Raw genomic sequence first — 57,671 nt, 5'->3', positions numbered from 1 at the left:
CCGGAGACCGTCCCAGCCGGGAGTCATCCGACAGGGACTCACCCAAGCCACCCCGTCGGTAGTTCCGGGGCGGACCGTTCAACCCGAAATCCATTTGGATACACCCAGGATTGGAGAACACGACTATGCTGGAGCAGGTGCAAAAGGTTCTGGAAGAGATTCGTCCCATGCTGCAACGGGATGGCGGGGATGTGGAACTGGTGGAGGTCACACCGGACAATGTGGTGCATGTGCGTCTGCGGGGCGCCTGCGGCACCTGTCCCGGCGCCATCATGACCCTGAAAGGGGGCATCGAGCGCATCATGAAGCAGCGCATTCCGGAAGTGGTCTCTGTGGAGAACGTGCGCTGACCGTCCGGCGGACCGTGCGGTATCTTCCATCCCCTCATGCGGATGATCGGCCCGAGGGGGGGCCGGTGGATCTGTTGGTGGTGCATGCCATCAGCCTTCCCCCCGGAGCCTTCGGCGGTCCGTTTGTGGATGATCTGTTTTTGGGTCGGCTGGATCTGGATGCCCATCCGTATTTTCGTCAGTTGGCGGGATTGCGGGTATCGGCCCATTTTCTCATCGAGCGCACCGGGGCGTTGACCCAGTATGTGCCGGTGGCCAAACGGGCTTGGCACGCGGGCAAAAGCAACTGGCTGGGACGGGAGTCCTGCAACGATTATTCCGTGGGGGTGGAGCTGGAAGGGGTGGAACACGGAGAGTTCACCCCCGAGCAGTACAGCCGTCTGGCCGGATTGGCCCGCACCTTGATGGACGAACTGCCCGCCCTGACTCCGGAGCGGATCGTCGGTCATCGGGATATCGCTCCGGATCGCAAATGGGATCCGGGTTCCGGTTTCGACTGGGAACATTTTCGCGCCTTGTTGCGTTGGGCGCATCCCGATGAAAGAAACTCCTTGGTCTGGGAATGAGCATGGTCAAGCATCTTCACATCATTGGTGTCTGCGGCACGGCCATGGCTGGCATCGCCGCGTTGGCCCAGGAGAGCGGCTGGCGGGTCACCGGATCCGACGCCGGGGTCTATCCTCCCATGAGCGATTTTCTGGCCGAACGGGCCATCCCGGTGGCGGAGGGATTTCGTCCGGAAAATTTGCATCCGGTTCCGGATCTGGTGGTGGTGGGCAATGCCATCTCCCGGGGCAATCCGGAGCTGGAAGCGTTGATGGATTCGGACATCCCCTTTGTTTCCGGACCCGAATGGCTGTTTCAGCATGTGTTGCAGGGGCGTCATCCGGTGGTGGTAACCGGCACCCATGGCAAGACCACCACCACCAGCCTCATGGCCCGGGTGTGGGAAGAGGCGGGTTGGGGGGCGGGATTTTTGATCGGGGGCATTCCTCTGGATTTTGGTCTCGGTGCCCGGGCGCCGCAAGGCCCCTGGGTGGTGATCGAGGGGGACGAATACGATACCGCCTTTTTCGACAAGCGACCCAAGTTTCTGCACTATCGTCCCCGCACCCTGATTTTGCACAATCTGGAATACGATCACGCGGATATCTATCCGGATCTGGAATCCATCCGGGTGCAGTTCCGGCTGTTGCTGCGCACCGTGCCGGCTTCCGGACTGATCCTGGCCAACGGGGACGATCCGGAGATCGAAGCCTTGCTTTCCCATGCCCACTCCCGGGTGATCCGGTATGGCCTGGAGGCTCCCCATCCGTTTTCCGCCCATCTGGATCAAGAGGACGGGCGGGTCTGGACCCTGTTGCGGGAGGGACGACCGCTGTTCACTGTCACCTGGAATGCCACCGGGCGGCACAATGTGATGAACGGTCTGGCGGTGGCGGCTGCGGCCCTGTCCCACGGCATGGATCCCTTGCGGGTCCGGGATGGACTGGCCGCTTTTCGCGGTGTGGCCCGTCGGTTGCAACTGCGCTTTGAAATCCGGGGTGTGGCGGTTTATGATGATTTCGCCCACCACCCCACGGCCATCGATACCACCTTGCGGGGATTGCGCGCCAGTGTGGGCGAGGCCCGGATCTGGGTGATCCTGGAACCCCGTTCCAACACCATGCGGCGGCGGATCCATCAGGATCGTCTGGCCCCGGCCCTGGCGGCGGCGGATCGGGTGGTGCTGGCCCGTCCGGCGGCCCGTGGACTGGCTGCCGACGATCTTCTGGACGTGGAGGCGGTGGTGGAAACCATCAATCGGGCCCGTCCCTTGTCGGGTCACGAACCCAGGGCCATGGTGGTGGATGGGGCGGCGGAAACCGTGGCCCATCTGCAAGAACGGTTGCGCCCCGGCGACCGGGTGGTGGTGATGAGCAACGGGGGATTCGACGGCATTCACGAGCGGTTGCGGATCATGTTGTCCCAGGGTGGCTGATCGAAGGGGATGGGCGCAGATGAGACAGGAAGGGAGTCTGGCCGGTAAGTTTTTGATTGCCATGCCCGGTCTTCGCGACGCCAATTTTGAGCGGGCGGTATTGTTCGTCTGCTCCCACAACAGCGACGGGGCTTTGGGTTTGGTGATCAATCAACCCCATCCCGTCTCCATGCACGAAATCATGCAACAGTTGGGGTTGTCCTGGCGGCGCACGGATCAGCATCCCCTGGTGTATCAGGGCGGTCCCGTGGCCCTGGATCGGGGTTTCATTCTGTATGAGCGCAGTGTGCCTTGTCCGGGTTATATCGAGGTGGAAAAGGGACTGTATCTGGGAACCAATCCGGATATCCTGCGTCATCTGGTGGATGAAACCGGAGGGCGGTTTCTTCTGGCTCTGGGTTACTCCGGCTGGGCCAGCGGACAGTTGGAGGCCGAATTGCGGGCCAACACCTGGCTGGTGAGCGAGCCGAACCGTTCGGTGCTGTTCGACGCTCCGGCTGTGGACCGCTGGAGTACGGCCATGCGTGGCCTGGGAATCCATCCGGCTTTGCTGGCCGATCCCGGCGCGCATTTGATCAATTGAATCCTTTTCGATGGTCTTTGGGATGGATGAAGGGGCATGATTCAACCTTCCTTGCGGCAGTTTCACACACTGGCCACTCTGGGCAATCTGATTCCGGTCTATCGGGAGATCATGGCGGATCTGGATACTCCGGTTTCCGCCTTTCTCAAGGTGGCGGATGGCCAGCCTTACGCCTTTTTGCTGGAATCGGTCCAGGGCGGGGAGAAATGGGGCCGCTACAGCATGATTGGTCTGGATCCCATGGCCCTGTTCACGGTTCACGGCAACCGGGTGGAGATCCATCGACCGGTTGACGGCTCCCGCGTCGAGGAGGAGGGGGATCCCATGGCCATCCTCAAGCGGTTCATGAGTCGTTTCCGTCCAGTGGCCGTAGAGGGGTTGCCCCGGTTCCACGGGGGGGCGGTGGGCTATTTCTCCTATGACATGGTGCGCTGTTTCGAGCGCATTCCGGATGACAATCCCAACGTGCTGGGATGTCCCGATGCCCAGTTCATGTTGACCGATCTGACCTTGATCTTCGACAACCTGTTCGGCAAGCTCAAGGTGGTGGTCAACGTTCTGGTGGAGCCGGGAGATTCCCTGGATCGGTTGTACCAGCAGGCCACCGCCCGCATCGACGCGGTGGTGGAAAAACTCAAGGCGGGTCTGGCCCGCGCTCCCTCCCGTGTCCCCGGCCAACCGGTCACCGAAGCCGATTTCGTGCATGAAACCTCCCGGGAAGCCTACGAGGAGTCGGTGCGTCGCGCCAAGGAGTACATCCTGGCCGGCGACATTTTCCAGGTGGTGTTGTCCCATCGGTTGTCGATTCCCTTCGAACATCCCCCCATCGCCTTGTATCGGGCGTTGCGGGCCACCAATCCTTCCCCTTACCTCTATTTTTTGCGCATGGGGGATTTTTCCATCGTGGGTTCCAGCCCGGAGATCCTGGTCCGTCAGGAAGGCGAGACCGCCACGGTGCGTCCCATCGCCGGCACCCGGCGTCGGGGCGCGGATGCCGCCCAGGATCTGGCCTTGGAGCAGGAGTTGCTCGCCGATCCCAAGGAGGTGGCGGAGCATATCATGCTGGTGGATCTGGGGCGCAACGATCTGGGACGGGTGGCGGTGAACGGCACGGTCAAGGTGACGGAACGTTTTGTGGTGGAACGCTATTCCCATGTGATGCACATTGTTTCCAACGTGGAGGCGCGGCTCAAGCCGGGTCTGGACGCTTTTGATCTGGTGGCGGCCACTTTTCCCGCCGGGACCGTGAGTGGCGCTCCGAAAATCCGCGCCATGGAGATCATCGACGAGTTGGAGGTTTCCCGGCGTGGGCCTTACGCGGGGGCGGTGGGATACATCTCTTTTTCCGGTAACATGGATATGGCCATCACCTTGCGCACGGCGGTGATCAAGGGGGGACGGCTGTATGTGCAAGCCGGAGCGGGCATCGTCGCCGACTCCCGGCCTGAGCGCGAGTACGAAGAGACCCGGGAGAAGGCGCGCGCCGTGTTGCGTGCCGTGGATCTGGTTCAGCAAGGCTTGGAGTGAGGCTTTCATGCTCCTGTTGATCGATAATTATGACTCTTTCACCTATAATCTGGCCCAGTATTTTGGCGAGTTGGGGGCGGATGTGCGGGTGTGTCGCAACGACGCCTTGACCATCGAGGAAATCGAGGCCATGGCACCGGATCGACTGGTCATTTCCCCGGGGCCGGGCAATCCGGATCAGGCGGGGATCACCTTGGAGGTGATTCGGCGTTTGTCGGGTCGGGTGCCGATTCTGGGGGTGTGTCTGGGACATCAGGCCATCGGCCAGGCTTTTGGTGGTTTGGTGGTGCGGGCGCCCCATTTGATGCATGGCAAGACCTCGATTATCGAACATGACGGCAGTGGGGTGTTCACCGGTTTGCCGATGCCGTTTCAGGCCACCCGTTATCATTCGCTGGTGGTGGCCAGGGATTCGGTGCCCGAGTCGTTGCGGGTCACCGCCTGGACCGGAGATGGTCTGGTGATGGGATTGCGCCATCGGACCTTGCCGGTGGAGGGGGTGCAGTTTCATCCCGAGTCGATTTTGACCGAACATGGTCATGATCTGTTGGCCAATTTTCTGCGTGGTTGTTGACTATTGAAAAAAAAAGAAGGGGGCAGGGGAATTCATTCCCCAGGGTTTTGATTTTATCTTTTTGTCTTTTAAAAAATAAATTTTATATTTTTAGAAGATTTTAAAGTCAAAACCCTGGGGGAAGAATCCCCCAGACCCCCGCTTTTTTTTCAATTGTGATCGAATGGGGGCGGCTGGTGGAGATCAAGGAGATTCTGGGGCGATTGGTGACAGGGTGCGATCTGACGCGACTCGAAGCGCGCTGGATGATGGACCGCATCATGTCCGGGGAGATGACCCAGGCCCAGATCGGCGCCTATCTGACCGCCTTGCGTCTCAAGGGAGAGACTGTGGACGAGATCGCCGGGTCCGCCATGACCATGCGCGACAAGGCCACCCGCGTGGTCGCCACCGGCGATGTGATCGACACCTGCGGCACCGGCGGGGATGGCCTGGGCACCTTCAACATCTCCACCACCGTGGCTTTTGTGGTGGCGGCCTGCGGTGTCACCGTGGCCAAACATGGCAATCGCGCCATCTCCTCGAAAAGCGGTTCTGCGGATCTGCTGCTGGCTTTGGGGGTGAAAATCGATCTGGAACCGCCGGCGGTGGAGCGGTGTCTGAAAGAGGTGGGAATCGGTTTTTTGTTTGCGCCCCGTCATCATGGGGCCATGCGTCACGCCATGGGGCCCCGTCAGGAGTTGGGCTATCGCACGGTGTTCAACCTGCTGGGTCCGTTGACCAATCCCGCCGGTGCGCCGAATCAACTGCTGGGGGTGTTCGACGCCCGTTGGGTGGAACCCATGGCCCGCGCCCTGGGGGTGCTGGGATCCCGTCACGCCATGGTGGTGCATGGTTTCGACGGTCTGGACGAAATCACCACCACGGGTTTGACCCATGTGGCGGAGTGGACCCCGGAGGGTGTTGTGAACCGGTATGAGATTCATCCGGAACTGTTCGGCATTCCCCTGGCCCGGCCCGAGGATCTGGCGGGAGGGGATGCGGCTTTCAACGCGGGCATCACCCGTGGCATCCTGGCAGGAGAAACCGGTCCCCGCCGTCACATCGTGCTGCTCAACGCCGGGGCCGCCCTGAAGGTGGCGGGCAAGGCCGAGACCATCGGCGCAGGCATCGCGTTGGCCGCCAACGCCCTGGATCGGGGTGCGGCTTTGGACCGTCTGAACCAGTTGATTCACGTTTCCAACTCTTTGAGCAGTGCATGATCATGGCCGGAACCACCATTCTTGATCGCATCATGGCCCGGAAAAAAGCAGAGGTGGCCGAGGCGCGCCATCGAATTTCCGAGTCCGGGTTGCTGGCCGCCTGTCGGGGCATCGAGCCGCCCCGAGGTTTTGCGTCGGCTCTGGTGAAACAGGCGGGCGCGGCCAAACCGGCGGTGATCGCCGAAGTCAAGCTGGGATCCCCCTCCAAGGGTCGCATCCATCCCCCTGGCCTGACCTTCGATCCGGCGGCCATCGCCCAAGGGTATGCCCAGAACGGGGCCACCTGTCTGTCCTGTCTGACGGATCGGGATTTCTTTTTCGGGGAGGGGTCGTTTGTGGCGCGCATCCGGGATCGGGTCGGGTTGCCGGTGTTGCGCAAGGATTTTGTTGATGATCCCTATCAGGTGGTGGAGTCCCGCTCTTTGGGCGCCGACGCCATTTTGCTGATCATGGCGGTTCTGGAGGTTCCCCAGGCACGGGAGTTGGAATCGGCGGCCTTCGAGTTGGGCATGGATGTGCTGGTGGAAGTCCACGACGAGGCGGAACTGGAGGCGGCCCACGAGCTGCGTACCCCGCTGATGGGAATCAATAACCGTAATCTCAAGAGCTTCGTTACCGATCTGGAGACCACTTTCCGGCTGTCGCGGCGGGTGGAAGCCGGGCGGGTGGTGGTCTCGGAAAGCGGAATTCGCGATTCGGAAGATCTGCGTCGTTTGATGGATCAGGATATCTTCGCGGTGCTGATCGGCGAGTCGTTCATGAAGGAGTCCGATCCCGGGGCCGCCCTCGGTCGCATGCTGGCTGGAGCGTCTGTGTGACCGTTCATAATTCTGTGTGATTTTGACGTGTTGGCCCTTTCCCCTGTTTTGCTTTTTTGTCTTGCTCGCGTCATGATTATGGGTACAATCTCATAAGTTGCATGTTGAGCAAAATATGCAAATCTAAAATTTGTCTGAAGTCGCATCACTTAGGGCCGTGCCGGTTGGTCAAAAGGGGGTGCCAGGGAGCGGTGCGCCTTTTCTGAAGGCGGGCTTTGTGTGGGCAGGGGGAGCGTCATGGTTGGTTGACGCGGCCAGTCATGAGCGTGAGTTTGGTTTGGGAACGGATATTCGCATGAAGGTCTCTTTTTTCAGGTTGCTTCCCTGGCTGGTGCTGGCCGTTGGTCTGACGGTGACCTCCTTGTGGCAGCGTTCTGCCGCATTCGAGTGGCGTGCCGATCTCCAACGTGAATTCGACTATCAGACTCGGGAGATCGTGACCCGTATCACCCAGCGCATGGCCACTCAGGAGCAACTGCTTTTGGGAGTGGGTGGGGTATTCGCCGCCTCGGAGTGGGTGGACCGGGGTGAGTTTCGCGATTATGTCGCCGCTTTGCAACTGGACGCCCGTTATCCGGGAATCCAGGGAGTGGGTTTTTCTTTGGCTTTGCGTCCCGAGGACAAGGCCGCTCACATCGCTTCGATTCGTGGCGAGGGTTTTGCCGATTACACCATCCATCCGGATGGAGAACGTCCCTTCTATGCCCCGACCATTTACCTGGAACCGTTTGCGGGCCGCAATCTGCGGGCTTTTGGTTACGATATGTTCTCCGAGTCCGTGCGGCGCATCGCCATGGAACGGGCGCGGGATACGGGTGGGTCGGCTTTGTCCGGCAAGGTCACCTTGGTTCAGGAAGATGGTCAACAACCGCAAGCCGGTTTCTTGTTGTATGTTCCAGTTTACCGCAATGGACGTTCCCTGGCCTCTGCCGAGGAGCGGCGCACCCATCTGGTGGGCTGGGCCTATTCACCGTTTCGTGTCCACGATCTGATGGATGGCATTCTGGGCCGCTACGGGGAAGGGGTGGATCTGGAAATCTACGATGGTCAGGAGGTGAATGCCGACTCCTTGTTGTTTGATTCCGATGCCTCCGTTTCCACGGTTTCGGTCCATTCCGGGCTGGATCCGGAGGCCGGGGAGTTTTCCAGGGTGCGGTCCTTGTGGTTGGCGGGTCATCTGTGGACCTTGCGGATGCAGGTGCTGCCGGGATTCAAGGCGGCTTTGGTGGCGGGTCGCGGCTCCAAGGTGATTGTGTGGATCGGTCTTTTGACCAGCGTGTTGTTGGCCCTGATTGCCTGGCAGTTGATGACCGGTCGTGAGCGGGCCGTGCTGTTGGCCGAAGAGATGACACGGGCGTTGAGAGAGAGCGAAGAGGTGCGGCGGCGTGACGCGGCTTTGGTGCGTGCCGTGGTGGAAACGGCCTGCAATGCCATTGTGGTGATGGACGCCAACAAACTGGTGCATATTTTCAATCCGGCGGCGGAGCGGGCTTTTGGTTACGCCGCGGAGGAGATGATGGGACAAAATGTAAACCGGCTCATGCCTCATCCAATCCGGGATGCCCATGATGGGTATGTGGATCGGTATCTGGAGAGTGGCGAACGCAAGATCATTGATCAGGGGCGGGAGGTGGTGTGTCAGCGTCGGGATCAATCCACCTTCAAGGCGGAGTTGTTCGTCAGCGAGATGCGGGTCAGTGGTTTTCGGATGTTTGTGGGGGTGATCAACGACATCACCGAGCGCAAACGGGCCGAGGAGACCCTGATTCTCGCCCGCAAGGTGTTCGAGCACGCGGGCGAGGCCATCTTGATCACCAATGCGGGGGGAATGATCACGGATGTGAATCCGGCTTACGAATCGATCACCGGTTATCAGCGGGATGAGGTGGTGGGCAAATCGCCTTCCATCACCAAGTCGGGGCGGCATGACGACGCTTTTTACCGGGAGATGTGGCAACAGTTGTTGACCAACGGTCAGTGGGAAGGGGAGATCTGGGACCGGCGCAAGAATGGGGAGGTGTTTCCCAAGTGGGTTTCCATCAGTGCGATTCGCAATTCCGCTGGTGAGTTGACCCATTACATGGCGATTTTTCTGGACATCAGCGATCAAAAGGCGGTGGAGCACAAGTTGGAACGGTTGGCGTTTTACGATGCTTTGACCGGGCTTCCCAACCGGATGTTTTTTCAAGAGCGTCTTGCCCAGGATCTGGCCCGGGCCAGGCGTATGGAGGCGCAGTTGGCTTTGATGTTCATTGATCTGGATCGTTTCAAGTGGGTCAACGATACTTTGGGGCATGCGGCTGGGGATAATCTGCTCAAGCAGATCAGTCAGCGTTTGCGGGATTGTGTGCGTGAGAGCGATACCGTGGCCCGTTTGGGGGGGGATGAGTTTACCATTATTCTGGCGGATCTGGCCAATACCGATCATGTGGCCCAGGTGGCGCAGAAACTGATCGCTACGGTCTGTGAACCGGTTCATATCTTAGAGCAAAATGTCTATGTGGGAGCCAGTGTGGGGATCGCTCTTTTCCCCACCGATTCCGGCAATCAGGAGACCTTGATCAAGTTGGCGGACATGGCCATGTATCAGGCCAAGGAGGCGGGTCGGAACACGTTTCGTTTTGCTTCCAAGGAGGTTCACATCAAGGCGTTTGATCGGATCGCCATGGAAGATGAGTTGTACAAGGCTTTGGATCGGGAGCAGTTGGTACCGTTTTATCAGCCCAAGTGGGATTTGAAGAAGGATCGGTTGTGTGGTGCCGAGGCTTTGGTGCGGTGGATCAAGCCGGATGGTGTGTTGGTGAATCCGGGGCAGTTCATTCCTTTGGCTGAGGAGACCGGATTGATTTTATCGATTGGCAAGCAGGTATTGTTTTCGGCTGCGGCGAGTACGGCGCGATGGACCAAGGGGAGTTTGATTCCGTTCAAGATGGCGGTGAACATTTCGTCACGGGAGTTTCAGCAATCGGATTCGTTGGAGCAGATTCGGGATTCGTTGGAGAAGACCGGGTTGCCTGCGGAGCGTCTGGAAATTGAGATTACCGAAAGTATGGTCATGGGCAATGTGGAGCGGGCGGTTGGCATCATGAAGTGTTTGCGCAATTTGGGGATTTCCTTGGCCATGGATGATTTTGGCACGGGTTATTCTTCGTTGGGTTATTTGAAGCGTTTTCCTTTGAATACGTTGAAGATCGATCAATCGTTCGTGAGGGATTTACCGGATTGTCGGGGGGATGGCGCGATTGTGGAGGCGATTTTGTCCATGGCCCACGGGTTGAAGTTGCAGGTGGTTGCAGAGGGGGTGGAGACGGAGGAGCAGCGGGAGTATTTGTGTCAGAGGGGGTGTGAGGCGATTCAGGGCTATTTGATTGGCAAGCCGATGCCGGAGAAAGAGTTTATCAAGTTTTTTTCGTAGGAGGGACGGTTACTTTCAATGGGTTTGGGATGATCCGGGCGACAGGGCCGATTCGATTTCGGCTTTCACGGCGTCATCGCTCTCGATCGTTAAACGTTCCTGTAGCCAGGCCTTGATTTGATTCATGATCCGGTTTTGATTTGAATGTAAACCGGTTTCTTTTTCGATCTCCATCATACGTTTTCCCAACCCCCAGGCCGCGTGCATCCTCACCATGGGAGCCTCGTGCCTCAACAAACGCTGCAATGACCACAACCCGTCCGGATCCTGCCCGTTACCCAACGCCGTGGCCACATTGCGCAAGAAACGGGTCAAACCAACCCTCTTCACCGGCGTCCCACGAAAAATGCCCTGAAAAGCCACCCCGTCCAACGCCGCCCACGCCATCAAAGAACGCAGGGTTCCTGCCACCGGCGCCTGGCTGGTAACCGGAGCGAAACGGTTCCAGGGACAAACCCGAATGCACACATCGCATCCAAAAATCCGATTGCCCAGCGCCTCCCGGTATTCACGGGGAATCGGCTCCCGACTCTCTACCGTGAAATAGGCCAGACAACGGGAGGCGTCCACCCGATAGGCTTGACTCAACGCCCCAGTGGGGCAGGCCCGTTGACACCGGTCACATGTTCCACAATGATCGGTGACCACCACCGGGTCTGGAGAGAAAGGTAAACCCAAAAACAACTCCGCCAGCATCAACCAGCCACCAAAACCACGGGTCACCAGCAAGGCGTTTTTTCCCTGCCATCCCAACCCGGCAGCCGTGGCCAACGGTTTTTCCAATACGGCGCCTGTGTCTACGAAGAGACGATGCCAGACCGGATGACCCAACTCACCCTCCAGCCATATGGCCAGCTCTTGAACCTTTTGTTTCAGGACATCGTGATAATCCCGACGGCGGGCATAGGCGGCGATTACCCCTTGATCCCCGTCCTCTTCTCCGGGCTGTGCCGGACCGGGGGCCAGATTGAAACCCAATACCAGAATCACCCCATCCCCTTCCATCCAATGACCCGGGTCGGCGCGACGCTGCGGATCCCGCGCCAGCCACGCCATGCCCCCATGACACCCCTGATCCAGCCAGGGTTGCAACGCCTGGGCATGGGGGGGAGGACGGACCGGGGCGAATCCCGCCATGGCAAATCCCATGGCCAGAGCCTGTCGACGCAAGGCCTCTTTCCGTTGCTCCCAAGGATTGGTAGACTTGGACATGTTTTCCAAAGGTTGGCCGTCCCTCGTCCTTTATTGATGGAAGGATATTCGCGATGATCCCGCTGGAGCCTTATTATGAACTCTCCGATGCCGATCTGGATAGCCGCATTCATGCCGCCAAGGCAACCCTGGGCAGCCAATGCGTGATCCTCGGCCACCACTATCAACGGGAGGAGGTCTACAAGTTCGCCGATCTCACCGGTGACTCCCTCAAGCTCTCCCGGCTCGCCTCGCACCGGACCGATGCCCGGCATATCGTCTTTTGCGGCGTCCATTTCATGGCCGAGGTGGCGGATATCCTCTCCGCGCCCCACCAGACCGTGATCCTCCCGGATATGGCCGCTGGCTGCTCCATGGCCGACATGGCGGATCTGCCCCGGGTGCAAACCGCCTGGCAGGAACTCGGCGCTTTGATGGATGTGGAACAGGTGATGACTCCCATTACCTATGTCAACTCCATGGCCGATCTCAAAGCCTTCTGCGGCGCCCATAACGGCGTGGTTTGCACCTCCTCCAACGCCTCGAAAATTCTGCAATGGGCCTTTGCCCAACGGGAAAAGGTGCTGTTTTTCCCCGATCAACACCTGGGGCGCATCAGCGCCTTCAACCTCGGCGTTCCTTTGGAGCAGATGGTGGTCTGGGATCCCACCCGGAAAAATGGTGGAGTCTCCCCCGAAGCCCTGCGACAGGCCAAGGTGATCTTGTGGGATGGGTACTGTTCGGTGCATCAGATGTTCCAGCCTGCCCATGTGGAACAGTTCCGCGCCCGTCATCCCGGCATTCGGGTGATCGTCCATCCGGAATGCTGCTTCGAGGTGTGTCGCATGGCCGACCTGAGCGGCTCCACCGAATTGATCCAGAAAAGCGTGCGGGAATCCCCTCCCGGCTCGGTCTGGGCCGTGGGCACGGAGCTGAATCTGGTCAACCGCCTGAAACACGAAATGCCCGACAAGGAGATCCATTTCCTCTGTCCCACCATCTGCATGTGTTCCACCATGTTTCGCATCGACGCCCAGCATCTGTGCTGGACCCTGGAGAATCTGGTGGCGGGAACCGCGGTGAATGTCATCTCCGTGCCATCCGAGGTGGCGCAGTTGGCCAAGGTGGCTCTGGACCGCATGCTTTCCATCGCGTGAGCCACCCCATGACCGAACAGGATCAGGCCCGGTTGCAAAAATATCAGCGGACCTGGGGACGGCTGCGGGCGCTGTCCGTGGATCCGGACCTTGCGCGATGATCTTTCTGCCGTTGTTTTTGGGGTTGGCTTTGCTGCAATGGGGGGTTATGGGTGTGATTCCAATCGACATCAACGAACTGATGCATCTGTCGGATCAATCCCGTCTCACCGAGGCGCAACTCATCGAGCGTCTTGCCGCTCATCGCATCGTGTTGATCGGCGAGTCCCACGACAATCCGGCTCATCACGGGGTGCAGTTGCGCGTGATCCGGGCCTTGCGCGCCCGTCATCCGGAGATGGTTGTGGCGATGGAGATGTTTCCCCGCACGATGCAGCCGGAACTGGATCGTTGGGTGGCCGGAGAGTTGAGCGAGGAGGCGTTCCTGGATGCGGTGGAATGGTATTTCACCTGGGGATTCGACTTTGAACTGTATGGACCGATTTTGCGTTACGCCCGTGACGAGCGTTTGCCACTGCTGGCCATGAACCTGCCCCGGGAGATCGTCTCCCGGGTGCGCAAGACAGGCCTGGCGGCCCTGGAACCATCCATCCGTGACACCCTGCCATCCATCACCCCTGCCAGCACACCCTATCGCATCCGGTTGGAGGAGGTGTTCAACTCCCATCCGATGATGTCGAAGGGGGGGCCATTCGACTCTTTTGTCGAGGCCCAGACCCTGTGGGATGGGGTGATGGCGGATTCGATCCAACGTTGGAGAGCAGCCCATCCCCATGGGGTGGTGGTGGGATTGGCGGGTTCCGGGCATCTGCTGATGGGACATGGCATTCCCCATCAATTGCGGGCGCGGGGCGTGACGGATCTGGTCACGTTGCTCCCTTGGACCGGATCGGACTCCTGGATCGATCCCGAGGCCGCCGACTATGCCTGGGGTACCCCCGAAGCCCCGGAATCCCCCCCGCCGGTGCGTCTTGGGGTGATTCTGGACGAGCAGCGTCGGGATGGGGCCTGGGTGACCGGCATTCAGGAGGAGTCACCGGCTGCCCGCGCCGGTCTGAAAAGCGGGGATCGGCTGTTGCGTCTGAACGGTCGGGAGATTTCAACCCGTCATGCCCTGGTGCGACTGCTGCAAGGGGTCTCCCAGGGATCGCCGGTGCGGTTGCAACGGGAACGCGAAGGACGGACAGCGGAAATCGAGCTTCCCATGGCGACATCCCCCTCCCCATGAATGCCATGCCTGATCCGGAGAATTTTTGAGTGCGGATGCCCGCGGTTCGACGCCATACCCAGCCGTTTGAAACGCTCCATCCGTGGGCCGGGGAGCGGGAATGGATCGATCCGTGGATGTTTATCACCCTTTGCAACAGCAGGCAGGAGCGGACAACTCGGGACGAAAGCTTGCCTTTTCTCGAAGGTCAAAATCCGGTCGGCAGCCGGTGACCCGATTCATGTAACCAAAAGTAAAAACTGATTTTCTTTTTGACTTTTTGGAGCAATTCATTCATGTTTGTGTTAATGCTATAGAATGGTGTCAAGGGGGGGATCGGCCTGTTTGGGGCCGAACCGAAGCCTTTGTGTGTGGCCGAAATTATGATGTTTCAGGGGATGGATCATGCTCGAAAAACGAAACCTCGTGGGGATCTGGTTGTTGCTTTTCGCCGTGTTGGGTCTGCTGGTACCCGCCGAGGTGGCGCAAGCCGCCACGTATGATGCCACGGGACGGTGGATGGTCGCGTTTGCGCCCACTTCCCCCGCGACACCGCCATCAAACTTGTGTCTGCCCATTCCCCCCGAGCGCTTTGTGGCCACCCTGGCCCAAAGCGATGACACCTTCACCCTGACCGAACTGGGCGGCGCCCAGGGATCCGGGACGATCAACGGCGAAACCTATGCCTATCAGATTACCCGGGCCAACGGCAGCACCAGCACGGTCTCCCTCATCCTGGCCAGCGGCGATTCCGGAACCGGAACAGCCACTTCATCCTGGTCCGATGGGCAGGGGGGAACCTGTTCGGCCTCCGGCACCGTGACGGTCAACCGGGCCATCGACGCAATTTTCGATGTCAGCGGTTCCTGGAATGTCCAGGTGAGCGCGGATCAGCTGGATACCACCTTGTCCAACCCGGCGTGTCTTCCGGCTCCGGCCAAAACCCTCCAGGCCGCGATTGTGCAGGCGGGTAATACCTTCTTGATTTCTTTCAATGACTCTCCCCATCTCACCGGGGATATCGATGGAGCCATGCACACGGTGGCCTCCATCCAGACCGGTACGCAAACCGCATTTTCCTACACTCATTTTCTTTTGATCAACGCCGATTCCGGCAATGGCGCCATGCATTGGGTCAACAACACCGCAGGACAGGTGTGCACCGGTTCCAACACCGTCACCCTGACCCGCGCCGGGGTCACCCCCAATCCGGATGCCACCCTGTCGGTCCTCCCGATGAATCTCACCGTGGGGCAATCCCGACTGCTCCACATGGATCATGTCACCGGCACGCCTTCGGTCAGCACCTCCCCGGAAACCGGTGTGGTTTCCATGAGTAACGCTGGTGGTGTCACGCGGATTCTGTGCGAGGCCCCGGGTCAGGCCACAGTCACGGTCACCGATGCCAATGGCTCCGCCGCGGCTATCGTCTCCTGCGTGGCGGGGGTTCAACCCGGCGCCAGCACCGAATATCCCATCGCCGATTGGATCTTCACCCCCGGTGTGACCCGTGTGACCCAGGAGCATTGGCAATCCGACAACGCCGGAGGATGGGCCAACGATGGTTATCGTTGGTCGAGGAGCGGGGCAAGCGTCTCTTTCCTGGATCGTGGCACCCTTTCGACGCTGGCGGGTGACGAGGGGATGATCTATACCATCGATGATAAAGGTTTGACTTTTCATGGCGAAAAAGGGTTCGATGGGCAGAAGGAAGGGGTGCGTCACAAGGCCTTTTACGGCTTCGTGAATCCCCCGGTGCTGGATCCGGGGGCCGTGGAGATTCTGCCGGAGCATGTGGCTCTGTCGAACCTGACCCCGCCGGTGCCCATGCTGCCTCCCACGGTTGTGGATGGCCACACCGCCACCACCACCCGGATCGAATACGAGCTGGATGCCGCGGGTCAGCCCATTGACGGGCATTGGACCGTGGTGAAACAGGATGTGACGGTTGCCGGCGCGGTGGACCTGCTGGCGGAACACCCCCCGGAGGGATTGCAGGATGATCCCCGGTTTCTGGAGTGGCGGGACGCCATCACCGATGGCGGCGTGTTGAACCGGTTGACCGGCGTGATTCGCCTGCATGTGACGGAAACCCGTTTCCGTTCCGGGACCAATCCCCCCGAGAGCGGAGGGGGGGACATTTTTCTGGCCAACGGGCTGGGCATTGTGTTTGAACGTTGGAACGAAGGCGATGGCCGGTCGGTGGGTGCCTTGATGGCCCTGGACAAGGGCAATGGCCTGATCTCCGTGACCGGGCAGACGATTGTGGCCAGACAGTTTCGCATCGATGCCCCCGCGGGTACCATCTTGGAACATCCGTTTGTCCAGACGCGGGTGGAACACAGCCAGGGATCTTTCGCCGCCTCTCCCCACGTCCACGAAACCACCGGTTTTTACAACGAAACCCCCAATGGCAACAGCGCCTTGTTGACCGTGTATGACCGGGCCAACGACCTGGAGTCCGATTCCACCCGGGTGGTGCGTTTGACCCACGGGGCCAAGGGATATGAGCGTCAGGTGGCGGTGGATGTGGATGTGTCCACCCTGCCCAATCCGGCGGTGCTGGTTTTGACCAACGATCATCTGGGTCGGCCTGTCACGTTCACGGTCAAGGATGGCTCTGGCACCATCATCGCCAATACCGGGGTGCGTGTCGCTCCGGTGCAAAATGGCCTGTGCGCCTTCCCCCTGGCTCAGTATCAGGAACTCTCTGCGCAAGGTCAGGCCACCTTCACCCTGGCCCCCGGCCAGCGTTGCGTGGAGATCTGGCCCAAAAATCCCGGTGACTTCATCGGTGGTTGGTATGATGCCACCATTCCGGTGGGACTGGTCAATGTGATCGCCCCCAACTCGGGCATGCAGGGGCTGCCGTTCCCCTTGGCCGACGCCGTCACCGAGGTAAAACTGGTGGTGGGCCGGGATGTGGCTCCTGGTCACAACCGGGTGACCGGTAAACTGACCAATGGCCTCCAGGGGCTGGCCAATGCCGAAATCCTCGCCTATCCCGTCGGGGGAGGCGAACCCTATCTGTTCCATACCGACGAGACCGGTGCCTTCACCCTGGATCTTCCCGCCGGCGCCTATGTTTTTGTGTTTCGTCACACGGGCAGCGGTTTTGTCGCCCAGGGCTATCTGACCGCCATCGGCGCGACCAATCTGCTGTCTCCCACCCAGGGGGTCGGGCAACATGTCTTTTCCGACCTGCTCATCGGAGAGGTCAAACTCACGCCCGAGTTCCAGATCACCACCGCCACCCTTTCGGGGACGGTCACCGACGCGACCACGGCCCGCATCAGCGGTCCGGTCACGGTGCTGGTGCGCTCTCCCAATCCCACGGGCTTTTTCGCTCAGACCACCACCGGCACCGGGGGTGATTTCTCCGTGTCGTTGCCGTTGCACGAGGAGTTCCGGATCGAGTTCGTGGCCCGAGGCAACAGTATGCTGTATCGGGGTTTTGTCGATGCCTTCGGCAATGTGGTGGCGGACCGGAATGCCCAGTCCCCCCTGACGGTCCATGGCAACATGACCCTGAACGCCACCCTGATCGATGCCATGGGTGTTCAGACCTATCCCATCGTGGGCAAGGTGACCGAAAACAATGCCACCACCGTGATCCCGGTTCCCGGAGCCACGGTGCGGGCCGTGAGTCAGGCGGATGCCACCCGTGTCTTCGAGGCGGTCACCGACGCCATGGGGTATTACAACCTTTCGGTCGAGGCCGGTTCCTATCGGATCGAGTTTTTTGCCCGGGGTTATGTCGGCGGTCTGGCTAGCGGCCAAGGCACCACCGTGACCTTGGGTGGCGCCGGCGCGGCCCAGAACTATCTGCTGGGTGGAACCGGAGCGGCTTCCCTCAACCTGATGGTCGCTTTGACCAAGGAGTCGGGTTCCGGAGGCGGGGATCCCAATCTGCCCAGAATCACCATCACCGGCCATGTGAGCGGTGGCGCGGGTGCCTTGTCCAATATCTTGGTGGAATTCCAACCCGACTGGGAACAAAACACCGGATCCGTGGATATGGTTTCGGTCAAGACCGATGCCCAGGGCAACTATTCGGCCTCCATCCTTCCGGGCCTGTATCGTGTGATGTTCCGTGCGGTCTATTGGGACAACGGCGCGGGCCATATGGTCACCGTGCCCGGTGTGCTGGGTGACGGCGGGTTCTCGGATGGCAATGGTCAGGTCACCGAGACGCAAGAGGCGATTTATCTCTTCACGTTCGCCACGGATGATCAGGTCAATGCCCAACTGCCCAGTGGCACGCGTGTTTCCGGAACCGTGACCAATGCCGCCGGACAGCCTGTCCAGGGAGTCAAGGTGGAGTTCCAGCCGGATGCGGCACAGGAGGGCGCTCCGAATGGCCCGTGGATGGAATCCATCACGGATGCGGCGGGTCAATATGTGGTTTTCGTGCAGCCGGGTGCGGCCTATCGGGTCTATTTCAACACCAACTATTGGGACTGGCAGACCCAGAAACAGGTCAAATTGTCCGGTCTGGGGGGCTACAGCACCGATGCGGCGGAACATACCCTGTCGGGTGAGGCGTCCGAGGCCAAGATTTACACCTTTACCAACGAAGCCGAGGTGCATGGGCGCCTTTCGACCGGATTGACCATCCAAGGCATGGTTACCGCCTCCGATGGGGAGACGGCTTTGGCCGATGTGCTGGTACGTCTGCAACCGGAGTGGGATGCGGAGTCCGGCGGTTCCGGAACCTGGGCCGAGACTTACACCGATTCCATGGGGCATTACAGCTTCACGGCGGTGCCCGGCAAGTATCGGGTCGAATTTTTGACCTCTTATTGGAAGTGGGATACCCAGGAGCAGAAAACCCTGCCCGGCCATCTGGTGGGTGGTTTTGCCGATGGCCAGGGGGGCGTCGCTTCGGATTGGACCAGTGCCAAGCTGTTCAGGGTCGGGGCGGCCACCGAAATCAATACCCGTCTGCCCGCCGGCATGACCCTTTCCGGGAGCGTGGCTCTGGGGGATGGCACGCTGGCCAAGGGGGCGCTGGTTTATGTTCACACCCGGGATTGGACCACGGCCTTCCACGGCAAGGTGGACGAACAGGGTAATTTCGCCATCAACGTGAAGCCGGGTCTGGAATATCGGGTGCAGGTGTGGCCGGCCTATTGCGAACCGGGCAATACCGATGCGACGGCGGGTTGCGGCGAGGGTTTCGTGCCCTTCCTGGGTGGCAACTGGGTGACGCCGCCGGATGCCTCCTGGGTGACCGGTTGGCAGAGCGAGGATGTGTCCACCCGGCCTGTGGTGGTGGCCAGTGGTGTGGGCACCACGGATCCCATCCCCGGTTCGGTGATGGATCAATCCGATGACCATGTGGTGACCACCCTGCGCATGGATCAATCCTTGACCATCGCGGTGATGGTGGATGGCGGGGTTCAGGTGCAAGGACGGGTGGTGGATGGTGACAACAATGGCATCGCCCACGCCTGGGTCAGCAGTGATTTTGGCGATGGACCCACGGATCAGTATGGTTATTTCACCTTGAATCTGCCCTCGGCCAGTGTGGCCACCAAGGCTCGCGCCACCTTCTCGGTGAATGTGCAGCCGGGAGGATACGAGGATCCCGAAACCCATGCCTGGGTGCCAAGCGGGGATTTTATGGGTGGCGTGGTGTCCTGCGACACGGCGGGTGTGTGTCGCTTGAGCAGCGATGCCGCCCAGGCTGCGGCGTTCGGTTCGGATCTGGCTTCCGGGGTGGCTTGGCCTTTCACCAATCTGGGCAATGGCGTGACCGGCTTGCTGGTGCAGGCGAGCCGCGGGGTGACCATTTCCGGAACGGTTGACAATGGCTCCGGCGGGGTTGGTGATGTCTGGGTCAACGCTTGGTCCCACGAAAGTGGCGTCGGCGGTGGTGCGGCCACCGGGGGCAGTGGGGAATATGCCATCCGGGTGGCGACTCCGGCTGAGGGCGTCACGGTGTGGTATGAAGTCAGCCTCTGGAAAGAGGGGTATCTGGCTCCGGAAGCGAAGCTGGTGAAGGTTCAGGCTCAGGGTGTGGTCGGCGTCTATGCCATCGACACCTCCCATGCCGTGGATGACACCACCGGGATGTATCGTCCCAAGGCTGGTGAATTGATTCTGGGAGATGAGCGGGGCAGTGTGCCGGTCAATTTCACCCTGAGCACCGGCAACACCATTTCTGGCCGTGTGACGGACGGGAGCAACAACGGTCTGGCCTGGACTTGGGTGGACATTCACAGTCAGGACGGAAGCCGTTGGTACGGAGCCAACACGGACGAAAACGGCAATTACCGAGTGACGGTGGCGCCGGCCAACAACTATGTGGGTGTGGTCTGGGGTTGGAGCGGTTTGTATCGCACCACCTATTACAAGAACGCGGGCAAAGAGGATGAAGCGACGCTGATCGACGCTTCGGGGAGCAAGAGTCCGGAGAACGTGGACTTTTTGATGAACGCGGGAGCGAAGATCAGCGGCACGATCGCGGGTCTTGGCAAGGATACGAAGGTGCGTGTGAACGTGTGGTCGGAGAGCGAACGGGTCTGGGGCGGGACCGAAGTGGTGGGGACCGGAAGCGGAGCGGTGAGCTTTGAGGTATCGGGTCTGGCCCAGGCGGGAGACTATCGTTTGGATTGGCAATCGGACGTGGAGGATGTGCCGTCGGGATATTATGGCGGTGTGGCCGGGGGAGGGGCGTCGGGTCCGAAGAGTTGGGAGAAGGCGACGCTGTTGAGCACCTTGAACGGCAACGTGACGGGTGTGGCGGTGGATTTGGCGGCGGTGACCTCGAAGACCTTGAAGGTGAAGGTGACGGGTCTGGTCGCCGGTGCGAAGGTGGATGCCAACGTCTGGTCGGAAGAGTTGAGCGCGGGTCGCTGGAAGCAGGGGACGGCGGACAGCACTGGTCAGGCGCTGATTGAACTGAAGGGTCTGGATGCCAGCGGGAAGGATTACCGGTTGTTCGTGGGTGGTCCGGATGGGGGCTTCAAGACGGGCAACTTCAAAGGAGAGGTGGGTGCCAGCGACTATCCGGCCACGCTCGGGAGTCTGGTGGGCTGGGATCGGGCGACGCTGCTGGACATGTCGAGCGATCATTATGTGTCCATGCAGGTGGGCAGTGGCCGCAAGGTGACGGTGAAGGTGTCTGGCCTGAAGAGCGGTCAGAAAGCGTGGGTAGATGCCTTCTCGGAGACGACGTGGTCGTGGGGCGGTGGAGAGGTGTCGTATGGAAACGGTACCAGCGATCAGGTGGAGATCAAGGGTCTGGAAGCGGCGGAGGATTACCGGATTTCCATCTGGGGTGGCCAGATTCAGGGTGGCACGTATGCCGGCAACGGCAAGGCGCCGGGAGCCTGGGAGAGCGCGGAGCTGGTGAATGTGACCAGTGGTGACGCGACGATCGATCTGGTGGTGTCGTCCGGCAAGTCGATCGCCGGTACGGTGAACGGCATGAAGAAGGCGCAATGGGGCTGGGTGGATGCCTGGTCCAACAGCACCTATTCCTGGGGCGGAAACGCGGTGCAGGCTGCGGGATCGGGTGCGGATGCGTACACGATCGCCGGTGTGGGTTCGGCAACGGACTTCAAGGTGACCTTCAGCGCGGACGGGTATATGACGCAGAAGAAGTCGGATGTGAACACCAGCGGCGGGGACGTGACGGGAGTGGATTTCACGGCTTCGACGGGAGGCAGCATTGCCGGAACCATCACGGGTCTGAAGGCCCAGGAGTGGGTACGGGTGGATGTGTGGTCGCCGGCCACGGACGCGTTCGTGGTGGGGGGAGCGACCGCGGATGCCAACGGATCGGCGGCCTATACGTTGAGCGGCGTGCCGGATGGAACCGACTACGTGGTGGGTGTGTGGCGTGGTTATCAAGGGGTGTTTTACGCCACGGGTGGCGTGACGCCGGTGTGGGATAATCACAGCAAGGTGAGTGTGGTCAACGCGGGAGCGACGAAGGGAATCGACTTCAATCTGACGGCGGCGGGCAATCTATTCTACACGCTGTCGGGAACGGTGAGCGGCTTGGCGGCGGATCAGGTGGTGGAGATCAACGCTTGGTCGTCGACGGGGGGATCCCGGACGAGTGTGACCGGGAATGCGAACTACACGCTGGAGGGATTGCCGGCGGGTAATTATACGGTGGAGGTGAGTTCGAGCGGGTATGTGTCGCAGCGGACCAAGAGTGTGACGGTGAGCGACAACAAGGTGACGGCGTCGAGCTGGACAAGCGGCTGGAACGATGTGGGAACGGTGTCGATCAACGGCAATACCACCGGCTTGAACGTGGCCATGTTGACGGGTTACGCGATCAAGGGCACGGTGACGAGTGGCGGCAACGCGGTGAGCGGGGCATGGGTGAACGCTTGGTCGTCTGGCAATTCCATGGGTGGCGGCGCGGTGACCAACACCAAGGGAGAGTTCACGATCAAGGGTTTGTCGAACGCGACCTACAAGGTGGACGTGTGGACGCTGGAAGGGACGGCGGGCACGGACGTGACGGTGAACGGGGCGAACCAGACCGGCGTGACGTTGACGGTGGTCAAGGCGGCGGGGATCGTTCAGGGCACGGTGACCAGCGGCGGCAGCGCGGCAGGTGGTGCGATGGTGATCGCGTATGACGCCAGTGGCGTGGAGAAGGACCGTGCGGTCGCCAATGGGACGACCGGGGTGTACAAGCTGGAGGGTCTGGAGCCGAACCAGAGCTATACGGTGAAAGCGTTCAGCGCCACCAAGGTCAAGAACGCGGATTGGAGCGTGACCAGTGGTTATGCCACGGGAAGTGTCACCGCCACCAGCGCAGGGGCGGCATTGGATCTGGGATTGAACTGATCCATCGATGGATCCCGCACGTCCTTGGGTTGTTTTCTGTTGAATGCAAACGACAGGCAACCAAAAGGACGTGCGGGGAACTTCTGTGAGATTTTTTCGTGTTTGTCCAAGGGTGCCAGAATTCCAGGATGACAGGGCTTTCACGATGATCGGGAGAGTGGGCATCCAGTCCTGGCGGTTCCTGGGCCTGATGGGGTTGAAGTTTCTCCTGGTGGGGTGTCTTGGCGGCGTGGTGTTTTTGGTGCTGCGGGATTATCAGATTTCCGGCGTGTCGGAACAGGCTGCTGACGCGACCATCCAGGATGCGTTTTCCCGGTATGCGGTGGGTGGGCCGGTTTTTACGGAACTGCGGGATGGCCGACCGGTCAAATCTTTTGCGGCCCGGGAGTTCACCATTCAACGGCGCCGTTTTCTGGCCTTTCAGAGCAAGGCGGTTCAAGAAGCGATTTTCAAGGATGTGCATCTGCGCCTGTATCGTTACCGTGCGGATGCACAGTCGTTACCAGACTCCCTTGAGGAGGAGGTCGGCGGCATGATCCAAGGCATTCTTCCCCGTCACGATGGGGGAGGACAAACGGGGGTATTTTCTTTCTGGTCACGGGTGACCCAGTTGGTGCTTGCCCCGCTGACCCTGGAGTTGTGGATGGATCAGGCGGTGACGCTGCGTTTGCAAGCCGCATCCGCTGTGGTGGGCCAGGGTTCCGGTCGCATTCGCTTCAGTCAGGCCATCCTGGAAAATCCGTTCGCGCATCAAAAAATTACCAGTGCCGTCATCGATTGGAACAAATCCACACGTTCTTTCGAGATTCCGGGAGCCTATTTCGCCGAATCCCCCAAGGGTCAGGCTACGGCCAAAGGGTTGCGGGTGGGCTTGGATTTTACCCTGAGCGCCATGTAGCAAGGTTTCCACTTTGTAATCAGGATGAGGGGTATTTTTTGTTTTGACATTTCTTGCGTAAATGTTAACCTGAATCGAGCCTGGATGCATCACCCCGCAAGATGTGATCTTTCCAATGGTTTTTCTCCCGGAGGGAGGGGAGTGCATGAATCAATTCCGATTGATTTCTTTTGTATCTTTGGTCTTCTGGGCGCTGTTCGCGCCCGTTTCCGTGATGGCTGCCGCAGCATCGGTTCCCGACGGGGTTGTCTATCGTCAGGGAAAGTTGAGCGTTGCCTTCCGTTCGACCCCCATCCGGGTGGCCCTGGAACAGGTGGCCAACAAGGTGGGCATTCCGTTTTTGTTGGATCCGGAGGTCAAGGGCACCCTTTCCATGAGTTTCGATGGGGTGCCTCTGGAGTCGGCCTTGAAGCGTCTGCTGAGTGGTCAAAGCCACGTGGTGGTTTACGCGGCGGGCAAGAAGGGTGAAAAAGGGAGTACCGAAAAAGGGGATTCCAAGGTTGTTCAGGTCAAGGTTTTCAAGAAAGGCAGCCTGAGCGCGACCCGCTACGAACGGGTCGGACCGGCGGAGGCTACCGAAACTGCTGCCGACAAAACCGGAGAGGCTGGCAAAGCCCCCCCGGTCACCGCCGCCTCCCCGGAGAAAACGGGAACCACTCCCGCCTCCCGCACCGAGATCGTCAAGGATCCTGCCGGTGCCGATCCATCCAATACCCGCATTCCAAACCACATCAATACGCAAAGCGTGCGGGGACCGGCCCAGCTCATGGCCGCCATTGCCGAGACCGAGGCGTCGATTTCCCTGATTCAACGCAAGGCTGCCGGCGAGAGTCAGGCTCTGGAGGCCGAAAAGGCCCGTACCCAGATGCAACTGGCCTCGGGCCAGGGCAATTCCCGGGAACTGGTGGAAAAACTCGCCACCCTGGAGCAGCAGCAGGCCCGCAGCGAACAGAATTTTCAAGGCATGATGGCCCCGGAGCAATTGAAATTGCAGCAGTTGCGTCAGGATCTGGCCAGTCTCAAGACTCCGGCGGAACAACAGATCGAAAACCGGGCCATGGTCAACCGGCAAGCTGCCCTGGTGCGTGATCAGTCCACCCAGGTCGAGGCCGCCCGACGCGCCGAGGCCTCCCGGCAGGCGGCTATTGTGGCCGAACAAAAAGCGGCGGCGGCGCGCAATGCCGAGGCCAAACGACAGGCTGAAATCAAACGTCAGCGTGAGGCGGCGCAGGGCACCCAACCGTGATGCCCGCGTAGGACCTACACCAAAGCAATACAGCAGTCTTTCACACAAGGGGAAGGATCATGGTCGGACAAAGGATCAAGCAACAGGTTTTGATGATGGCGTTTGTCCTGTTCGGTTTGGTGGGGGCCATGGGTATGGCGCACGCCGAGTCGATTTCGGGTCAGGTGGGCCAGAGGGCGATCATCCTGGTGGTGAATGGCACCAATGCGGTGCTTCAGGCCACGGAATCCAGCCCTGTCCCTGGCATGATGGGTCAGTGGAACTTTTCGGTCAGCGACCTTCCGGTGAATCAGGATCTGTCGGTGTTCCTGTTCACCAAGGGAACCCTGTTGCCCTTGCGGTTCAACAACCGCGCCAAGGATGCGTTCCAACTGCTTTCCGGAGCCGCCTTCAATCTTGGATTGCTCAACATCCACGAAACGGATGGGGTGGTCACTCCGACCAATCCTCCCACCACCGGTCTGGCTGTGGGATCTGCCACCGCGTTGCGTTCGACCGTCCCCTTTGGTTCCATCCAAAGAACCTTGATGGATCGTTACGCCACTCTGGATGTCCCCTCCCTGGTGGACTATGGCATGTCGTTGGCCTTCGGCCATGGCTGGATGGTGGCGGCGGATGCCTTTTTTGCCAAGGCCGATGAGAAAGCCACTGCCGCCGGGGATGCCCGCAAGCATGCCACCCACGTCCTGCACGCCATTTCCCGCATTGCCGCCCTCGCGACCAATACCGCCCAATCCTCTTCGGCTGGAACCACCACTTATGCCACGGCCGGCGCCACTCTGGGGGATCTGTTGGCCGGATTCGGTTGTACCCGTCGTCATCTGGGACTGGAGAAGATGGAGTGTCCCAAGACCCTGCCGATCGCCTCTCCGACCGGTCAGGATCTCAGCGGCTGGTTGAATGCCGCCATGATTCCGGCCTTCAACGATTCGTTGGCCCTGCTCAACGAGCTTCCCACGGATATGGCCTCTTTCAAGGTGGGGGATCCGGGCAGTCAGGAGCCGGATGAGACGGAGATCGACTACTCCGATGTGCTGATGTTCAAGGGTCTGCTGGGGATGATGCTGGGCCAATTGTATATCGATCAGGCTTATGACTGGAACATCGACATCGATGCCGCCATGGGCGTGAATACCGAACAACTCTTCTTGAACAATCCGAATTTCGGTTCCTTGTCCCCGTATGCCTCCACCAATCTGGCCGCGGCCAAAAGTCATTGGAACATGGCGGCGGACGCCTTGCTGGCTGCGATTCCATCCATTCAGGCGGAAAGCGATCCGCAAGACGATGATCTCTTCACCCTGGAGGCCCGGGAAGTCGCCGATGCCACCAAAGTCCTGAACGACTTCAAGGCCGCTTTGGCCGGGACCGCCCAGATCACGGAAGGCACCCGCTCCATGGCCCTGAATCTGGCCAAGTGGTTCGACGGGGTGAGCCTGCGGGGGATTCTGCCCTCTTTCAGCGGCAACAAGCCGTCTGGACTGTTCCCCGATGCCACCTTGGGGGGGGTGTTCCCGGATGGAGTCTACAATTTCCGGCACGAAAGCCTCAACCAGGATGTCAACCAGAACGGTATCCCGGATATTCTGGAGGATATGGTGTTCGTGGTGCCTCAGGCCACCATCACCGTGGATGGCGCCCCCACGGATTGGGGCACTTTGGCTCCGATGCTGGTGGATGCTTTGGGAGACCAGGGAGATGGTTTCTCGGGTCTGGATGTCACGGGGATCTATCTGGCCCGGGATGCCAGTCAGGCCTATCTGCGCATCGATCGCGCCTCCTTGCAACTGCCCACCGGTGAATACGTCAACTATTGGGTCAACTTCATGCCTGTCCAGGCGGGTGGACCGGCTTTCTCCGTGGAGCTGTTTCAGGATGCCACAGGGGTTTACGCCAGACTGTACAACACCGCCGCCAATCCCCGTGACTACAACGCCTATGTGAAGCTGTCGGATACCCTGACCGTCAACACCACCACCCAGACCATGGAGGTTGCTTGGCCGTTGTCGTTGATCGATCCGGGCGCCACCTATGAACTGGGTTTCTTTACCCACCATACGGTTGGTCTGATCTGGCCCCAGGGGGGCAGCAATGGGGACTGGAGCAACAATCGTCCCGCGCGGGTTCGTTTCTCTCCGAATGCGGCCCAACCGGTTCCGTTGACCGTTTATCCCCCCGCGTTGAATCGGGTGGTGGGCGGAAGCGGCGACCTCGTGGTGTCGGGTGGTGTCGCCCCCTATCGGTTTGACGCGGGCAGCGCGTTGATCACGGTCGTCGGGAACAACGCCACCGCTACCGTGACTTGCGCCGCAGAGGGTGGTTCCACCGTTCTGGTCCAGGACAATGCCGCGCACAGCTTTTCTGTGCCGGTCACGTGTACGGCCTCCAGCGGCGGAGGTGGCGGCACCACCACGACCATTCCCATGGAACCGATCAACATGACCGTGGGTGGCGGGCGTACCCTTCCCCTGCCCACCGGCAGTGGTACCCCGACTGTCACGGTCACCTCGGGGAGCGATGTGATCACCTGGAATACCTCCGTGACGGGGGTGCCCATCACCTGTCAGAAGGCGGGAAGCGCGACCCTGACGGTGGCCTTCGGGACCAATCAGGCCACCACCACGGTCACCTGTGTGGATCCTGCCACCCCGGTCACCTCCATCGACATGACCCAGTGGCTCTTTCCGGCGAATCTCACGTTGGTGACGCATGGCCGCTGGCAGTCCTCCCAGCCGTCCAACCCCATGACCGAATTCTCCATTCAACCCTCACGGGCCGGTGGCAGCGCCACGTTGATGGATCGTACCGTCTCCGTGGAACAGAGCACTCATGGAGAGAACTACTATACCCTGGACTCCAACGGACTGACGTTCCACGGGGAAAAAAGAGTGGAGCCGGGTCAGAACCGGACCACCCGTTTCATTGACTTTGGTTTCAAGACCCAACCCGATCCCGTCGCGGGCATTACCGCCGCGGATCTCGCCACCTCCAATTTCACCGTGCCCAGTCCGTTGGTGCCGGCAACCGTCACCAACGGGTACACCCATTCCCAGTTTTCGATCCGTTTCCCCCTGGATGAGGATGGCAAGGTCAAGATCGACCAGTGGACCATCACCAAGTCCGAGATCACCGTGACCGGAAACGTCAATCTGCTGGATTCCGTGCCGCCCACGGACCTGATGAACGACGAGTACTTCGCCCATTGGCGCGACTCGATCACCGATGCGGATCTTTTGAGCAAGGTCACCCACGCGGCCCATATACGGATGGTGGAGACCCGTTATCAACCCCAGGGTGGGGCCGCGTCCTCGTCCCAGGTCAATCATGTCTATTTGGCCCAGGGCCTGGGTGTGGTGTTTGAACACAATCAGGAAAACGATGGCATGTGGAAGGGATCTCTGCGGGCCACGGTGGATGCCGCCGGCGTGCTGAAGTCCCTGACCACGGATCAGGTCAAGGCCCGCAAGGTGCGGATCGATGGACCGGCGGGTGTGATTCTCAAGGACGCCTTTGTCCAGACCCGGGCCGAACACACCTCCAGCGCCTATGCGTCGCCCCATTCCCACAACGCCACCGCCACGTTCAACGAAACCCCCGGCACCAGCAGTGCCTTGTTGACTGTGTTCAATCGTCTCAATGCCCCGGTGGGAGATGAGGTCACCTCTCTGAATGTCACGTTCGGCGCGGCTGGATTTGTCCGCAAGAATCTCCAGGTGGAAACCGCCTCCTTGACGGATCCCCAGGTGTTGACCCTCAGTGCCGCGGATCAGGGCCGGAATGTCTCCTTCCGGGTGGTCACGGCCAGCAATACCCCGGTGGCGGATGCGGGTATCCAGATTCTGCCGTTTGAAAATGGCGCGTGCGTTTCCGGACAAGGCCAGTATTTCGGTACAGACCAGGAGGGCAAGATTGCCGCGGTGCTCGCCGATGGCACCTACTGTCTCGGGGTGTGGCCGAACAATGGTGCGGGTTCCTTCACCGGTGGTTGGTACAAAGCCGATGCCGCCGCGGGAACGGTCAATGTGCAGAGTGGCAATCTCACCACTGCCGCCGCCTTCCAGGTTTCCCCCACCAGTGGCGAGTTGGTGCTGGTGGTGGGGGGTGCCGGCTCCTCAACGGGCAAAAAACGGATCACCGGCATCCTCACCGACGGAACCCATGGTCTGGTCAACGCCGACCTGATCGTCTATCCCGCCAACAGTCAGACGCCGTTGGTGTTTCATACCACGGCCAACGGCGCTTTTGACGTGGAGTTGGATGCCGGTTCTTACAGCTTTGCCTTCAAATATGTGGGCACCGGTTTTGTGGCCATGGCCTATGTCGCCTCCATCGGCGAGACCACCGGTCTTTCCAGGACCCAGGGCATGAGTCAAAACCTTCAGAACGATCTCAATCTGGGCACCGTGTCGTTGACTTCAGCCTACAATCAGACCAGCGGTGGTGGTGGCGATCCGGGGACCACAACCAAGATTACGGTTTCCGGTTCGGTGAGTGGTGGTCAGGGGGCCTTGCCGAACATCCTGGTGGAATTCCAACCCGATTGGGAGCATAACACCGGGGTTGTGGATGCGGCTTCGGTGAAAACCGATGGGGCCGGACACTATTCGGTGGATATCTATCCGGGCAAATATCGCGTCCAGTTCCGCTCCGAATATTGGGACAACGCCACCATGTCGATGGTGAAAGTTCCTGGCGTGCTGGGGCAAGGCGGGTATGCCGACGACAAAGGCGGCACCGTCGAACGCTCCGAAGACGCGAAAGTGTTCGATTTCGCGCAGGCCACGACCCTCAATGCCACCATGGTCAGCGGGATGCGCATTTCGGGCAAGGTGGTCAATGCCAATCAGCAGCCGGTTCAGGGTGTGCGGGTGGAGCTGCAACCCGACTGGGAAAGCACCACGGGTACTTCCGAATGGGCACAGGGCACCACGGACGCCAATGGCAACTACGAGATTTTCGTCAAGAAGGGATCGGTCTATCGGGTCTACTTCAGCACCAGTTATTATGACTGGCAGACCCAGAAACAGGTCAAGCTGGACGGTCTGGGTGGTTACAGCACCGGTGCCGCGGACAACAAACTGAATGGTGCTTCCGACACCGCCAAGAAATATACATTCACCGCGGATACCACGGTCAACGCGACCTTGATCGCCGGTTTGACCATCCGGGGTACCGTGACCACGGATGGCACCACCGGAATCCAGGATGTGACGGTGCGTTTGCAACCCGAGTGGGATGAAGAGACCGGTTCTTCCGGTTTGTGGTCGGAGACCCGTACCAGTGCCACAGGTCAGTACGAGTTTTCGGTGCAGCCGGGCAAATACCGCATCGAGTTTGCCACCTCCTACTGGAAATGGGATACCAACCCGCCGCAAGAGGTGAAGTTGCCCGGTGGTTTGGTGGGTGGTTATGCGGATGGGGATGGCAAGGTGGTGCATGACTGGTCCAGTGCCAAGATTTTCCGGGTGACTGGTCCTTTGGTGGTGGATGCCCGCATGGTGACCGGCATGACCCTTTCCGGCAAAGTGGTGCAGGCCAATGGCACTGCGCTCGCCCCGGTCACGGGAGCCGAAGTGAGCGTGCATGACAAAGATTGGGATACCAATTTCCACGCCCGGACCGATGCGGAAGGCAACTTCTCCGTGCTGGTGGTCCCGAACAAGGAGTATCGGGTGGAGGTGTGGCCGTCCTACTGTGAGACCGGTACCGGCACCGGTGGCAGTGGTCAATCGTCTTGCAATGCGGTGAATTTCCAGGGCGGCAGTTGGATCACCCCCCCGGAAGCCTCCTGGGTGAGCCGTTGGGTGAAGGATGATTCCAAAACCCGGCCCCTGGTCAAGGCGAGTCTGGTGAGTACCACCGACATCCTGACCCATAACGGGATTTCCGGTCAGGTGGCGGGTGTGGTGCCGGGCATGGTAATGTCCCAGTGGGAAGACCATGCCGTGACCAATATCCTGATGGACAAATCGTTATCCATTGGCGTTCAGGTGGACGCGGGCAAGCCGATTCACGGACGGGTGGTCAATGGCGCGAATGAAGGTGTGCCTTATGCGTGGGTCAACACGCCTTTGGGTGGTGTGGCCACGGATCAGGGGGGGTATTTCACCCTGAATCTGCCCTCGGTGAATCTGACCCAGGGGGTGAACAACACCTTTGACATCAATATTTCCCCCAGTGGTCATCAGGATCCCCAAACCGGAGCCTGGATCGAGGGGACTGGATTCATCGGCGGGGCTGTGGTTGGCAATGCCACCGATGGTTATACCGTGTCCAGCGACGGGCAACAGGCTTTGGCGTTTGAAAAGGATCTGACCGCGGACGCCACCGGCGAAGTGGCTTGGCCGTTGATGGATCTGGGTAATGGAACCCAGGGATTGCTGGTACGTGTGGGCAGTGGTCTTTCCATCACCGGCACGATCCAGGATGGCTCGGGCAACGGGATTGCCAATCTGTGGGTCAATGCTTGGTCTCACGATACCCGCCAGGGCGCGGGCAAGGCTTCGGATTCCACGGGTCAATACTCTCTCCTGATCCACAAACCCGCTGCGGGCAAGGTGGTCTGGTACGAAGTCAATGTGTGGAGCGAGTCTTATTTGTCCCCGGATCCGGTTTTGGTGAAGGTGGAACCCCAGGGTGTAACCGGGGTGTACAAACGGGCCAAGGACAAGTTTGTTGAAGCGGAGGATGGTTATGCCAAGCCCGTCGCCGGTGAGGTGATTCAGGAGAATCCCGCCGGGGGCGTGGTCGTGAATTTCACCCTGAGCACCGGCAACACCATTTCTGGCCGTGTGACGGACGGGAGCAACAACGGTCTGGCCTGGACTTGGGTGGACATTCACAGTCAGGACGGAAGCCGTTGGTACGGAGCCAACACGGACGAAAACGGCAATTACCGAGTGACGGTGGCGCCGGCCAACAACTATGTGGGTGTGGTCTGGGGTTGGAGCGGTTTGTATCGCACCACCTATTACAAGAACGCGGGCAAAGAGGATGAAGCGACGCTGATCGACGCTTCGGGGAGCAAGAGTCCGGAGAACGTGGACTTTTTGATGAACGCGGGAGCGAAGATCAGCGGCACGATCGCGGGTCTTGGCAAGGATACGAAGGTGCGTGTGAACGTGTGGTCGGAGAGCGAACGGGTCTGGGGCGGGACCGAAGTGGTGGGGACCGGAAGCGGAGCGGTGAGCTTTGAGGTATCGGGTCTGGCCCAGGCGGGAGACTATCGTTTGGATTGGCAATCGGACGTGGAGGATGTGCCGTCGGGATATTATGGCGGTGTGGCCGGGGGAGGGGCGTCGGGTCCGAAGAGTTGGGAGAAGGCGACGCTGTTGAGCACCTTGAACGGCAACGTGACGGGTGTGGCGGTGGATTTGGCGGCGGTGACCTCGAAGACCTTGAAGGTGAAGGTGACGGGTCTGGTCGCCGGTGCGAAGGTGGATGCCAACGTCTGGTCGGAAGAGTTGAGCGCGGGTCGCTGGAAGCAGGGGACGGCGGACAGCACTGGTCAGGCGCTGATTGAACTGAAGGGTCTGGATGCCAGCGGGAAGGATTACCGGTTGTTCGTGGGTGGTCCGGATGGGGGCTTCAAGACGGGCAACTTCAAAGGAGAGGTGGGTGCCAGCGACTATCCGGCCACGCTCGGGAGTCTGGTGGGCTGGGATCGGGCGACGCTGCTGGACATGTCGAGCGATCATTATGTGTCCATGCAGGTGGGCAGTGGCCGCAAGGTGACGGTGAAGGTGTCTGGCCTGAAGAGCGGTCAGAAAGCGTGGGTAGATGCCTTCTCGGAGACGACGTGGTCGTGGGGCGGTGGAGAGGTGTCGTATGGAAACGGTACCAGCGATCAGGTGGAGATCAAGGGTCTGGAAGCGGCGGAGGATTACCGGATTTCCATCTGGGGTGGCCAGATTCAGGGTGGCACGTATGCCGGCAACGGCAAGGCGCCGGGAGCCTGGGAGAGCGCGGAGCTGGTGAATGTGACCAGTGGTGACGCGACGATCGATCTGGTGGTGTCGTCCGGCAAGTCGATCGCCGGTACGGTGAACGGCATGAAGAAGGCGCAATGGGGCTGGGTGGATGCCTGGTCCAACAGCACCTATTCCTGGGGCGGAAACGCGGTGCAGGCTGCGGGATCGGGTGCGGATGCGTACACGATCGCCGGTGTGGGTTCGGCAACGGACTTCAAGGTGACCTTCAGCGCGGACGGGTATATGACGCAGAAGAAGTCGGATGTGAACACCAGCGGCGGGGACGTGACGGGAGTGGATTTCACGGCTTCGACGGGAGGCAGCATTGCCGGAACCATCACGGGTCTGAAGGCCCAGGAGTGGGTACGGGTGGATGTGTGGTCGCCGGCCACGGACGCGTTCGTGGTGGGGGGAGCGACCGCGGATGCCAACGGATCGGCGGCCTATACGTTGAGCGGCGTGCCGGATGGAACCGACTACGTGGTGGGTGTGTGGCGTGGTTATCAAGGGGTGTTTTACGCCACGGGTGGCGTGACGCCGGTGTGGGATAATCACAGCAAGGTGAGTGTGGTCAACGCGGGAGCGACGAAGGGAATCGACTTCAATCTGACGGCGGCGGGCAATCTATTCTACACGCTGTCGGGAACGGTGAGCGGCTTGGCGGCGGATCAGGTGGTGGAGATCAACGCTTGGTCGTCGACGGGGGGATCCCGGACGAGTGTGACCGGGAATGCGAACTACACGCTGGAGGGATTGCCGGCGGGTAATTATACGGTGGAGGTGAGTTCGAGCGGGTATGTGTCGCAGCGGACCAAGAGTGTGACGGTGAGCGACAACAAGGTGACGGCGTCGAGCTGGACAAGCGGCTGGAACGATGTGGGAACGGTGTCGATCAACGGCAATACCACCGGCTTGAACGTGGCCATGTTGACGGGTTACGCGATCAAGGGCACGGTGACGAGTGGCGGCAACGCGGTGAGCGGGGCATGGGTGAACGCTTGGTCGTCTGGCAATTCCATGGGTGGCGGCGCGGTGACCAACACCAAGGGAGAGTTCACGATCAAGGGTTTGTCGAACGCGACCTACAAGGTGGACGTGTGGACGCTGGAAGGGACGGCGGGCACGGACGTGACGGTGAACGGGGCGAACCAGACCGGCGTGACGTTGACGGTGGTCAAGGCGGCGGGGATCGTTCAGGGCACGGTGACCAGCGGCGGCAGCGCGGCAGGTGGTGCGATGGTGATCGCGTATGACGCCAGTGGCGTGGAGAAGGACCGTGCGGTCGCCAATGGGACGACCGGGGTGTACAAGCTGGAGGGTCTGGAGCCGAACCAGAGCTATACGGTGAAAGCGTTCAGCGCCACCAAGGTCAAGAACGCGGATTGGAGCGTGACCAGTGGTTATGCCACGGGAAGTGTCACCGCCACCAGCGCAGGGGCCACTTTGGATTTGAGCCTGAACGTGACGAATTAACGATTCCGTGCTCAACAGGGATGGACCCCGGCGCATCGTCTGTGTCATCATCAGCTTTTAGGATCTCCCCTCCCGAGGTGGGAGGGGAGTTTTTATGTTCCATAAAAATCAGGATGTTACCATGAAACGTAATCACGCAATTCAGGTATTCTTGGCCGTGATGGTATGGGTTGTATCGGCCCTGAGCGCGGGTGCGGCCATTACCAGCGGCAGTGCGGTGAATGGGGTCGCCAGCACGAGTCATACCGCGTCGGTCTCCTCGACCAACAGCAGTATTGTTTTTTCCTGGACAGCCGCCACTTCCGGAATTTCCGGTTCGTCGATTACTTACGAATATGTGGTCAGCACCGATACCGCTTTGGACACCACCACCTTCGAGACGCGCCTGTCCACGGCGGAGTCCACCACCTTGAAGCGTGGCAGCCTGAGCAACAGCACCACGGTGACGGCCAGTTCCCTGGCGGATGGCAGCTATTATTTTTTCATTCGCGCCTCGGATAGCGGAGGATTGGTTGGAGCCACTGCCATTACCAAGGTCGGTCCCTATGTTCTGAACAGCGCGCCCACGTTGGATGCCACGTCCCCGGTTTCTCCGGCCTCTGGATCCCATAAATCCGCAGTGAACGTGACCCTCAATGGCACCAATTTCATGAGCGGAGCCACGATTCAACTGGTCAACGGCAAACGGACGGTCAGTGGTTCCACCGTCACCTTGTCGGATGTCGCCTTGACCAACGTGACTTTTGTCAGCTCCAGTCAGTTGACGGCCACAGTGCCGGCCAGCACGGCTCCGGGGATTTATGATGTCAAGGTGATCAATCCCACCCCCTGGTCCAAGACGGCTTCGGCGGTGAGCAAGTATACCTCCACCAATACCGCGCCGACTGCCGCCACGGGAGGCAATCAAACCGTGACCTTGAGCAGCGGTCAGGCTTCGGTTTCGCTGACGGGGGCCACCTCCACCGATGCGGATGGGGATACCCTCTCGACGTATACCTGGACTTTGACCAGTATGCCCACCAGTGCGGTCATCACCTCGGGTTCGTCCACGCTGTCGGCCAACTCCACCTTGACTGGCAGTGCCCAGACGGTGGTGGTCAAGACCGCGGGTTCGTACACCTTCTCCCTGGTGGTCAACGATGGCTTCGAGAACAGTTCCGCGGCCACCATGACTCTGACCGTGAATGCGGCGGCCGGCACCAACAATGCTCCCGTGGCCGATCCGGGCAGTGATGTCACGGTGGCCCCGGGCAGTGCCGTGACCTTGAACGGTTCAAAATCCTCGGATCAGGATGGCGACACTCTCACCTCCTACATCTGGACTCTGACCAGCAAACCCACCGGATCGTCTTTGGCCACCGGGACCGCTGGAACCGCTTCGAGTTTCATCACCCAGAGTTCGCCTCCGTCCGCGTCGTTCACGCCGGATGTGAAGGGTAAGTATGTGGTCGCTCTGGTGGTCAACGATGGCAAGGTGGCCTCTGCCGCCAAGAGTGTCACCGTGACCGCCAACAACGCACCGGTCGCCAATGCCGGTTCGGCGCAGACGGTGGCAGCCGGCAGTGTCGTCACCCTGGATGGTACCGGTTCACAGGATACGGATAGCGATGCGTTGACCTACACCTGGACCCAGACCAGTCCCGCCACGTCGGTGGTGACCCTGTCGTCCACCTCGGCCTCGAAGCCGACCTTCACCCCGACCGTTTCCGGTTCCTATGTGTTCAGTCTGGTGGTGAACGATGGAACCCAGAACAGCACCAACAGCGCCACCGTGACCATCACGGTCAACACCCGTCCGGTGGCCAAGGCCGGCAGCGCCCAGGTGGTGGCACCCGGAGCGGTCGTGACCCTGGATGGTTCCGGCTCTTCGGATGCCGATGCGGGCACCAATCTGACCTATGCCTGGAGTCAGACTTTCGGCAGTTCGGTCACCCTTTCTTCCAGCACCGCCGCCAAACCGACCTTCACGGCCCCGAGTACCGTGGGTTCGCTGGTCTTCAGTCTGACTGTGAGCGATGGACTGCATTCCAGCGCCACACCGTCCACCGTGACCGTGACGGTCAACAACGCCCCCACCGCCAATGCCGGATCGGCCCAAACCGTGAGCACGGCGGGTGCCGTGACCCTGAATGGATCCGGTGCCGATGTGGACGCGTCGGATACCTCCTTGAGCTACACCTGGTCGATTGTCAGCCAGCCGGGCGGGTCCAATATCGTGTTGTCCTCCACCACGGCCCAGAAGCCGACTTTCACGCCGACCGTGAACGGGACCTACACCTTCAGCCTGTTGGTCAACGATGGCAAGCAGAACAGCGCCGCTTCGACGGTCACCATCACCTTTAGTGGCGGCACCAACCTCGTCACGCTGGATGTGGACAAGAGCGGCACCACGGATGCCACGGATGGTGTATTGATCCTGCGGCGTTTGAATGGCGGTTCCACCATCAATACCGGTGTGGTTTTACCCTCGGGTCAGACCAATGATACGGTGAAGACCACCATCGATACCGCCGGGATGGTGTTTGATGTGGACAAGAGTGGAACGGTGGATGCCACGGATGGTGTGTTGATCCTGCGGCGTCTGAACGGGGGGTCCACCATCAATACCGGTGTGGTTCTGCCCTCGGGTCAGACGAACGATACGGTGAAGGCCACCATTGATGCGCTCAAATAGTGGCACACTCATGGTTGCCCCTCCCCCTCTCCATGGGGAGGGGCAACGTGAGGACCAAGGGTCCATGACGCGATTGCTGTTCCTGGCGTTGTTGTTTCCCTGGTTTGTTTCGGATCTCTGGGCCAGGGAACAGGTGGTTGCCCCCAAGGTGACCACTCAGCACATCGCGTCCGGGGAAACCGTGAGTGTGACCGTCGGGTATGCCACCACCAATCCCACGGAATCCCAGACGACTGGATTGGGATTGCGGATTCATTACGACTCCAGCCGGTTGACCTTTGATGGTTTCTCGGATCTTTTGCACTCCGGGGAAAATCTTGGCGGAGAGAAGAGACTGGCCCTGATCGGACAGGACACGCTACCGGTAGACGATGTTGATGACGGGGATGGCGATGGGGCCACGGATAAAAGGGTGGGTCTGGCCTGGGTCTCCCTCGATGGCAACTGGCCGGGTGTTGGATCTTCCTGGCCTGTCAATTTGTTCACGGTCCGTTTCAAGGTGGCTGAAGGGGTGACGGGTCGCACAACGGTTCGTTTGACCGCCAGTGGCATGGCGAACGGTTATACTCTGACCGCGGGGCGTGCCTTGTTGTACAGCACCGATTCCGCTTTTGCCGTTTTGGATGTGGATCAGAGCGGTACGGTGGATGCCACGGATGGTGTGTTGATCCTGCGTCGGCTGAATGGAGCCTCCACCATCGATACCGGCGTGGTGCTGGGGGAGGGGCGGACCAATGCCTCGGTGATTGCCATGATCGATGCGGCAGGTTTGAGTCTGGATGTGGACAAGGATAAAGGAGTCAGTGCCAGCGACGGAGTTTTGATCCTGCGTCGTTTGAATGCCGGTTCCACCATCGATACTGGCGTGGTATTGCCAACCGGACAGACCAATACCACGGTGATTTCAACCATTGACGCCTTGAAATAACGCTGTTTGCATGTGATTGCTTGTTTATGATTGGTGACGTGTTTTGGCCCGTTCGGACGGGTGAATTTGCTTGATGAGTCGGGATTGGGCATGGTATCCTGTCTGAATGTACCATTATGCCTGTTTTTTGTTCTTTATAACCGTGTTCCAGTGAGGTGTATTCCATGATTACATGGCCGTTTCAGGGTGTAAGGAAGGAGTCGGGCAGCCGATTGGCCGCCACGCTTCGGTGGTTAGCCATGACTGTATTGATTTTGACCAGTGGTCAAGTCTGGGCTGCCACGGGTGGCTCCCTGCTGGTGACCAGCAGTGCCGATACGGTGGCCGTCGGAGCGACTGTGGATGTGACGGTTGCCGTTTCCGCAGCCGATGCCGGGGCGACCGCCATCAGTTCGGCGGGCATCGTGGTCGAGTGGGACAAGAGCGTTTTCGCTCTGGATGCCTCCTCCGCTCTGGGGACCGCCGGGGATAACGATCCCCATAAAACACCCTATCTGGACGGTCAGTTTGGACAAAAGCAGAACGACCAGAACAACCGCATCACCCAGCTTTGGAAGACCACGGGTGATACGGACGTGATGGAACTGCGCATCTCCGATCAGGATGTCTCCGGGGATTCGATGTTCGGGACCGCGAATCGTGCCTATATCAACTATACCCGCACGGCTTCGTTCAATCAGTCCGGAGCGGTGATCAGCAATTATCAGTTCTTCACGCTGAAATTGTTGGTGAAGAGTGGTGCGACGGCGGGCAATTCGGCGGTCAAGGCCAAGTTCATCGCCGTGTCGGACAACAAGGGCTCCACCCCCGCCTCTTACACCCAAGGCACCAAGACCCTTGCTGTGAGCGCGCCCTCCATGAGCGTGACTGCGGGTAACAACCAAAGCGCGGTTGCCGGTTCCGCGGTGGGAACGGCCCTGGGTGTTACCCTGGCCACCGGAACCACCCCCAACGCCGGTGTGACCGTGACCTTCACCGCCGCGGGTGGTGCCACCTTCGCCACGGGTCCCACGGCCACGGCGGTTTCGGATGCCAACGGTATTGCCACCGCCCCCGCTCTTACCCTGGGCACCACGGTGGGCGCGTATACCGTCACCGCTTCTGCCACGGGTTATACCTCCCAGACCTTTACCCTGACCGGTACTGCCGGTGCCGCTGCCAGCATCGTTTCCAGCGCAGGCACCGATCAGACCGCCATGGTCGGAACCGCTTTGGCCGCGCCCTTCACGGTCACGGTCAAGGATGCCAACAATAATGTCGTTTCCAATGCCACGGTGAACTTCGCAGTGGCCACTGGCGGCGGCAGCGTCAATCCCGCCACCGCTACCACCAACGCTCAAGGTCAGGCCAGCACCACGTTGACCCTGGGTACGATCGTGGGCGCCAACAGTGTCACCGCCTCGGTGACCGGTGCTGCGACTCCGGCCACCTTCAACGCCACCGGCACCGCCGGCACCGCTTCCCAGTTGGTTCTGGGCGCTGCCGCCACTACCGTGAGCGCCACGGTTGCCAATCAGGTGGTCCTGACCGGTACCTTGAAGGATCAGTATGGCAATACGGTGATCTCTCCTGCCAAGTCGGTCACCTTCACCACGAATGCCACCACGTATGGCTCGATTGGTACCGCCACCGTCACCACGGTCAATGGTGTCGCCACGACCACCCTGACCACCATTGCCCAGCCCGCAGGCGGATCCTCCAGCCTCAATATCGTGGTGGATGCCTCCACCGATACGATCGCGGCCACCAGCGTGGCCGATCTGACGGTGTCGTTGGTCTTCAACGCGATGAGCCAGACCTCCGGCAACAGCCAGACCGCCACGGTCGGAACCGCGGTGACCAATCCTTTGAGTGTCACCCTGACCACCGGGACCACCCCCAGCGCGGGTGTGGAAGTGACCTTCACCACGTCCGGCGGCACCTTCGCCAACGGCACGACCACCACCAAAGCCACCACCAACGCTCAAGGCGTGGCCACCTCTTCGGCCCTGACCCTGGGTACCACCGCGGGAACCTACACGGTGACGGTTACGGCCACGGGTTACTCTTCTCAGACCTTCACCCTGACCGCCACCGCCGGTGCCGCTGCCAGCGTCACCAAGAGTGCCGGTGACGCCCAGAGCGGAACGGTTGGATCCGCGTTGACCACGCCGTTCACGGTGGTCGTCAAGGATGCCAACAACAATGTCGTCTCCAATGCCACGGTGACCTTCGCGGTGGCCAGCGGCGGTGGCAGCGTGAGTGCCGCTACCGGCACCACCGATGCCAACGGTCTGGCCAGCACCACCTTGACCCTGGGTACCACGGCGGGTGCCAACAGCGTGACCGCCGCGGTTACCGGCGTCACGACCCCGGCTACCTTCACCGCCACCGGTACTGCCGGAACCGCATCGCAACTCTCTTTGGGCCTGAGCAGCACCAAGGTCAGTTCCTACTCCTCCTCCCAGGTGACCTTGACCGGTACCCTGAAGGATCAGTATGGCAATACCGCGACGGCTGCCACCAGCGATGTCACCTTTGTTCTGGATGCTGCCACTTATGGCTACCTCGGAACGAGTGGCACCCTTACCAAAACGGTGACGCCGGTCAATGGCGTGGCCACCACCACCGTGACCACCGTCCTGATGCCTTTGACGGATACGGCCACCCACAACATTCTGATTGATGCCTCCACCGGAACCATTACCAAGAGCATGGTCACGGATGTGACCTTGGCCTTGGTGCCCTTCTCGGTGAACGTCAGCGCCGTCAACCTGGTTGCCGGTGACACCACCAACTTGACCGTGACCGGTGGCTCTGCGGCCACGGCCTGGACCAAGACCAGCACCACCGCCGGCACCCTGAGCGGGACCACCGGTACCGCCGTCACCTACACCGCCGGTTCGGTTGCCGCTTCCACCACGGATACGGTCACAGCCTCCGATTCCATCGGCGGCACGCCGGTGACCTCGGCGGTCAACGTCACGGTGTATACCCCGGTGGGCACCTCCTGGACCACGGCCACGGCTGCGGTTCTGGGACAGACCATGACGCTGATCATCAATGGCGGCAATGGCAACTACACCTGCACCAGCAGCGCGCCTGCGGTTGCCACGGTGACCGCAACGGCCACCAGCAGCACCTGCACCGTCACCACGGTGGCCACCGGATCCTTCACCATCATGGTTCAGGATACCGCCACCTACCAAGGCACCAGCAAGACCACCAACAGCAGCACTACGGCTGCGGTCGAAGTGGTGCATCCGATCACGGTGACCTCTGCCAAGAACACCGATGGCAAGGTTTATCTCGATACCAGCACCAACAAGAGCTACACCATCACCGCAACCGGCGGCAAGACCACCAGCTATACCTACAGCTCGTCCAACACCGCGGCGGCGACGGTTTCCAGCGACGGTGTGGTCACGGCTCAGGCTGCGGGCACCACGGAGATCACCCTGACCAGCACGGCTTACACCAATATCACCCAGAAACTGGTGGTGGTGGTGATGGGTCCGATTGCCATCAAGGATACCGCGACCACGCCGTCTGAAATCACCACCAGCCAGATTGCCACCAGTGGCGGCAGTGGCCTGACCTTCACCCTGACAGGCGGTTCGACCAACTATGCGGTCGCAGCCACCGGTCCGGGCAGCTACAGTGCCACCTTGACTGCCACCAATGGGGTCTACACCTTCAATCCTCCCACCACCGGAGCCTTTGCCGGGGTCTACACCGTGACCGTGACCGATACCACGGCTGGGCTGACCAAGACCATGACCGTCAACGTGCCTTACAAGGTCACGGCCTCCAAGTCCACGATCCTGGGTACGGACACCACCCAACTGATCACCGTGACCGGTGGCGCAGCGGGTGACATCTTCAAACTCACCATGCTGGATGGCGCGGGTACGGCGGATGCCAATGGCGCGATTGCCGGACTCAGCTCCACGGCTTCCAGCAGCACCGGAAGTGCGACGTTGACGGCCACGGCGGTTACCGGCACCGGAACCAATCCGGCCATGGGTTACATCGTACCCAAGAGCACCTTGACCGCGGTGACCCTCTTCAAGGTGAAGGCGGTGCTGCAAACCAATAACGCCGATTCCACCAACAGTTGGGCCACCGTAACCTCGAATGCGGTTTCGATCCTTCCGGTGACCACCTATGCTCTGACCGTCAGCGACAGCAGCGGCACGGCCATGTCGGGTGCCGTGGTCACCTTGCGCAGCAAGAGCGAAGTCGAGACGACCATGGGCAGCGCCATCACCATCAGCGCCACGGACGCCAACGGCAAAACCTCGGTTTCCCTGCCTGTGGGTGGTACTTATACCTTCAACGTGGTTCCGGCCAATCTGACCACGCATCAGACCGGTAGTATCACGCTGGCCAGTGGGACCACCTCCGGCACCGTCACGTTGCGCAAAATCGGGACGCCGATGAAGTACACCGGCACCCTGGTCAACAGCGCGAGCCTCGCGGCGACCGTCACGGCGGTGGATGCCAGCGGTAACAAGGTGGAAGGATCGATTGTCGGCACCACCTTTACCGTGTGGGTCGATACTTCGGTCTTCACTCCGGTCAATCTTTATGTGTCGGCGACGGGTGGTCTCGCGGTCAAGAAAGCGGTGAGCGAAGCCACGACCTCTTGTGTCAACAGCAGTGATGTGGCCCAAACCACCCTGACCACCCAAGCCACTTGTATCGCGGTGACGGGTAATGTGTGGAAGGGCACCTTCTCCACCCTGACCCTCGCGGCGGCTCCCACCAGCCTGAGTACCGCCAGTACCGCCATTCAGACTGCGGTCACCACCCAGGTGACCCACACCACGCCGTCTGCTTTGCAGGCTTCGGATATCGTCACCGCAGCCGTGCAGCCCATTTCGGTCGGCACCACGGATGCCACGTCGATCGATCTGAGTTCCAAATTGACCACGGTCGGCGCGGTCAAGGTCACGGTGCCGCTGGATGCCTTCAGCGCCACGGATGTTGGGCAGGTTTACGTCACGGCTCGTGGCGCCAAGCTGTCTTCAACCAATGCCAGCACCACAACCGCTTACAACCGCGCCGCGATCACAGGCGGTGAGGTGGTGGAAATCGATCTGGTGGCCTTTGATTCCAATGGAACCCAGCTCTCCACCTCCAGCGGCAACACCACCATCAACAGCAGTGTGGGCATTCCGGTCTCCATTCCTGTCAACTTGAGCACCTTGTTGACCAAGGTTGGACTGACCACCATGGATGTCACGACCATCAACAGCAGAATCGTGGTCTATACCGCGCCGACGCTCCAGGACTTCCTGGACAACAAGAATGTCACCACCATCTCCGGGGCCACTTTTGACTCGTCAACCAATACGGTCAAGGTCAACATGCCTCACTTCTCGGTGGTGGTGCCGAGTGTTTCGGAGACCACGACGGCTGCGACGAAGAGTGGTGGTGGTGGCTGCTTTATCGCCACGGCGGCTTATGGCTCCTATGAGGCACCTTATGTCAAGCTGCTGCGGGAGTTCCGGGATGAGTATCTCCTGACCAATGAAGCGGGATCCTGGTTTGTGGAGCAATATTATGCCCACAGCCCGGCTGCGGCGGATTGGTTGCGGGAGCATGACACCTGGAAGGCCGTGGTTCGTGTTCTTCTCCTGCCTTTGATCGGCATGAGCTGGTTGCTGCTGCACGGCACCATGTCCATGACGATGGCTCTCCTGGCTCTGCTGATCGCGGTTCCGTTCGGCATCCGGGGTTGGAGACGGGCCCGGTTGGCCAAGGCCTGCTGATCACGCTTGGTGCGGGAGCGGATTTGTTCCGCTCCCGCACTCCTTCCTGTTTTTTTTAGTCCTCTCTTTTGGTCTCGCATGAATCCATCCTCCTGGAACCATCTGGGTGCGCGATATGCGCCTTATCTGGTGGCGGCATGCATGGGCCTGGAACTCTCCCGCGTCACATGGTTGGCATTGCCAGACCCTGTTCAGGTAGGCGAACCGGTTCAGCTTCAACCCGAAAAGGGGGGTGGGGCAACCCAGCGTGCGCTTTCCGGCGCCACGGTTCTGGATGGCCTGAAGGCGTTCAATCCCTGGGAGAGTGCGGCGGTGGAAAAAGACAAGCCCGCCCCCCGTCCAGCGGAAGTCAAAGAGGTGGCGGTGGATTCCAATCTGGAATTGAATCTCATCGGTTCCATGATTCTGCCCCATCTTTCCTGGGCGATTTTGACCCGCAAGAAGGATCCCAATAGCCAGATCGTCTTGCAGATTGGTGAAGAGGTGGATGGGGCCTATCTGAAGCGTATCGAGCGCAATGCGGTTTATTTTGAAAATCGGGGACGTATGGAACGGATCGCCATGCAGGATCGCTTGAAACCGGAAACAGCCGGCGGCGGCGCCTCGCAGGCTGTGATGGGTTCGGCTCCCGCCACTGCTGTCGCGACCGTGCAAACGATTCCAAGACCGGAGTATGATGCCATGCTCAACAAGGGCATGGGGCTGCTGGCGGGGGTGAACATCACACCGTTTTATCAGGGCAAGGATTCCTTGGGATATCGGGTCAAGTTTCCGGATTCCAAGACCGAATTCACCAAATTGGGTTTGCAGCCCGATGATGTGATCCAGCAGGTCAACGGCATCTCCGTGACCGACGCCCAGAAGATCGGTCAATTGGCCAATCAATTGAAAGGGATGTCCACGCTGCGGATCGACTTGTTGCGGGACAATCAGCCGAAGAGCATCGAGTTGACCATCGGGAATTGATTTCAGGCCATGTTGATCCTGTTTATCCGTTGTTTTGTGTGATCTGGAAGCGACTCATGAGGTTTTTTGGTCTTTTATTGCTGATTTTTTGGGTTGGCGTGGTGGAAGCGGCCCCTGCGGCCAAGAATCCCCCAACGCCTGCGGTGGATGCCGCCTCCGGGGTGATGCCCGGACCGGGTGACCGGGTGACCATGGATTTTCAAGGGGTGGAACTCGCCCAGGTGGTGCGTTTCATCGCCGAGATGACCGGCAAGAATTATGTGCTGGATCCCCAGTTGAAGGGCAAGGTGACGGTGGTTACCCCCACGCCGGTTTCCCTGGGGGAGGCGGAAAAGATTTTTGAATCGATTTTGAGTGTCCACGAGTTGACCGTGGTGGAACGGGATGGGGCGTTCAAGATCGTGCCGTTGAAGTCCGGGATCTCCGAAGGGGGAACGCCGGTATTGCAGCCTGGTCCGACGCCTCCCAAAGATGAAATGGTTTTGAGCCGATTGGTCCGCCTGCGGCATGTGGATGCCAACTCCATGGCCTCCACCTTGAAACCCTTGATGCATCCCTGGGGCTCTCTGGCGGCCCATGTGCCCACCAATGCCCTGGTGGTCACGGATGCGGCGATCACAGCCAACAAGCTGATCAGTCTGATCGAGGCCATGGATGTGCCGGTGGGTCTGGCGGAACGGCGTTTGTTTCCGTTGCAGCACGCGTCGGCGCTCACGGTGGAAAAACTGGGCAATTCGGTTTTTGCCGATTTCAACAGCCGCAGAAGAAAAGAGGATGTCGGGGTCAAGCTGTTCGCCGATGCCCGCAGCAACATTCTGATCGCCGTGTGCGCCCCGGAGCAGATGAAGGAGGTGGAACACTTGGTGGCGGGTTTGGATCATCCGGTGGTGACCGCGCCGGGCAATCTGCACTTGTATTATCCCCGCAACAGTGAGGCCGAGGCCATTGCCAAGGTGTTGACCAGCCTGATGGGGTCCACCAACGCGGCCAAGGCGGGCAATGATGATCTCAAGCCGTTGGAATTCATGCGTTCCGTGAATGTGGTGGGGGAGAAGTCCACCAATACTTTGGTGATCGCTGCCACGCCGGAGGATTATCAGGTGTTGTTGCCCATCATTCAGGGATTGGACAAGCGGCGCTTGCAGGTGCATGTGGAGGCCTTGATCATCGAAGTCACCGCGGACCGGGCTGCCGAGTTTGGGGTCGAATGGCGTTTTGGCAGCATTCCCGGAGTCGGATCCAAGGCGTTGACCGGCTTTGGCGGGTCGTCGTTTGGCGATACCGTCACCAATCCCCTCGATACCGGCAACGGCATGGCCGTGGGATTGATGCATGGCGCGATTCAGTGGGGCACCACCACGGTGCCCAACATTCCGGCATTGATTCGGGCTTTTCACTCCGAAGGGGATGTCAATATCCTCGCCACCCCCAACATTGTGACCATGGATGGGGTGGAATCTGAAATTATCGTAGGTCAGAATATTCCGATTGTATCGGGAACCACCAGTTCGACCGCGGCTTCTTCCAGTGCCACTCCGGGCGTCACCTCCCAGACCGTGGAGCGCAAGGATGTGGGATTGACCTTGCGGGTCACTCCCCGGGTGATCGAGGACCAATGGCTGGAGATGAAAATCTATCAAGAGCAGTCCAGTGTCACCCCCGCCAGCATCAAACAGTTGGATGCGGGTACCTTGGGCAGCAGTGTGGTGACCAACAAGCGTTCCATCAAAACCACGGTCAATCTCAAGAGTGGTCATACCATTGTGCTGGGGGGGCTGATCAAGGAGGAGCAGAGCGATCAGGTGGGCATGGTGCCTTGTCTGGGTGGGGTTTCCGGGGTGGGTGAGCTGTTCAAGAAGACCAGTCGCTCCCAGAACAAGTCCAATTTGATGGTGTTCATTCGTCCGGTGATCACCAACCAGTTCGATGAGTTGGTGAAGATCTCCGGGGAGAAATTCCGAGCCAGTTCCGAGGCGTGGGGGGCCGGGGAGTCCCAGGGTTCCCGGTTGATTTCTCCTCTGAAGCCTTCTTCGTTGCCGGATTTCGAGCATATTTTGCCGTATGTCCCGGAGGTTAAACCAGAGAAGAAAGAGTCCGCAAGTCAGCCGGCGGCTGTGGTTCCCACCAAGGAGACCAAGCCGGTCAAGGCGGTGAAGCCTGTGGTCGCGCCTCCGGTCAAGGTGGAGCCGACTCCCGATACCCGGAGCGAGGCGGTGGAGGGATATGCCTTGCAGGTGGAGTATGGGGACAAGCTTGAGGGGGCCAAGGGGACTGCTGATAAGCTGCTGGCCAAAGGGTATGCGGCCAGTGTGGTGCGGGAGTTGGATCGGGATGGCAAGCCACGGTTTTCGGTACGGATTGGCCATTATGCCACGGTGGGGGAAGCGGATCGGGCAGCGGCGGCTTTCAAGAAAAAAGAGGGCAAACGGGTCTATCCCATTCGTTGGCGTCCGGCCCTTGAGGAAAATCCTTTGTGAATACTATTGAAAAAAAAGAGGGGGTCTGGGGGATTCATCCCCCAGGGTTCTGATTTTTTTAAACAAAATTTTTTGTTTTTTAAAAATCAAAGTCAAATTCCTGGGGAATGAATTCCCCAGACCCCTTCTTTTTTTCAATGGTTGACGATGTGTGTGACTGCGCGGGATGTCAAGAATGGAACCCCTGCCTGAACGTTTGAATCCGACCATTGCCCGCTCGTTACCTTTTGCCATCGCCAAACGGGCCTTGTTTCTGCCTGCCTGGAAAAACGAATCCGGACGCCTGGAGGTGTGGATCACCAGTCAAACCGATCCGTATATCCTCGACCAATTCCGCATGACCGCTCCGGATCCAGTCAAGCCGGTGCTGGTTTCCAGGGATCAACTCCTGGAGGCCTTGCAACGGGTGCATCAGGAACATGGCATCGCCGTGGAAAATGTGCTGGAAGAGCTGCCCCCCTCCATGCTGGCCACCCAGTTGGCGGAAAAACCCGACCTGCTGGAAGCCGACGACGACGCGCCGATCATTCAACTGGTCAACTCCCTGATCATCCAGGCTTTGCGCAACCGGGCTTCGGACATCCATATCGAACCCTTTGAAAACAATCTGATTGTCCGATTCCGGGTGGATGGCCTGCTGCACGAGGCCTTGCGTCCCCCCAAGCCGGTTCAGGCGCCGCTGATGTCGCGCATCAAGGTGATGGCGGGTTTGAATATCGCCGAAAAACGTCTTCCCCAGGACGGTGCCATGCGGGTGCAGGTGGCCAGTCAGGAGGTGGATGTGCGGGTGTCGGTGCTGCCGGGCCACTACGGCGAACGTCTGGTGATGCGTCTGCTGGAAAAGCAGGGGGAACGGACCAATCTGCAAGAACTGGGATTGACCGATCCCCAACAGCAGTGGCTCCAGACCCGCATGACCGCCAGCCATGGCATTCTGCTGGTGACCGGGCCGACGGGAAGCGGCAAGAGTACCACGTTGTATTCGGTGCTTTCCGCCATCAACACCTCGGAAAAAAACATCATCACCATCGAAGATCCCATTGAATATTCCCTGGCCGGGGTGGGTCAGATTCAGGTGGCGCCGAGGATCGGTTTGACCTTTGCATCCGGGTTGCGTTCGATTTTGCGTCAGGATCCGGACGTGATCATGGTGGGTGAGATCCGCGATCTGGAGACCGCCGAGATTGCCATTCAGGCCAGTCTCACCGGCCATCTGGTGTTTTCCACCCTGCACACCAATGACAGTGTGGGCGCGGTGGTGCGACTGGTCAACATGGGCATCGAACCGTTTCTGGTCAGTTCCTCGGTGGATGGGGTGGTGGCGCAACGTCTGGTGCGGAAACTGTGCAACCGCTGCAAGGTGCCGTTCACGCCGGATCCGGAACTGTTGCGGGGCTTGAGCAGTAAACCGGTCTATGTGCCGGAGGATGCCACCTTTCATCGTCCCCAGGGGTGCGACGCCTGCATGGGCACCGGCTATCTGGGGCGGACTGCGGTTTTTGAGCTGTTGACCATGAGCCAGGGGATTCGCGCCCGCATTGATCGTCGCGCCTCGGATCTGGAACTGCATCAGGTGGCCTGCGAGGAGGGGATGACCTCGTTGCGGGAGGCGGGTCTGTTCAAGGCGGCGGCGGGGGTCACCAGCCTGGAGGAGGTGTTCCGGGTGACCCAGGAGCGCAACGAGGTGGTCTGATGGCGGTTTTTCGATATGCGGGCATGCGGGCCGGCGGGGGTCGCACGGTCAAGGGGGTACTGGACGCCGATTCGGAACGGGACGCCCGCCGTTTGTTGAAACAACAAGAGATCTATCCCACCTTTCTGGAACGGCTGGAGGGGGAGCATACCCCGCGTCGCACGGGGCGGGGCTGGAAGTTTTGGGCTTCCACCCCTTTGCCGTCGATGCGGGAGCGGATCGTCTTCACCCGGCAGATGGCCAGTTTGTTGGCGGCGGGTTTTCCGGTGATGGAGGTGTTGAGCAGCGTCGAGGAGCAGATTCGCACCGGTCCGTTTCGGGAGGTGGTGGCGACCATTCGTAACGATGTGGGGGAGGGGCAGGCGTTGTCCGAGGCGTTGGCCCGTCATGGACGGATTTTTCCGCCGATTTATGTCAGTCTGGTGCGGGCCGGGGAGCGCGGGGGAGGCGGGGCGCTGGATATCGTGTTCGAGCGTCTGGCGGTGGTGATGGAGGAGGAGCGCCGCATCCGCGCCCGTTTGATCAGCGCCATGATCTATCCCTCGGTGATGGCGGTGGTGGGTGGATTGATCCTGATCTTTTTGGTGACGGTGGTGGTGCCCAAGGTGACGGTGGTCTTCAAGGAGACCCAGCAGGCCTTGCCGTTGGTGACCCGTTCGTTGCTGGCCATCAGCGATTATGTGCGGGAGTGGGGGGTGTGGACCGGTATGCTCATGGTGGGATTGGTCTTCGGGTTTTTGTGGTGGGCCCGTTCCGCCAAGGGGCGGGTGGTGGTGGAGCGGTGGTGGTGGAAGATGCCAATGCTGGGGGAATTTTTATCCAGCGTGGTGACCATGCGCATGTGTCAACTGTTGGGATTGTTGTTGAAAAGCGGTGTGCCGGTGATCACCAGTTTGCAGGTGACCGCGGATGCCACCGGGTTTGTCACGGTGAAGGCGGGCATTCTGGAAGTGGCCCGCTCGGTGGAACGGGGAGAGTCGTTGGCCGCCGCTTTGGAGCGTACCGGACATTTTCAGGGGTTGGCGTTGCGCATGATCCAGGCCGGGGAGCGTTCCGGGAGTCTGGAGGCCATGTTGGACCGGGCGGCGCAACTGCATCGGGAGGAGATCGAGCAGGCGTTGGAGCGACTGATGCATCTGGTGGAACCGGTGATCATCCTGATCATGGGTGGCGTGGTGGGCTACGTGGTGGTGGCGGTGCTGTTGCCCATCTTTGAAATGAATCAGTTTATCAAATGATGCGTGTTTTGTGTCTGATCCTGGTGGTCTGGATGGGGGGGGTGTGGCCCCGGCCTGCGGATGGGGGGGAATATCTCAACACGCCCGAGGCGGTATTCGCCTATGGGGTGGAGTTGGAGACCCAAAAAGATCATCGACGGGCCGCCACGGAGTTCGGGCGTTATGTCTCCGGGGGGAAACGGGAAGGGCGCGGGGTGTTTCCCCGATTGGAGGAGGCCATGTACCGGCTTGCGGTCAATCTGGCGGAAGCCAGGGAGGTGGATCCGGCGTTGCGGGCTTTTTCCGAGTTGGGGGCAGCCTATCCCAAGAGTCCGTTTGTGCCCATGGCCTTGTTGCGCATGGGGTTGCTCTACGAGCGGGCCGGGAATGGCGGGGAGGCGATGCAGCGTTACCGGCATTTGGCCGGAATGGGCATGGAGACCGAGTTGAGCGCCTTGTCCCGTTTGCGTTTGGCGTGGTTGGCCATGGGCAAGCCCGGCGAAGAGGCGGTGGCCCGGGGCCATTTGCAGGCCGTGACCCTGCCGCGTCTTAAAGAACCGGTTCACGAATTGCTGCGGGAGTTGGAGGCGTTGCCCCAACTGCCCTACAAGGATCCCTGGATCTCCGGGTTGTTGACCGCGGTGTTGCCGGGTGCGGGACATCTGTATCTGGACCGTCCCGACGATGCGGGCGTGGCTTTCTTGTCCAATGGATTGCTGATGGCCGGGACCATTCAGGCTTTTTCCAAGGGCGTTTCGGGATTGGGGGCCGCCTTGGCCGTGATCGAATTGGGATGGTATTCCGGCACGATTTTCAGCGCGGTCAGTCTGACCCACAAATACAACAAGCGGTTGCGGGATGACCGGTTGAACCGCATGGGATTGTTGCTGCAACCGGAATCCGGTGCCCTCGGGGTGGAAATGGAGTGGCGTTATTGATGCCGTCATTCCCCCCACAACGACTTGATGCGCAGCAGATCACCATCCAGGGCGGGTTGTCCGTGCCACCATAGGTCGTCCGGGGATTGGTGACCAACTCCCAGCATGATGTTTCTCAGATGATTTTCTTTCATCTCTTTCAATAAGGCCAGGGCTGGCTGGATGGACTCCGGATGACTGGCGCGGATTTTGTCCACCACCGATTGGGCTTCCCGACGTTTCATTTCGCCTGTTCGCACCATCTCTGCGCCACTTGCAAACCAGGTCGTCACCAGACGGGGGGAGTGACAATCCCGGCAGGGGGTTTGATGATCGCTGGGAGGGATGCCGGCGTGGTGGCTGTCGTGCAGATGGCAATAGGCGCAGGTGGGGGCGCGCAGGTTGCCCTCTTTCAAGGGCAGGGAAAAATCCAGGCGGTCGGCCTCCAGGGTGGTGATCACTCCGTGTTTGGAGAGTCGATAACTCTTGCTCTCTTTCTCGTGACAGGGGAGACAAACCCCGTTGGACCGGGAACGTTGCGCCATTTTGCCATCATGAAGCGCTCCATGACAATCGGAACAGCCGACCTTTGCCTGCCCATGGCGGCCCTGTTTCCAGGAAGCCAACAGGGCGGGGGTTTTCTCCTGGTGACAGGTGAGGCACTCCGGTTTTTCATCCCCTGTGGCGGGATGAATCGGCAGCAGAATCAAGACTGAAAAAATAAACCGGATCATTTTTTTTGCATCCGTTTGATCCAGCGGGGCAGAAGCAACGTCACCCCCAGCAATCCCAAGGCCCACATTCCGGCCCGGATCGCCTCTCCGTCGCCTGTGGTGGCGGCCCGTCCCGCGTGGCCCAGCCAGGAGTAGGCCAACCCTCCCGGGATCATGCAGATGAGGGAGGTGATCAGGTAGTGGTCAAAACGGATGCGGGTCAGTCCCAGGGCGTAGTTGAGCAGATTGAAAGGAAATGCCGGCACCAGCCGCGTGAAGGCCACAAAGCGCCACCCCTCTGCCTCGACTCCGGCCAGCAAGCGTCCGATCATGCCTTTTGCCCGTTGTTCCACCCAGCCACCCGCCAGATGTCGGGCGATCAAAAAAGAGATTCCAGCCCCCAGGGTCGCCCCCAGCACGCTTAATCCCGCCCCCATCCAGGGTCCGAAGAGTGCCCCGCCCGCCAGGGTCAGCATGGATCCCGGCAGAAACAAAATGGTGGCCAGGGCATAGAGTAATACATAAACCGGTTTCGCGATCTCTCCCCAGGTGAGCAGCCAGCTTTCCCATTGGGCCATGTCGAACTGGTCGCGGTGGGTGATGGCCCAGGCGATGGCGCCCAGCAGCGTCACCAGCAGCATCAGCCGCAGCAGTCGGGTGGCAGGAGGGGAGGCAGAATCCGGGGCGGGGTGGTTCATGATGGCATCCTCTAATTGTGATCCCGGTTGAAGCGGGTGTACTCCCCATCCAGCCAGATGGATTTCAGATCCATGCTGTTGTTGGGGGTGTGGGGGCCGGTGGCGGATAGCCGTTTGGCCTGGTTTTCGATCTGTTGCGCCGACTGGTTCATGCGTTCGGCAAAGCGGTGCTGGAAGTCTGGAGCCTGATGGGCCATCCCTTTGTAGGCTGCCAGATTGTCGAAATACCACAGCTCGAAATAGTCCCGTTCGATGGCGCTGACATTGTAAAAGGACGAGGCTTGCCCTTCAAAAAAGCCGATCCGCGCTCTGGGAAACAGACGGGCGATCCGGTCCATGGGATAGGGGGGGCGTTCGGAGGCTGCGGGACGCAATAAATCCTGGCTGCGCAGGCTCTTGAGCAACCCTTCCACCCGGTACAAAAGATTCCAGGCGGTTTTACGTTCCGCATCCAGGGCGTTGAAAAAAGAGAGGGCCACTGGCGCAGGATGGCAGTCGGCGCAGGTTTCCTGCCAGCGTTTGCGCTTGATGACGTTTTCCGCGGTGCGGGGGTTGATCTCCCGGATGCCGAACTTCCACACCGCCTTGTCCGCCACTTGATGGTTGCCCTCACGCATGTGGCAGTAGGCGCAACCGGGAGCAGGGTAATTACCTTTTTTTAAAGGCTTGTTCCATGACCAAGAGGCCCCCTCCCCAAGATATTTCTGGCCGTGGGCCGAGGCGAAATAGCTGTCGTCGTCCGGATGGGGGGGGCCGGAGTGACAGGTGATGCAGGCTTCCGGGCGTCTGGCCTCGGCGGGGTCGAAGCGGTGGCGGGTGTGGCAGGAGTCGCATTTGCTTCCCACCGAATGGCATTGCAGGCAGGGGGTGACTTCGGCTTTGGGTTTGTCGGCAAAATGATTGGCGTCCACCGCCCGTTCCATGGCCAGGGCGTGGCTGGGAAAGCCGTATTTTTTCTCCTCTTCCATCTCGGCCAGACGTTGGGGATGACAGTTTCCGCAGGTTTGGGGGGTGGGGAACATCAATTTCTGGTGATCCTCCCCGTGACAGGCGGGACACAGCACCGGCTGTTGCGCCCTGGCGTGACCGCTGTTTTGCCAATCCTTGACGATGCCCGGCGTGATCTGGGCATGACACTCCAGGCAGACCTCGCCTGGGAAGATTCCGGCCACCTGTTCGGTTTCCGGGCGATGGTGGTTGGCCGGATCCCAGTATTCGTGCATGGGATCGGGTTTCCAGGCGTCGGCATGCTCTCCCGTGCCCAGGGGGGGATCCGGCAGACCCGACCAGGCCGCAGGAGAGGTCAGTAGTAGCAGCAGGGCTACCACAAGGTGACAGGCAATCCACATAAGGCCCCCATTCGGGATGGCAGTTCACTCAAGGTGCCTACCTGGGTGGCATAATACCACGCGCCCGCCAGGGTTGACCCCATGACCAGCAGATACCCAACCGCGCGCCAGCGCACTGGCGTGCGACTCCAGTCGTTGGCGGCCCGCAGATGGTCGCGATCCTGATGGCATGAATTCGTCAACCGGTTTCTGATGTCGTAAAAGGAGAGGCTCTTGGTGGGACATTCGGTGACGCAGCGTCCGCACCCCATGCATTCGGTGGTGGAGACCTGACCGCCGTGGCTTTTGCCCATCTCCCAGACCGGGATGTTCATGTCGCACACCTTGACGCACAGACCACATTCGATGCAGCTTCTGGCGTCATGATCGATGCGGAACATGCCCACCCGGTTGAGCAAGCCGAAGGTGGCCCCATACGGGCAGAGAAAGCGGCAATAACCCCGGTTGCCGATCCAGGGTGTCAACAAGAAGGTGATGAAATAGGGCAGTCCCACCATCATCCCGAAAAAGGCCAGGAATCCCGCCGTGGTGGTGTTGGCTGGCCGGGTGATGGCCCACATGGCCCCGAGGTACAGCCCAAACCAGATCCATTTGAGATGACGCAGCCGCCAGGGCCATTTTCCCCTCGGCACATGGTCGGCCTGCCGGAAGGGAAATCCCACCACCTCGCGGATGGCCACACAGGGACAGTTCCAGCCGCAGATCACCCGCCGCCCGAACAAGAATACCGCGCCCAATACCAGAAAAAAGCTCAGGGTGCCGGGGGTGTGCAGGGAGGGAAAAACCGGAATCGCCCCCAGATAGCCGGCATATGGTTCGACAAAGGGAAACAGCCAGGGGATGGTCCACCACAGCACGGTCACGTTGCCCACCAGCAGCAGCAACCGTTTGCGGGTATAGGGGTTTTTCTCCGCCCGGATGCGCCACAGCCCGAAGACCAGGATGATGGCATATTCCGTATACCGGTTTAGCCAGATGGGGGAGTCGAAGCGGTAAAACCAGGTTTCGTTCAGCCACCCCGCGAAGGCCCAGACAAAGGCGCACCACGACAGCGCCTTGACCCAGAGCGGATAACGTCCGGCCAGTGAGCGTTGCTGGTTGACAGGCATGAACCGGTGTGGTCGCGGCCCGGCGGGTTTGGCGGCGATGGGGATCATCCGGATGGTTTTGGCGGCGTCGGCCATGGCGCGACTCTTTTACCAGCGGCGGTTGATGGGATAGTCTCCGGTTTTTTCCCGGAAGGGCATCCGCAGCATGGCGGACAGGGGTTGGCATGTTTCCGGATCCCGTTGATGCGCCAGACCGATTGTCATGGCGGTGTGTCCTGCGGCGGGATTGGGACAATAGGTGCCCAGCAGGCGATCCCAACAAGAGAGATTGAAACCGAAATTCGTGTTGGTTTCCGGGGAGAGCGGGGAGTGGTGGGAACGGTGCATGTCCGGGGTGACCACCAGCCAACGCAACACCCGGTCGAGCCGTTCCGGCAGGTGGACGTTGGCGTGATTGAACATGGCCATGGCGTTGAGCCCCACTTCAAAGGTCAACACCGCCAGCGGGGAGGGACCCATGGCCAGGATCGCGGCCAGTTTGATCCCCATCGACAGCAGGATTTCCAGCGGATGGAAGCGCAATCCGGTGGTCACATCCACCTCCAGGTCCGCATGATGCACCTGATGCAGCCGCCACAACACCGGCAGGGCGTGAAACATCACATGTTGCAGATAAATCAACAGATCCAGCATCACCACCGCCAACAGCCATTCGACCCACTCCGGGCCGTTGATCCGGTTGAGCGCCCCCCAGCCCTGAACCTGTCCCATGGCGGCCAGGGATGCGGCGGTGACGGGAAACAGCAGACGCACACACACGGTATCGATGACCACCAGGGTCAGATTGGGCAACCAGCGGCTTTGGCGGGAGAGGATCCGTTGGCGACGGGGACGAAAGTTCTCCCAGAAACCCATCAGGAGCAAAATTCCCAGAAACAGGCCCATGCGCAACAGAGGCTCGTGTGTCATGATTTTTCTCCCGGTTCCATTCAGGTGAGGTGTCGGTGCGGGTGGATGCTTGCCCCGGTTGAGCATCTCTGGAATGATGTTTTGCCGCTCAAGTGGACGGACTATTCAACCAGATGGTTGAATTGAATTCAAACAAATCAAGCGAGCCATGTCAAGCATTTTGTTCAAGCAGGCGTTGTTCGATCATCTGGCGCGGGTGGGCAAGGCGGTGGGGCAGGGGCACCGGCTGGCGATCCTGGAGTATCTGGCCCAGGGGGAGCGGAGCGTGGAGGCGTTGGCTTCTTTGACCGGGCTGTCGGTGGCCAATACGTCCAAGCATTTGCAGCAGTTGCGTCAGGCGGGACTGGTGGTGGCCCGCAAGGAGGGGCTTTATGTCCATTATCGGTTGTCGGACCCGGAGGTGGTTACCCTGCTTGGGGTGTTGCGGGGTTTGGCCGAACGTCATCTGGGGGAGGTGGAGGCGTTGGTGAGCGGTTATCTGCTGGCCCGGGACGCCATGGAGCCGGTGCCACGGGAAACCTTGCTGGCGCGCATGCGGGAGGGCACCGTGACCGTCTTGGATGTGCGGCCTGCGGAAGAGTATGCCGCCGGCCATTTGCCCCAGGCGTTCAATATTCCCGTGCGGGAGCTGGAGCGGCGTCTGCACGAGTTGCCGCCGGATCGGGAGGTGGTGGCCTATTGCCGGGGGGCGTGGTGTGTACTTTCTTTCGAGGCGGTGGCGCGGCTGCGGGAGTTGGGATTTTCTGCCCGTCGGCTGGAAGAGGGGTTTCCGGAGTGGCGGCTGGCGGCTTTGCCGGTGGAAGATCACGCCTCTTGAGGAGGGCGGATCCCCGGGGGGATCACAGCCGCCATTGCAGGTTGTCCAGGGTGCCGGAGAGGGTAAGGCGCACCGCCTGTCCTTTGGCCAGGAGCTGGCCCGCCATGCCCGGCAGATTGGGCTTGACCGGTTGGATTTGCAACTCTCCGCTCACCACGCTGGCGCGGGGGTCGGGCAGGGTGATTTTCAGGTTCAGTTTGCCGGACAAGGCGATATCGCCTTTGCCCGAGAGGATGATTTCCATCAGGTTGCGGTCTTTCATGCGACCGGTGAGGGTCAGGGGATCGATTTTGGCGCCAAAGGCCGTGACCCCGAGCAGTCGGGTTTCCCACTCGCCGGACTCCACGGCTTGCGGTGTCTGGATGGCGGCGGTGAGCCAGCCGGTGCCCTCCCCCTTGCCCCGCACCTCCGATCCCAGGGGACCGAGCCACAGGGACGCCAATGGGGTGAGCGTGTCCATCCGCAGTTGCCACTCCACCTTGGCTTCGCGACCGTTCCAGGATCCGTCCCCGGACAGGTGCGCCAGATCCAGGGCCAATTCGTATCCGGCCCCCAGTCTACCGGAAAAAAGGGGCAGAATCCGCGGAGTCAGGCGGATGGAATCGATCTCTTTGCCCCCATGGGATGGTGCTGCCGTGGGGTTGAGGCGCACGGAGTCGAAGCGGATGCCCTGCCAGCCGATGGTGAAGCTTTTCCAGGTGATGCGATCGCCGATGAGGGCGTAAGACCACCCTTTGAGCCGTTCCTGGGGCAGAAAAATCACCAGACCGACCACATAGGCGATCAGGGTCACCCCGATCACCCCGAAGATGGCGCGTCTGCTCATGGGGATAGGACCATCATAACAAACCGATCTCCAAAGTAAGGGAGACGCCGGGGGCCTCCTTTTCGGCCCGCTTCAGGTCGCCGCGAATCACCCGGATGCGGGAGTTGGACTCCAGGCGGTTGAGAAAACGGGTGGCGGTCTCCATGGAGATGGCCTTGAGGGTCAGGTCGGCCTTCTCCCGGAACGATGCGGTTTCGTTGGGTTTCAGGGTAA

Annotated in this window: 33 protein-coding genes (2 of these 33 cut by a window edge); 25 read left to right on the top strand and 8 right to left on the bottom strand. The window is 60.1% G+C overall.

The genetic code is table 11. The features are described 5' to 3' along the window. The 10 genes from HQL98_02935 to HQL98_02890 form a co-directional block, all read left to right on the top strand. Positions 1–62: the end of a TolC family outer membrane protein gene (locus tag HQL98_02935; protein ID MBF0271020.1), read on the top strand. The gene continues 1,309 nt to the left of window position 1, outside the view; the window shows 62 of its 1,371 coding nt (coding positions 1,310–1,371); the start codon falls outside the window, past its left edge; its stop codon occupies positions 60–62. 63 nt (positions 63–125) lie between these two features. Beyond that, on the top strand, positions 126–350 hold the full coding sequence (locus HQL98_02930; GenBank protein MBF0271019.1) for a NifU family protein: 225 nt from the start codon (positions 126–128) through the stop codon (positions 348–350). Further along, positions 347–916 carry a 1,6-anhydro-N-acetylmuramyl-L-alanine amidase AmpD gene (gene ampD, locus HQL98_02925; protein ID MBF0271018.1) on the top strand — a complete coding sequence of 190 codons (570 nt, stop codon included), beginning with the start codon at positions 347–349 and terminating at the stop codon, positions 914–916. The genes HQL98_02930 and ampD overlap by 4 nt, the downstream gene beginning before the upstream one ends. Before the next feature lie 2 nt (positions 917–918). Further along, a complete protein-coding gene (gene mpl, locus HQL98_02920) occupies positions 919–2,331 on the top strand; it encodes a UDP-N-acetylmuramate:L-alanyl-gamma-D-glutamyl-meso-diaminopimelate ligase (protein ID MBF0271017.1) in 1,413 nt (470 codons plus the stop codon). 19 nt (positions 2,332–2,350) lie between these two features. Continuing rightward, positions 2,351–2,914, top strand: a complete 564-nt coding sequence (locus HQL98_02915; GenBank protein ID MBF0271016.1) for a YqgE/AlgH family protein — start codon at positions 2,351–2,353, stop codon at positions 2,912–2,914. 36 nt (positions 2,915–2,950) lie between these two features. After that, complete coding sequence (gene trpE / locus HQL98_02910; protein ID MBF0271015.1) at positions 2,951–4,441, top strand: anthranilate synthase component I; 1,491 nt, start codon at positions 2,951–2,953, stop codon at positions 4,439–4,441. Positions 4,442–4,448: 7 nt separating this feature from the next. Next, positions 4,449–5,015, top strand: a complete 567-nt coding sequence (locus tag HQL98_02905; protein MBF0271014.1) for an aminodeoxychorismate/anthranilate synthase component II — start codon at positions 4,449–4,451, stop codon at positions 5,013–5,015. 176 nt (positions 5,016–5,191) lie between these two features. Further along, positions 5,192–6,217, top strand: a complete 1,026-nt coding sequence (gene trpD / locus HQL98_02900; GenBank protein ID MBF0271013.1) for an anthranilate phosphoribosyltransferase — start codon at positions 5,192–5,194, stop codon at positions 6,215–6,217. Positions 6,218–6,219: 2 nt separating this feature from the next. After that, positions 6,220–7,035, top strand: a complete 816-nt coding sequence (trpC, locus tag HQL98_02895) for an indole-3-glycerol phosphate synthase TrpC (GenBank protein ID MBF0271012.1) — start codon at positions 6,220–6,222, stop codon at positions 7,033–7,035. Positions 7,036–7,330: 295 nt separating this feature from the next. Beyond that, positions 7,331–10,450 carry an EAL domain-containing protein gene (locus tag HQL98_02890; protein ID MBF0271011.1) on the top strand — a complete coding sequence of 1,040 codons (3,120 nt, stop codon included), beginning with the start codon at positions 7,331–7,333 and terminating at the stop codon, positions 10,448–10,450. A gap of 15 nt (positions 10,451–10,465) precedes the next feature. Here HQL98_02890 and queG read toward each other — a convergent pair whose 3' ends face one another. Further along, a complete protein-coding gene (gene queG, locus HQL98_02885) occupies positions 10,466–11,662 on the bottom strand; it encodes a tRNA epoxyqueuosine(34) reductase QueG (GenBank protein ID MBF0271010.1) in 1,197 nt (398 codons plus the stop codon). A 53-nt stretch (positions 11,663–11,715) separates the two neighbouring features. Here queG and nadA point away from each other — a divergent pair, with 53 nt between their 5' ends. The 14 genes from nadA to HQL98_02815 all read left to right on the top strand — a co-directional run bounded on the left by nadA (position 11,716) and on the right by HQL98_02815 (position 51,058). Further along, positions 11,716–12,798 carry a quinolinate synthase NadA gene (gene nadA, locus HQL98_02880; protein MBF0271009.1) on the top strand — a complete coding sequence of 361 codons (1,083 nt, stop codon included), beginning with the start codon at positions 11,716–11,718 and terminating at the stop codon, positions 12,796–12,798. 97 nt (positions 12,799–12,895) lie between these two features. Continuing rightward, positions 12,896–14,026 carry a ChaN family lipoprotein gene (locus HQL98_02875; protein ID MBF0271008.1) on the top strand — a complete coding sequence of 377 codons (1,131 nt, stop codon included), beginning with the start codon at positions 12,896–12,898 and terminating at the stop codon, positions 14,024–14,026. 384 nt (positions 14,027–14,410) lie between these two features. Further along, positions 14,411–22,822 (top strand): hypothetical protein, encoded by an 8,412-nt coding sequence (locus tag HQL98_02870; GenBank protein MBF0271007.1) that lies wholly within the window; start codon positions 14,411–14,413, stop codon positions 22,820–22,822. A gap of 145 nt (positions 22,823–22,967) precedes the next feature. After that, on the top strand, positions 22,968–23,720 hold the full coding sequence (locus HQL98_02865) for a hypothetical protein (protein ID MBF0271006.1): 753 nt from the start codon (positions 22,968–22,970) through the stop codon (positions 23,718–23,720). A 145-nt stretch (positions 23,721–23,865) separates the two neighbouring features. Beyond that, a complete protein-coding gene (locus HQL98_02860; GenBank protein ID MBF0271005.1) occupies positions 23,866–24,966 on the top strand; it encodes a hypothetical protein in 1,101 nt (366 codons plus the stop codon). Between the two features lie 59 nt (positions 24,967–25,025). Next, the gene (locus HQL98_02855) at positions 25,026–34,409 is read left to right on the top strand and encodes a carboxypeptidase regulatory-like domain-containing protein (protein ID MBF0271004.1); all 9,384 of its coding nucleotides are present in this window, start codon (positions 25,026–25,028) and stop codon (positions 34,407–34,409) included. Positions 34,410–34,530: 121 nt separating this feature from the next. Next, complete coding sequence (locus HQL98_02850; GenBank protein MBF0271003.1) at positions 34,531–37,083, top strand: hypothetical protein; 2,553 nt, start codon at positions 34,531–34,533, stop codon at positions 37,081–37,083. A gap of 64 nt (positions 37,084–37,147) precedes the next feature. Beyond that, positions 37,148–38,011, top strand: coding sequence for a hypothetical protein (locus HQL98_02845; protein MBF0271002.1), 864 nt, complete (start codon positions 37,148–37,150; stop codon positions 38,009–38,011). A 239-nt stretch (positions 38,012–38,250) separates the two neighbouring features. Continuing rightward, positions 38,251–43,767, top strand: coding sequence for an Ig-like domain-containing protein (locus HQL98_02840; GenBank protein ID MBF0271001.1), 5,517 nt, complete (start codon positions 38,251–38,253; stop codon positions 43,765–43,767). A gap of 78 nt (positions 43,768–43,845) precedes the next feature. Then, positions 43,846–44,733 (top strand): hypothetical protein, encoded by an 888-nt coding sequence (locus tag HQL98_02835; GenBank protein MBF0271000.1) that lies wholly within the window; start codon positions 43,846–43,848, stop codon positions 44,731–44,733. Between the two features lie 56 nt (positions 44,734–44,789). Continuing rightward, complete coding sequence (gspD, locus tag HQL98_02830) at positions 44,790–47,210, top strand: type II secretion system secretin GspD (GenBank protein MBF0270999.1); 2,421 nt, start codon at positions 44,790–44,792, stop codon at positions 47,208–47,210. Between the two features lie 175 nt (positions 47,211–47,385). Further along, a complete protein-coding gene (gspE, locus tag HQL98_02825) occupies positions 47,386–48,903 on the top strand; it encodes a type II secretion system ATPase GspE (GenBank protein MBF0270998.1) in 1,518 nt (505 codons plus the stop codon). After that, the gene (locus HQL98_02820) at positions 48,903–50,141 is read left to right on the top strand and encodes a type II secretion system F family protein (GenBank protein MBF0270997.1); all 1,239 of its coding nucleotides are present in this window, start codon (positions 48,903–48,905) and stop codon (positions 50,139–50,141) included. The genes gspE and HQL98_02820 overlap by 1 nt, the downstream gene beginning before the upstream one ends. Further along, positions 50,138–51,058 carry a hypothetical protein gene (locus tag HQL98_02815; protein ID MBF0270996.1) on the top strand — a complete coding sequence of 307 codons (921 nt, stop codon included), beginning with the start codon at positions 50,138–50,140 and terminating at the stop codon, positions 51,056–51,058. Before HQL98_02820 ends, HQL98_02815 begins: the two co-directional genes overlap by 4 nt. Before the next feature lie 5 nt (positions 51,059–51,063). Here HQL98_02815 and HQL98_02810 read toward each other — a convergent pair whose 3' ends face one another. Genes HQL98_02810 through HQL98_02790 form a run of 5 tightly spaced genes read right to left on the bottom strand, consistent with a single transcriptional unit; the run spans position 51,064 to position 55,881 of the window. Then, a complete protein-coding gene (locus HQL98_02810; protein MBF0270995.1) occupies positions 51,064–51,771 on the bottom strand; it encodes a hypothetical protein in 708 nt (235 codons plus the stop codon). After that, the gene (locus HQL98_02805; GenBank protein ID MBF0270994.1) at positions 51,768–52,448 is read right to left on the bottom strand and encodes a TVP38/TMEM64 family protein; all 681 of its coding nucleotides are present in this window, start codon (positions 52,446–52,448) and stop codon (positions 51,768–51,770) included. Before HQL98_02805 ends, HQL98_02810 begins: the two co-directional genes overlap by 4 nt. An 11-nt stretch (positions 52,449–52,459) precedes the next feature. Next, positions 52,460–53,797 carry a hydroxylamine oxidoreductase gene (locus tag HQL98_02800; protein MBF0270993.1) on the bottom strand — a complete coding sequence of 446 codons (1,338 nt, stop codon included), beginning with the start codon at positions 53,795–53,797 and terminating at the stop codon, positions 52,460–52,462. Then, positions 53,770–54,981 carry a 4Fe-4S binding protein gene (locus HQL98_02795; GenBank protein ID MBF0270992.1) on the bottom strand — a complete coding sequence of 404 codons (1,212 nt, stop codon included), beginning with the start codon at positions 54,979–54,981 and terminating at the stop codon, positions 53,770–53,772. Before HQL98_02795 ends, HQL98_02800 begins: the two co-directional genes overlap by 28 nt. Before the next feature lie 12 nt (positions 54,982–54,993). Beyond that, positions 54,994–55,881 (bottom strand): sterol desaturase family protein, encoded by an 888-nt coding sequence (locus HQL98_02790; protein MBF0270991.1) that lies wholly within the window; start codon positions 55,879–55,881, stop codon positions 54,994–54,996. Between the two features lie 82 nt (positions 55,882–55,963). On the opposite strand from HQL98_02790, the gene HQL98_02785 reads away from it, so the two are divergent. Then, entirely contained in the window at positions 55,964–56,632 is a 669-nt protein-coding gene (locus tag HQL98_02785) for a metalloregulator ArsR/SmtB family transcription factor (protein ID MBF0270990.1), read from the top strand. A gap of 22 nt (positions 56,633–56,654) precedes the next feature. On the opposite strand, the gene HQL98_02780 is transcribed toward HQL98_02785, so the two are convergent. Both HQL98_02780 and HQL98_02775 read right to left on the bottom strand, forming a co-directional pair. Further along, positions 56,655–57,458: a hypothetical protein gene (locus HQL98_02780; GenBank protein MBF0270989.1), complete on the bottom strand. Its 804-nt coding sequence runs from the start codon at positions 57,456–57,458 to the stop codon at positions 56,655–56,657. A gap of 13 nt (positions 57,459–57,471) precedes the next feature. Next, positions 57,472–57,671, bottom strand: partial view of a type II secretion system protein M gene (locus HQL98_02775; protein ID MBF0270988.1) — the end only. Its footprint extends 316 nt past the window's final position; 200 of the gene's 516 nt are visible here — the last part of the coding sequence; its start codon lies off the right edge, out of view — the gene reads right to left on this strand; the stop codon is at positions 57,472–57,474.

It is taken from the genome of Magnetococcales bacterium, from assembly GCA_015231755.1.
Lineage (GTDB): Bacteria > Pseudomonadota > Magnetococcia > Magnetococcales > Magnetaquicoccaceae > Magnetaquiglobus.
This window is presented reverse-complemented; position numbering and strand designations above follow the sequence as displayed.

Coding starts and splice junctions, on each gene's coding strand:
- HQL98_02930 (MBF0271019.1), top strand. CDS start 126: ATGCTGGAGCAGGTGCAAAAGGTTCTGGAAGAGATTCGTCCCATGCTG.
- mpl (MBF0271017.1), top strand. CDS start 919: ATGGTCAAGCATCTTCACATCATTGGTGTCTGCGGCACGGCCATGGCT.
- HQL98_02915 (MBF0271016.1), top strand. CDS start 2,351: ATGAGACAGGAAGGGAGTCTGGCCGGTAAGTTTTTGATTGCCATGCCC.
- trpE (MBF0271015.1), top strand. CDS start 2,951: ATGATTCAACCTTCCTTGCGGCAGTTTCACACACTGGCCACTCTGGGC.
- HQL98_02905 (MBF0271014.1), top strand. CDS start 4,449: ATGCTCCTGTTGATCGATAATTATGACTCTTTCACCTATAATCTGGCC.
- trpC (MBF0271012.1), top strand. CDS start 6,220: ATGGCCGGAACCACCATTCTTGATCGCATCATGGCCCGGAAAAAAGCA.
- HQL98_02890 (MBF0271011.1), top strand. CDS start 7,331: ATGAAGGTCTCTTTTTTCAGGTTGCTTCCCTGGCTGGTGCTGGCCGTT.
- queG (MBF0271010.1), bottom strand. CDS start 11,662: ATGTCCAAGTCTACCAATCCTTGGGAGCAACGGAAAGAGGCCTTGCGT.
- nadA (MBF0271009.1), top strand. CDS start 11,716: ATGATCCCGCTGGAGCCTTATTATGAACTCTCCGATGCCGATCTGGAT.
- HQL98_02875 (MBF0271008.1), top strand. CDS start 12,896: ATGATCTTTCTGCCGTTGTTTTTGGGGTTGGCTTTGCTGCAATGGGGG.
- HQL98_02870 (MBF0271007.1), top strand. CDS start 14,411: ATGCTCGAAAAACGAAACCTCGTGGGGATCTGGTTGTTGCTTTTCGCC.
- HQL98_02865 (MBF0271006.1), top strand. CDS start 22,968: ATGATCGGGAGAGTGGGCATCCAGTCCTGGCGGTTCCTGGGCCTGATG.
- HQL98_02860 (MBF0271005.1), top strand. CDS start 23,866: ATGAATCAATTCCGATTGATTTCTTTTGTATCTTTGGTCTTCTGGGCG.
- HQL98_02855 (MBF0271004.1), top strand. CDS start 25,026: ATGGTCGGACAAAGGATCAAGCAACAGGTTTTGATGATGGCGTTTGTC.
- HQL98_02850 (MBF0271003.1), top strand. CDS start 34,531: ATGAAACGTAATCACGCAATTCAGGTATTCTTGGCCGTGATGGTATGG.
- HQL98_02845 (MBF0271002.1), top strand. CDS start 37,148: ATGACGCGATTGCTGTTCCTGGCGTTGTTGTTTCCCTGGTTTGTTTCG.
- HQL98_02840 (MBF0271001.1), top strand. CDS start 38,251: ATGACTGTATTGATTTTGACCAGTGGTCAAGTCTGGGCTGCCACGGGT.
- HQL98_02835 (MBF0271000.1), top strand. CDS start 43,846: ATGAATCCATCCTCCTGGAACCATCTGGGTGCGCGATATGCGCCTTAT.
- gspD (MBF0270999.1), top strand. CDS start 44,790: ATGAGGTTTTTTGGTCTTTTATTGCTGATTTTTTGGGTTGGCGTGGTG.
- gspE (MBF0270998.1), top strand. CDS start 47,386: ATGGAACCCCTGCCTGAACGTTTGAATCCGACCATTGCCCGCTCGTTA.
- HQL98_02820 (MBF0270997.1), top strand. CDS start 48,903: ATGGCGGTTTTTCGATATGCGGGCATGCGGGCCGGCGGGGGTCGCACG.
- HQL98_02815 (MBF0270996.1), top strand. CDS start 50,138: ATGATGCGTGTTTTGTGTCTGATCCTGGTGGTCTGGATGGGGGGGGTG.
- HQL98_02810 (MBF0270995.1), bottom strand. CDS start 51,771: ATGATCCGGTTTATTTTTTCAGTCTTGATTCTGCTGCCGATTCATCCC.
- HQL98_02805 (MBF0270994.1), bottom strand. CDS start 52,448: ATGAACCACCCCGCCCCGGATTCTGCCTCCCCTCCTGCCACCCGACTG.
- HQL98_02800 (MBF0270993.1), bottom strand. CDS start 53,797: ATGTGGATTGCCTGTCACCTTGTGGTAGCCCTGCTGCTACTACTGACC.
- HQL98_02795 (MBF0270992.1), bottom strand. CDS start 54,981: ATGGCCGACGCCGCCAAAACCATCCGGATGATCCCCATCGCCGCCAAA.
- HQL98_02790 (MBF0270991.1), bottom strand. CDS start 55,881: ATGCTCAACCGGGGCAAGCATCCACCCGCACCGACACCTCACCTGAAT.
- HQL98_02785 (MBF0270990.1), top strand. CDS start 55,964: ATGTCAAGCATTTTGTTCAAGCAGGCGTTGTTCGATCATCTGGCGCGG.
- HQL98_02780 (MBF0270989.1), bottom strand. CDS start 57,458: ATGAGCAGACGCGCCATCTTCGGGGTGATCGGGGTGACCCTGATCGCC.